Source organism: Lamprocystis purpurea DSM 4197, assembly GCF_000379525.1.
Classification (GTDB): domain Bacteria; phylum Pseudomonadota; class Gammaproteobacteria; order Chromatiales; family Chromatiaceae; genus Thiodictyon; species Thiodictyon purpureum.
Genome location: NZ_KB902364.1, coordinates 57,672 through 114,312, shown reverse-complemented (window position 1 = coordinate 114,312; position 56,641 = coordinate 57,672). Strand labels below are relative to the sequence as shown.

General features: G+C 64.0%; 53 protein-coding genes (2 of these 53 only partly in view). 29 read left to right on the top strand and 24 right to left on the bottom strand.

Features of this window, described 5'->3' with window-relative positions:
- The 5 genes from A39O_RS0102835 to trxA all read right to left on the bottom strand — a co-directional run.
- A protein-coding gene (locus A39O_RS0102835) for a DUF7680 family protein (RefSeq protein WP_020503209.1) crosses the window boundary here: on the bottom strand, window positions 1–39 show its 5' end (the start). It extends 585 nt beyond the left edge of the window; the window shows 39 of its 624 coding nt (coding positions 1–39); its start codon is at window positions 37–39; its stop codon lies beyond the left edge, outside the window.
- A 102-nt stretch (window positions 40–141) separates the two neighbouring features.
- Window positions 142–3,387: an ATP-binding protein gene (locus A39O_RS0102830; protein ID WP_020503208.1), complete on the bottom strand. Its 3,246-nt coding sequence runs from the start codon at window positions 3,385–3,387 to the stop codon at window positions 142–144.
- Between the two features lie 146 nt (window positions 3,388–3,533).
- Window positions 3,534–4,220, bottom strand: a complete 687-nt coding sequence (murU, locus tag A39O_RS0102825) for an N-acetylmuramate alpha-1-phosphate uridylyltransferase MurU (protein WP_020503207.1) — start codon at window positions 4,218–4,220, stop codon at window positions 3,534–3,536.
- Window positions 4,220–5,476: a transcription termination factor Rho gene (rho, locus tag A39O_RS0102820; RefSeq protein WP_020503206.1), complete on the bottom strand. Its 1,257-nt coding sequence runs from the start codon at window positions 5,474–5,476 to the stop codon at window positions 4,220–4,222. The genes murU and rho overlap by 1 nt, the downstream gene beginning before the upstream one ends.
- 235 nt (window positions 5,477–5,711) lie before the next feature.
- On the bottom strand, window positions 5,712–6,038 hold the full coding sequence (gene trxA / locus A39O_RS0102815; protein WP_020503205.1) for a thioredoxin TrxA: 327 nt from the start codon (window positions 6,036–6,038) through the stop codon (window positions 5,712–5,714).
- Between the two features lie 273 nt (window positions 6,039–6,311).
- Here trxA and A39O_RS31695 point away from each other — a divergent pair, with 273 nt between their 5' ends.
- Window positions 6,312–8,123: a DEAD/DEAH box helicase gene (locus A39O_RS31695; protein WP_020503203.1), complete on the top strand. Its 1,812-nt coding sequence runs from the start codon at window positions 6,312–6,314 to the stop codon at window positions 8,121–8,123.
- A gap of 143 nt (window positions 8,124–8,266) precedes the next feature.
- Here A39O_RS31695 and yrfG read toward each other — a convergent pair whose 3' ends face one another.
- Window positions 8,267–8,971 carry a GMP/IMP nucleotidase gene (yrfG, locus tag A39O_RS0102800; protein WP_020503202.1) on the bottom strand — a complete coding sequence of 235 codons (705 nt, stop codon included), beginning with the start codon at window positions 8,969–8,971 and terminating at the stop codon, window positions 8,267–8,269.
- 62 nt (window positions 8,972–9,033) lie between these two features.
- Between yrfG and nudE the strand changes: the two genes are divergently transcribed.
- The 7 genes from nudE to A39O_RS31690 all read left to right on the top strand — a co-directional run bounded on the left by nudE (window position 9,034) and on the right by A39O_RS31690 (window position 16,172).
- Entirely contained in the window at window positions 9,034–9,645 is a 612-nt protein-coding gene (nudE, locus tag A39O_RS0102795; RefSeq protein WP_040526952.1) for an ADP compounds hydrolase NudE, read from the top strand.
- 57 nt (window positions 9,646–9,702) lie between these two features.
- Complete coding sequence (locus A39O_RS0102790) at window positions 9,703–10,746, top strand: thioredoxin family protein (RefSeq protein WP_020503200.1); 1,044 nt, start codon at window positions 9,703–9,705, stop codon at window positions 10,744–10,746.
- A 79-nt stretch (window positions 10,747–10,825) separates the two neighbouring features.
- Window positions 10,826–12,634, top strand: coding sequence for an autotransporter assembly complex protein TamA (locus tag A39O_RS0102785; RefSeq protein ID WP_245561746.1), 1,809 nt, complete (start codon window positions 10,826–10,828; stop codon window positions 12,632–12,634).
- A 10-nt stretch (window positions 12,635–12,644) separates the two neighbouring features.
- Window positions 12,645–13,598, top strand: coding sequence for an NADPH-dependent FMN reductase family protein (locus tag A39O_RS0102780; RefSeq protein ID WP_040526920.1), 954 nt, complete (start codon window positions 12,645–12,647; stop codon window positions 13,596–13,598).
- A complete protein-coding gene (locus A39O_RS0102775) occupies window positions 13,595–14,737 on the top strand; it encodes a beta-ketoacyl-ACP synthase III (protein ID WP_020503197.1) in 1,143 nt (380 codons plus the stop codon). The genes A39O_RS0102780 and A39O_RS0102775 overlap by 4 nt, the downstream gene beginning before the upstream one ends.
- Before the next feature lie 9 nt (window positions 14,738–14,746).
- A complete protein-coding gene (locus A39O_RS0102770; protein ID WP_020503196.1) occupies window positions 14,747–15,142 on the top strand; it encodes a hypothetical protein in 396 nt (131 codons plus the stop codon).
- Complete coding sequence (locus A39O_RS31690) at window positions 15,135–16,172, top strand: BtrH N-terminal domain-containing protein (RefSeq protein ID WP_085954677.1); 1,038 nt, start codon at window positions 15,135–15,137, stop codon at window positions 16,170–16,172. The genes A39O_RS0102770 and A39O_RS31690 overlap by 8 nt, the downstream gene beginning before the upstream one ends.
- On the opposite strand, the gene A39O_RS0102760 is transcribed toward A39O_RS31690, so the two are convergent.
- Window positions 16,110–17,279, bottom strand: a complete 1,170-nt coding sequence (locus tag A39O_RS0102760; RefSeq protein WP_020503194.1) for an ABC transporter permease — start codon at window positions 17,277–17,279, stop codon at window positions 16,110–16,112. The genes A39O_RS31690 and A39O_RS0102760 overlap by 63 nt on opposite strands.
- 71 nt (window positions 17,280–17,350) lie before the next feature.
- On the bottom strand, window positions 17,351–18,076 hold the full coding sequence (locus A39O_RS31685) for an ABC transporter ATP-binding protein (RefSeq protein WP_020503193.1): 726 nt from the start codon (window positions 18,074–18,076) through the stop codon (window positions 17,351–17,353).
- Window positions 18,077–18,676: 600 nt separating this feature from the next.
- Between A39O_RS31685 and A39O_RS0102750 the strand changes: the two genes are divergently transcribed.
- The 5 genes from A39O_RS0102750 (at window position 18,677) to A39O_RS0102730 (ending at window position 23,526) form a co-directional block, all read left to right on the top strand.
- A complete protein-coding gene (locus tag A39O_RS0102750) occupies window positions 18,677–20,017 on the top strand; it encodes an NAD(P)/FAD-dependent oxidoreductase (protein ID WP_040526918.1) in 1,341 nt (446 codons plus the stop codon).
- The gene (locus A39O_RS0102745) at window positions 20,017–21,078 is read left to right on the top strand and encodes a chorismate transformation enzyme, FkbO/Hyg5 family (RefSeq protein ID WP_020503191.1); all 1,062 of its coding nucleotides are present in this window, start codon (window positions 20,017–20,019) and stop codon (window positions 21,076–21,078) included. The genes A39O_RS0102750 and A39O_RS0102745 overlap by 1 nt, the downstream gene beginning before the upstream one ends.
- Window positions 21,075–21,914 carry a MipA/OmpV family protein gene (locus A39O_RS0102740; protein WP_020503190.1) on the top strand — a complete coding sequence of 280 codons (840 nt, stop codon included), beginning with the start codon at window positions 21,075–21,077 and terminating at the stop codon, window positions 21,912–21,914. Before A39O_RS0102745 ends, A39O_RS0102740 begins: the two co-directional genes overlap by 4 nt.
- Window positions 21,915–22,012: 98 nt before the next feature.
- The gene (locus A39O_RS0102735) at window positions 22,013–22,741 is read left to right on the top strand and encodes a lysophospholipid acyltransferase family protein (RefSeq protein ID WP_083924470.1); all 729 of its coding nucleotides are present in this window, start codon (window positions 22,013–22,015) and stop codon (window positions 22,739–22,741) included.
- A complete protein-coding gene (locus tag A39O_RS0102730; protein WP_245561744.1) occupies window positions 22,741–23,526 on the top strand; it encodes a glycosyltransferase family 2 protein in 786 nt (261 codons plus the stop codon). The genes A39O_RS0102735 and A39O_RS0102730 overlap by 1 nt, the downstream gene beginning before the upstream one ends.
- A gap of 30 nt (window positions 23,527–23,556) precedes the next feature.
- Here A39O_RS0102730 and A39O_RS0102725 read toward each other — a convergent pair whose 3' ends face one another.
- The 14 genes from A39O_RS0102725 to A39O_RS0102660 all read right to left on the bottom strand — a co-directional run bounded on the left by A39O_RS0102725 (window position 23,557) and on the right by A39O_RS0102660 (window position 36,288).
- Window positions 23,557–24,873, bottom strand: a complete 1,317-nt coding sequence (locus tag A39O_RS0102725) for a cation:proton antiporter (protein WP_020503187.1) — start codon at window positions 24,871–24,873, stop codon at window positions 23,557–23,559.
- An 85-nt stretch (window positions 24,874–24,958) separates the two neighbouring features.
- Window positions 24,959–25,408 (bottom strand): hotdog family protein, encoded by a 450-nt coding sequence (locus tag A39O_RS0102720; RefSeq protein WP_020503186.1) that lies wholly within the window; start codon window positions 25,406–25,408, stop codon window positions 24,959–24,961.
- Window positions 25,399–26,214, bottom strand: coding sequence for a beta-ketoacyl synthase chain length factor (locus A39O_RS0102715; RefSeq protein WP_020503185.1), 816 nt, complete (start codon window positions 26,212–26,214; stop codon window positions 25,399–25,401). Before A39O_RS0102715 ends, A39O_RS0102720 begins: the two co-directional genes overlap by 10 nt.
- A 1-nt stretch (window position 26,215) precedes the next feature.
- Window positions 26,216–27,412 carry a beta-ketoacyl-[acyl-carrier-protein] synthase family protein gene (locus tag A39O_RS0102710; protein ID WP_020503184.1) on the bottom strand — a complete coding sequence of 399 codons (1,197 nt, stop codon included), beginning with the start codon at window positions 27,410–27,412 and terminating at the stop codon, window positions 26,216–26,218.
- 237 nt (window positions 27,413–27,649) lie between these two features.
- Window positions 27,650–28,390, bottom strand: a complete 741-nt coding sequence (locus tag A39O_RS0102705) for a class I SAM-dependent methyltransferase (protein WP_020503183.1) — start codon at window positions 28,388–28,390, stop codon at window positions 27,650–27,652.
- Window positions 28,387–29,220: a polysaccharide deacetylase family protein gene (locus A39O_RS0102700; protein ID WP_020503182.1), complete on the bottom strand. Its 834-nt coding sequence runs from the start codon at window positions 29,218–29,220 to the stop codon at window positions 28,387–28,389. The genes A39O_RS0102705 and A39O_RS0102700 overlap by 4 nt, the downstream gene beginning before the upstream one ends.
- Window positions 29,217–31,553, bottom strand: a complete 2,337-nt coding sequence (locus A39O_RS0102695) for an MMPL family transporter (RefSeq protein WP_020503181.1) — start codon at window positions 31,551–31,553, stop codon at window positions 29,217–29,219. The genes A39O_RS0102700 and A39O_RS0102695 overlap by 4 nt, the downstream gene beginning before the upstream one ends.
- Entirely contained in the window at window positions 31,550–32,143 is a 594-nt protein-coding gene (locus A39O_RS0102690) for a LolA-related protein (protein ID WP_026199111.1), read from the bottom strand. Before A39O_RS0102690 ends, A39O_RS0102695 begins: the two co-directional genes overlap by 4 nt.
- The gene (locus A39O_RS0102685) at window positions 32,140–33,078 is read right to left on the bottom strand and encodes an LpxL/LpxP family acyltransferase (protein ID WP_020503179.1); all 939 of its coding nucleotides are present in this window, start codon (window positions 33,076–33,078) and stop codon (window positions 32,140–32,142) included. The genes A39O_RS0102690 and A39O_RS0102685 overlap by 4 nt, the downstream gene beginning before the upstream one ends.
- A complete protein-coding gene (locus tag A39O_RS41540) occupies window positions 33,075–33,401 on the bottom strand; it encodes a hypothetical protein (protein WP_020503178.1) in 327 nt (108 codons plus the stop codon). The genes A39O_RS0102685 and A39O_RS41540 overlap by 4 nt, the downstream gene beginning before the upstream one ends.
- Window positions 33,398–34,762, bottom strand: a complete 1,365-nt coding sequence (locus A39O_RS0102675; RefSeq protein WP_020503177.1) for an AMP-binding protein — start codon at window positions 34,760–34,762, stop codon at window positions 33,398–33,400. Before A39O_RS0102675 ends, A39O_RS41540 begins: the two co-directional genes overlap by 4 nt.
- Window positions 34,763–34,781: 19 nt before the next feature.
- A complete protein-coding gene (locus tag A39O_RS0102670) occupies window positions 34,782–35,459 on the bottom strand; it encodes a COG4648 family protein (protein WP_020503176.1) in 678 nt (225 codons plus the stop codon).
- Window positions 35,456–35,725: a phosphopantetheine-binding protein gene (locus tag A39O_RS0102665; RefSeq protein ID WP_020503175.1), complete on the bottom strand. Its 270-nt coding sequence runs from the start codon at window positions 35,723–35,725 to the stop codon at window positions 35,456–35,458. Before A39O_RS0102665 ends, A39O_RS0102670 begins: the two co-directional genes overlap by 4 nt.
- 80 nt (window positions 35,726–35,805) lie before the next feature.
- Window positions 35,806–36,288: a hypothetical protein gene (locus tag A39O_RS0102660; protein WP_020503174.1), complete on the bottom strand. Its 483-nt coding sequence runs from the start codon at window positions 36,286–36,288 to the stop codon at window positions 35,806–35,808.
- Window positions 36,289–36,816: 528 nt separating this feature from the next.
- Between A39O_RS0102660 and A39O_RS31680 the strand changes: the two genes are divergently transcribed.
- From A39O_RS31680 to A39O_RS0102580, 16 genes are all read left to right on the top strand, one after another.
- Entirely contained in the window at window positions 36,817–38,496 is a 1,680-nt protein-coding gene (locus A39O_RS31680) for a B12-binding domain-containing radical SAM protein (RefSeq protein ID WP_211211528.1), read from the top strand.
- A complete protein-coding gene (locus A39O_RS0102650) occupies window positions 38,493–39,302 on the top strand; it encodes a Uma2 family endonuclease (RefSeq protein ID WP_020503172.1) in 810 nt (269 codons plus the stop codon). Before A39O_RS31680 ends, A39O_RS0102650 begins: the two co-directional genes overlap by 4 nt.
- A gap of 31 nt (window positions 39,303–39,333) precedes the next feature.
- Window positions 39,334–43,377 carry a translocation/assembly module TamB domain-containing protein gene (locus A39O_RS0102645; RefSeq protein WP_020503171.1) on the top strand — a complete coding sequence of 1,348 codons (4,044 nt, stop codon included), beginning with the start codon at window positions 39,334–39,336 and terminating at the stop codon, window positions 43,375–43,377.
- Window positions 43,378–43,889: 512 nt separating this feature from the next.
- Window positions 43,890–44,258, top strand: a complete 369-nt coding sequence (locus A39O_RS0102640) for a hypothetical protein (RefSeq protein WP_020503170.1) — start codon at window positions 43,890–43,892, stop codon at window positions 44,256–44,258.
- A gap of 39 nt (window positions 44,259–44,297) precedes the next feature.
- Window positions 44,298–45,227, top strand: coding sequence for a lysophospholipid acyltransferase family protein (locus A39O_RS0102635; RefSeq protein WP_020503169.1), 930 nt, complete (start codon window positions 44,298–44,300; stop codon window positions 45,225–45,227).
- Between the two features lie 11 nt (window positions 45,228–45,238).
- Entirely contained in the window at window positions 45,239–46,204 is a 966-nt protein-coding gene (locus A39O_RS0102630; RefSeq protein ID WP_020503168.1) for a lysylphosphatidylglycerol synthase transmembrane domain-containing protein, read from the top strand.
- A gap of 505 nt (window positions 46,205–46,709) precedes the next feature.
- Complete coding sequence (locus A39O_RS40215) at window positions 46,710–47,348, top strand: DUF1640 domain-containing protein (protein WP_020503166.1); 639 nt, start codon at window positions 46,710–46,712, stop codon at window positions 47,346–47,348.
- Between the two features lie 161 nt (window positions 47,349–47,509).
- Window positions 47,510–48,358: a Uma2 family endonuclease gene (locus A39O_RS0102620; RefSeq protein WP_020503165.1), complete on the top strand. Its 849-nt coding sequence runs from the start codon at window positions 47,510–47,512 to the stop codon at window positions 48,356–48,358.
- 647 nt (window positions 48,359–49,005) lie between these two features.
- Entirely contained in the window at window positions 49,006–49,386 is a 381-nt protein-coding gene (gene sdhC / locus A39O_RS0102615) for a succinate dehydrogenase, cytochrome b556 subunit (RefSeq protein WP_020503164.1), read from the top strand.
- Window positions 49,383–49,739: a succinate dehydrogenase, hydrophobic membrane anchor protein gene (gene sdhD, locus A39O_RS0102610; RefSeq protein ID WP_020503163.1), complete on the top strand. Its 357-nt coding sequence runs from the start codon at window positions 49,383–49,385 to the stop codon at window positions 49,737–49,739. Before sdhC ends, sdhD begins: the two co-directional genes overlap by 4 nt.
- Before the next feature lie 7 nt (window positions 49,740–49,746).
- Window positions 49,747–51,510 (top strand): succinate dehydrogenase flavoprotein subunit, encoded by a 1,764-nt coding sequence (gene sdhA, locus A39O_RS0102605; protein ID WP_020503162.1) that lies wholly within the window; start codon window positions 49,747–49,749, stop codon window positions 51,508–51,510.
- A 67-nt stretch (window positions 51,511–51,577) separates the two neighbouring features.
- A complete protein-coding gene (locus A39O_RS0102600; RefSeq protein ID WP_020503161.1) occupies window positions 51,578–52,270 on the top strand; it encodes a succinate dehydrogenase iron-sulfur subunit in 693 nt (230 codons plus the stop codon).
- Between the two features lie 16 nt (window positions 52,271–52,286).
- Window positions 52,287–52,562: an FAD assembly factor SdhE gene (locus tag A39O_RS0102595; protein ID WP_040526938.1), complete on the top strand. Its 276-nt coding sequence runs from the start codon at window positions 52,287–52,289 to the stop codon at window positions 52,560–52,562.
- A gap of 37 nt (window positions 52,563–52,599) precedes the next feature.
- On the top strand, window positions 52,600–53,061 hold the full coding sequence (locus tag A39O_RS0102590) for a protein YgfX (protein ID WP_040526916.1): 462 nt from the start codon (window positions 52,600–52,602) through the stop codon (window positions 53,059–53,061).
- Window positions 53,062–53,186: 125 nt separating this feature from the next.
- Window positions 53,187–54,197: a UDP-glucose 4-epimerase GalE gene (gene galE / locus A39O_RS0102585; RefSeq protein WP_020503158.1), complete on the top strand. Its 1,011-nt coding sequence runs from the start codon at window positions 53,187–53,189 to the stop codon at window positions 54,195–54,197.
- Window positions 54,197–55,048: a 23S rRNA (adenine(2030)-N(6))-methyltransferase RlmJ gene (locus A39O_RS0102580; RefSeq protein WP_020503157.1), complete on the top strand. Its 852-nt coding sequence runs from the start codon at window positions 54,197–54,199 to the stop codon at window positions 55,046–55,048. The genes galE and A39O_RS0102580 overlap by 1 nt, the downstream gene beginning before the upstream one ends.
- Window positions 55,049–55,054: 6 nt before the next feature.
- Here A39O_RS0102580 and A39O_RS0102575 read toward each other — a convergent pair whose 3' ends face one another.
- Complete coding sequence (locus A39O_RS0102575; protein ID WP_020503156.1) at window positions 55,055–55,537, bottom strand: hypothetical protein; 483 nt, start codon at window positions 55,535–55,537, stop codon at window positions 55,055–55,057.
- A gap of 350 nt (window positions 55,538–55,887) precedes the next feature.
- Window positions 55,888–56,641: the 3' portion of a flavin monoamine oxidase family protein gene (locus A39O_RS31675; RefSeq protein WP_020503155.1), read on the bottom strand. Its footprint extends 875 nt past the window's final position; only the last 754 of its 1,629 coding nucleotides appear in the window; the start codon falls outside the window, past its right edge — the gene reads right to left on this strand; its stop codon occupies window positions 55,888–55,890.

The following is a 56,641-nucleotide window of genomic DNA, read 5'->3' as shown; positions in this document are numbered from 1 at the left end:
GTGTTTGGCGAAATCGAAGGGTGGTTTTCTGGCGGCCATAGAGTGCGGTTTGGTCGAAGATGGGCTTCGCTCTCGCTCAGCCCATCCTACACGATTGCCACGGGTGCTTGGGTAGGATGGGCAGAGCGGGAGCGATGCCCATCAGGGGGCCATCAGTTCGGTGACGAGCTTGCAGCCTGGCCGCGGCTCTTCGATAACGATCTGGACCTCGGTCTCTGTGTCCTGGGTGGTCAGGGCCAACGCCGGGTCCAGCAGCTCCTCGAGGGCCTTCACATCTTCGGGCTTGAGTTGATGCAGTTGCAGGGCGATCCGCCCCCCGCCGGGAAGCTTGAGGCTGCTGATTTCCAGGTAATCGATGGTGGAGGTGCCGCCGGTCTTGTAGATCTCCGCGAGTCGTTTCAACAGCGGCAGGACCTTCTTGCGTGCCGGATCGCCGGAAAGCGATAGGGTCTCTACTTTCTTGGTGACCCAGCCCCGGGTGGCGGCCTCGGTCTTGGTGACGACCTTATAGTCCGGGCTGACGGTCTCCAGCACCCATTCGTTAGCCCCACGCAGGACGGTGGAGTCGAGGCTAGGATCCTTGTCCGGCGCATGGACATAGAGGTAGTTGGCCTTGACCAGCTCGTCAATGGCTTTGCCCGTGTCCTGGACTGAGATGTCGCCGTGGGTCTGCGCAACCGCGGCGGCCACGTCGGTGACCGAGCAATAGCGGGCCTGCTGGATGGCCTCCTGGACCCACTTGCGGACCTGGGCGGCGTCGGGTTTGTCCGCGGCAGTCCAGTTGCGCTGCTTGGCGCCCTGAGGGGTGACCAGGCACCAGCCCGGTTCGGCGAGGTCGATCGGGAGCGGGAGCTGGCCCGTCTCGCGGGCGTAGAAATCGGCCGGTTTCTCGGCCGACCCCATGCGGAAGAGGCACCAGGCGCCATGGCCGATGCCGGCACGGATGAGCGTCTCGAAGACACCCTTGTCCTCCAGGACGGGCCAGTCACGGCGGCAGGCAAAGGCACTGCGCAGATCCTCAAGTGTCTGGTAATCCTTGTTCGCGGCGAAGAACAGCTTGACGGCAGCGCCGGCGGTCGCGCTGGTGGCGGCCAGTTCGGCGGTGACAAGCTTACCCTCGCCCAGTAGAACCTCGCGGATACTCTCGATCACCGAGCGCCCACCTTCGCCGCCGGCCGTACTGATCTCGCGGCGCGTGACCGTGTCCCCCTGACCTGGATACCAGAGGTTACGGTACGCTTGGGTGACAACGGTCAGCAGGGCCTGCTCGCGCTCCTTGGTGTCGCGGTTGAAGGTCTCGTCGCTCAAGACCGCCTCCGACAGGCCGTAGCCGGCCGGGTTGCTCTTGAGCGTGCGTCGCGCCAGTACGTCGATGCCGATGCCGCTCAGGCGCTCGCGGAGGTCCAGGGCGCGGGTAGCTGCGTTGTCCAGCATGTCATCGCCGGGGCGGTACTCGCCGTCCACCTCGACCGTGTCCGGCACCAGAAGAAAGACCAGGTTCTGGTGCACGCGGGGCTTGTTGGCTCCCGCCTGGGTGATGAACTGCGCAGGATCCACCGGCGGGCTGTCCAGGGCAATCAAGGCCAGAGTGGGCTTGGTGCCCTTGTCCGGGATGCGCTCTGGAAGCTCCACCTCGGCGATGACATCGAAATTGAGGGTGCCGGGCTTCACCACCTTACGCGAGGTCTCGTGGATAAGCTGATCGACGCCCTTGGTGCCGCGCAGTGCCCGGCGGATCGCCGCCAGGACGATGTTGATGGAGACGCCGGTGCTCGCGTAATAACGGCCTTCGGTGTCCGAGTAATGCAGGTAGTACGCCTGGGAGCGCAGGGCATCCAGGGCCGTTTCCACTTGAGGTGGGGTCATGCCCGGAAAGGCGGTAGCAAACAGCGCGTCCTGCTTGGCGATGCCGAAGACGTTTGAATCAAGTCCGTCACCGAACCCTGCGAGACTGTGCAGGAAAACCGTCTTCCAGGCGTATTCGTGAAGCGGGAAGTCCTCCGGATGGGGGTTGGCGCGGTCGGCCAGCGCCGCGTTGCTGTGCTGCGCCTTGAGGTCGCCGCTGTCGGGGCCGCCGATGTCGGCGTTGATGATCGGCATCAGCTCCGCACTCTCGGTGCGGCTCACCAGCTCGTCGGAGAGGCGCGGGTCGCGTAGATCCAGGTGGCAGGTATGGATCATCGGTGCTGGGACTTGGCGGCGCCAAAGGTTGGCGACCGTCAGCGCCAGGACGCGCAGCACGCCGCGGGTTCCCTGGAAGCTCTCGACGGTGGCAAGTTTGTCGGTCAGGTAGTCGATCAGGGTTGGGTGAAAGGGATAGTGTGCGGTCAGGCGCTCCCGATAGGTCTCCTGCCGGGCCTGTTCGGGTAGCAGCAAGGCGGTGCGCCGGTACATGTCCATGTAGGCGTCGGCCGTGGTGGCGGCACCTTCCTGGTCGATGTGGACGAACAGGCGCCGTGCCAGCACGCGGGAGATTTCCTGGCCGCGGACCGGGACGACGGCGGTGGCGTCGCGCTGGACGACGCTGCGGACCTCACCGTCCGCCGCGCGGGCGATCCCGAGCGCTTCCTCCTTGGAGACATCCTGGCCGCGGGCCTTGGAGACGAGATCCAGGATCATCGCAGTCTGGCGGGCAAAGGCGTCACGCTGACTGGCCAGGGTCAGGATCACGGCGAGCCCGGTATGCGCCTTGGCGTACTGGAAGAGCGACATCAGGAAGGTCGCCACACTGGAGCGCCCGCCCGGCCTGGCGGCCTCGATGCGGGCGGCGTAGGCCGCCAGCTCGTCAAGCATGATCAGGACCTTGCGACCCTTGAAGACGCTGTCGAAATACGCGTCCCCAGGGGAACCGAACGAGCTGGCCGCGGGGCCGATGGACTGATAGAGGGCCTCGCCGCCGATCTGGAAGGCGATCTCGCCCCACAGGGTATAGGGGATCAGCCGTGGGCCGTGGGTCTCATGGATGGCCACCCGGTCGCCGGCGATGCCGACCACGGTGACCTCACCGGGGGCCGGCAGCAGGGCGGCGTCGATCGCTCCCTGGGCCGCGTCGGCAATCGCCGTACCCTGGAATGCCAGGTGGGTGGCGGCGATCAGGGTGTGTGTCTTGCCGCCCCCAAAGGCGCTCTCCATGCGTTGAATCGCCGGATAGGTCGCGTCTTTCCCGCCGAGCCGTCCGAAGCAGTTGCGTAGAACCTGGCGCATGCCTTCCGTGGGGTAGGTTCCCTCGCCGAAGAAAGCCAGCGGGTCCGTGTAGATGTTCTGCACCACATCGGGATCGCCACGGTAGTGGTCGATGACCTGCATCAGGTTGGCGGTGAAGATTTCCGGGTTGAGGGTGCCGGCGAGTAGATCCGCGCGGGGCTGGCAGAACTCCAGAATCGACATTGATGCGTTCCCTCTCCGGCGACGATGAGCGGGTGAGTTAAGGCTTTCCTGGGCATCAGTTCCTCATCTTCTATCGCCTTCGGACGTGATGACCGGACGTAGGGGCGGGTTTCAAACCCGCCCCTACACGAAAGTCTGTCTGGAGATCAGGTGCGAACGCTATACCGCCGACTCCCCAGCCACAGATCCAACTCCGCCAGACGCTCGGGGGTGCCGATATCGACCCAGTGTCCGCGGTGCTGGTGACCGCTCACCCGGTCCGCGGTCATGGCGTCGCGCAGCAATGGCGCCAGGGGAAAGGCGCCGGGCGTGCAGTCGGCGAACAGTGCCGGGTGATAGAGACCGATGCCGCTGAAGGTGAGGCGCGGCTCGCCCGTCGCGCGGACACGGCCGGCGGCGAGGTGGAAATCACCCTTGGTGTGATGGGCCGGATTCTCGACCAGGACCAGATGGGCCAGGTCCTGGGCCGCGAGTGTCAGGTCCGCGAAGGGACAATCGGTCCAGACATCGCCGTTGACGACCAGGAAGGGGTCGGGACCCAGCAGGGGCAGGGCTTTGAAGATGCCGCCGCCGGTCTCCAGCGCCTGACCTTCGCCCTCGGCCGAATAGCGGATCGCCACCTGGAAGCGTGCGCCGTCGCCCAGCGCCGCTTCAAGCTGGCTGCCCAGGTGCGCGTGGTTGATGACGAGGTCCCGGACCCCGGCCGCGGCCAGCCGCTCGATGTGATATTCAATCAGCGACTTGCCGCCGGCCTTCAGCAGCGGTTTGGGACAGTGGTCGGTCAGCGGGCGCATGCGGTTGCCGCGCCCGGCCGCCAGGATCATGGCCTTCATCAGCCCCGCATCGAGTCGAAAAACTCGCCGTTGGTCTTGGTGGCCTTGAGCTTGTCGTGCAGGAATTCCATGGCGGCCAACTCGTCCATCGGGTGCAGGATCTTGCGCAGGATCCACATTTTTTGCAGATCGGCCGGGCTCATCAGCAGTTCCTCGCGGCGGGTGCCGGAGCGGTTGATGTTGATCGACGGGAAGATGCGCCGCTCGGCGATGCGCCGGTCCATGTGGATTTCCATGTTGCCGGTGCCTTTGAACTCCTCGTAGATGACATCGTCCATGCGCGAGCCGGTGTCGACCAGGGCGGTGGCGAGGATGGTCAGGCTGCCGCCTTCCTCGACATTGCGCGCGGCGCCGAAGAAGCGCTTGGGGCGCTGGAGCGCGTTGGCGTCCACGCCGCCGGTCAGCACCTTGCCGGAGGAGGGCACCACGGTGTTGTAGGCGCGGGCGAGCCGGGTAATGGAGTCGAGCAGGATGACGACGTCGCGCTTGTGTTCCACCAGGCGCTTGGCTTTCTCGATCACCATTTCGGCGACCTGCACATGGCGGGTGGCGGGCTCGTCGAAGGTGGATGAGATGACCTCGCCGCGCACCGAGCGGGCCATCTCGGTGACCTCTTCCGGGCGTTCGTCGATCAGCAGCACGATCAGATAGCAGTCCGGGTGGTTGTGGCCGATGGACTGGGCGATGTTTTGCAGCATCATGGTCTTACCGGCCTTGGGCGGGGAGACGATGAGACCGCGCTGGCCCTTGCCGATGGGAGCCACCAGATCGATGGTGCGGGCGGTGATGTCCTCCGTGCTGCCGTTGCCGATCTCCAGCCCGAGCCGCTTCTGGGCGAACAGCGGGGTGAAGTTCTCGAACAGGATCTTCGATTTGGCGTTCTCGGGCCGGTCGAAGTTGATGTCGTTGACCTTGAGCAGCGCAAAATAGCGCTCGCCGTCCTTGGGTGGTCGAATCTTGCCGGAGATGGTGTCGCCGGTGCGCAGGGCAAAACGGCGAATCTGGCTGGGGGAGACATAGATGTCGTCCGGGCCGGCCAGGTAGGAGGCGTCCGCGGAGCGCAGAAAGCCGAAGCCGTCGGTCAGTATCTCCAGGACGCCGTCGCCGTAAATATCCTCGCCGCGTTTGGCCTGGGCCTTGAGGATGGCGAAAATCAGGTCCTGTTTGCGGGAGCGGCCGACGCCTTCGATCTCCATGGACTGCGCCAGCTCGACCAACTCGGGCACCGGCGACTTCTTCAATTCGGTTAAGTTCATGAACGCTCTTCGTCAGGCAGGGTCAGGAGGAGGTGCGCGGTGCCACGCGATGGGTCGGCGTCAAGGAAAGACGGCGTGAGGCAACCGCGTACCGGGGAGAGGGCGTCCGAACGAACGCCGCGTGGAATTTCTCGATGATCGGTCGCATCCGTACGCGCCGCGACGCGAACCTCAGGAACCGGCGACGACGGGGACCACGGCATGCATTTTGTGTTCCGTGGCCCCTGTCTGGTCTCTAGAGATTGCTATCGATAAAGGCTGTGAGTTGCGACTTGGAGACCGCGCCGATCTTGGTCGCCTCCACCTCGCCTTTGCGAAACAGCATCAAGGTCGGGATGCCGCGGATGCCGTAGCGGGGCGGAGTTGCCTGATTCTCATCGATATTGAGCTTGGCGACCTTGAGTCGGCCGGCGTAGTCCTTGGCAATCTCGTCGAGTACCGGGGCTATCATTTTACAGGGCCCACACCAGTCGGCCCAGTAATCCACCAGGACGGGTTGGGGAGATTTCAGTACCTCGTCCTCAAAAGAGTCATCGGTCACATGGACGATGCTGTCGCTCACTGAAGTTCGCTCCGGTTGGTTGTTCGCGTGGCTGCTGGGGGACCAAGCCGCGAGGTCCGCGGGCGGCGCATCGTGCGCGTCCGGTCGGATGGCTTGCTCGGCTGCTTTCGGTGGTTTACCGGGTCAGGTCGTGGTCGTGTCGGAGCAGGCCGAGGGCGGGTGAATTGGCGCAGGGATTGGCCCAAGGGTTAAGATGCTATTTGATCCAAAGCGAAAAGAATTTGCAAGCCTTGCCGCCGGTGAGGTCCGCACACCGAAGCCCTTAGGATTTCAATGACTGAGACACACCTGACGACGAAGCGCTTCGACAGCTTCGATCTTGACCTGAGCATTTTGCAGGGTCTCGCCGACGCCGGTTTCTCCTACTGTACGCCGATCCAGGCCGCGACGCTGCCGATTGCGTTGGCAGGTCAGGACGTTGCCGGCCAGGCGCAGACCGGTACCGGCAAGACCGCCGCCTTTCTGCTGGTGATTCTGGAGCGGCTCCTGGCCTCCCAGCCGACGCCGTCCGCGGAGCAATCCCAGCCGCGTGCGCTGATCGTGGCCCCGACCCGTGAGCTGGCGGTCCAGATCCACAATGACACCTTGCTGCTCGCCCGCCACACCGGTTTCCGCGTCGGTCTGGTGTTCGGCGGCACCGGTTACCAGCAGCAGCGCGACGATCTGGCCGCCGGCGTCGATATCCTGATCGGTACCCCCGGCCGCCTGATCGACTACTACAAGCAGCACGTTTACAGCCTCAACCGCGTCGAGGTCGTGGTGCTGGATGAAGCCGACCGCATGTTCGATCTTGGCTTCATCAAGGATATCCGCTTTCTTTTCAGGCATATGCCGCACCCGGAGGAGCGTTTGGGGATGCTTTTCTCCGCGACCCTGTCCTACCGGGTCCTGGAGCTGGCCTATGAGCACATGAACCAGCCGCAACTGGTCAAGATCGAGTCGGAGCACGTCACCGCCGACCGGGTGCGCCAAGTCTGCTATATGACGGCGAATTCCGAGAAGATTCCACTGCTGATCGGTTTGGTGCTGGGTTGGGAAGACCCGCGCGTCATGGTGTTCGTGAACACCAAGCGGGAAGCCGACCGGGTCTGGGGGTTTCTGCAGGGCAACGGCATCAATACCGCCGTGCTCTCGGGCGACGTGCCGCAGAAGAAGCGCCTGAAACTCCTGAAACAGTTCACCGACGGCGAGTTGCCGGTCCTGGTGGGGACTGACGTGGCGGCCCGTGGACTGCACATTCCGGATGTGACCCACGTGGTCAACTACGACCTGCCCGAGGACGCGGAGGACTATGTGCACCGTATCGGCCGCACCGCCCGGGCCGGCGCGGCCGGGGACGCGGTCAGCTTCGTGTGCGAGACCTACGCCTTCTGTCTGCCGGACATCGAGCGGTTCGTCAGCGCCAAGATCCCGGTGGCGCCGGTGGACGCGGCCCTGCTGCCGGAGATCGATCCCCGGAGCCGGTTGCGTCCGGAACGCGAGGATCGCGAGTATCGCAGCGACGGGCGCGACGGGCGCGGTCCCCGCGACGGCGGCCGGTCCGGGCCGCGCTCCGGTCCCCGCGACGGGCGCAGCGCCGGCGGCGACCGCCGTCGTGACGGACCGGGTGGCACCGAGCGCCCCCGGCGTCCGCCGCAAGCCGCTGAGTCGACGCCGGTTCAGGTTCAGACTCAGGCCCCAGCGGCGGAACAGCCGGTGGTCGGCCCGATCTTTATTGCTGATCAGGTGTTGGCTGCCATGCCGGATCTAAGCGCTGATCTGGGCCCGGATTCGGTTCCGGATCTGAATCCGGATCAGCTCCCGGTCCGCACCCAGCGCCGTCGGCGGCGGATGCCCGAGCAGGCCGCGCTGACCTCGCCCCCGCCGCCCGGAACCGCGGCGACAGCGATCCCGCTGATCCCGGCGGTGTCGGCCGAATCCATCCCCGTGCCGTCCGAGACACCCGCCGCGCCGGTCGAGGCGGGCGGCGAGCCGGTGAAAAAGCGGCGTCGCCGGCGTCGTCGCAAGCCTGCCGGGGCGCCGGGCGAGACCCAGCCGATCGATCAGGCGCTACGAGAATCGCTCAACGAGACCTCGGAGTCATGATGGTGGATGCGCTGCGCTTATCCACCCTACAAAACCGGCGCTGCTGTAGGGTGGATAAGGCGCGCCGCACAATGTTAGGGACTCGGCACGTCGGTCGTGCGCGCCGCATCCACCATGCGCCAATCATGAGTCGCACGAGGCCCTTACATTCGGCGTTGCTGGAGCCCCGGCAGCAGGTCCGCGAAGTTGCTGATCGCCGCGAACTCGTCGGTCGTGCGCCGCGACTCGTGTGAGTCCGGTTCCAGTACGGCGATGAGGTGGACCAGGCCATAGGACCGCGCGGCACGCAGGACGCTCAGGCTGTCATCGACGAACAGAGTGCGGGCCGGATCGAAGGGCAGGACCTGTTGTACCAGGGTCCAGAAAGCCGGATCCTCCTTGGGCAAACCCAGGTCATGGGCGCTGATGATCCGTTCGAAATGATGGGCCAGGCGCGTGCGGTCCATCTTGATAGCCAGTGATTTCTGGTGGGCATTGGTTACCAGGACACGGCGCTTGCCGCGGTCGGCCAGTGCCTCCAGGAAGTCCGCGACATGGGGGTGGACGGCGATCAGGTGGTCAACCTCCGTCTTGAGCAGCGCGATATCGAGTCCGAGTTCCTGGCTCCAGTGGTCGATACAGTACCAGTTGAGCGTCCCTTCGCGGTCGCGGTAGCGTCCGCGCAGTTCGGCCTTGGCCGCGTCCAGGGTCAGCCCGCGCGCCTCGGCGTAGCGCCGGGGGACATGTTCCCGCCAGAAGTGGTTATCGAAATGCAGGTCCAGCAAGGTGCCGTCCATGTCCAGAAAACAGTTGTCGATACAGTCCCAATCGATCATGGTGATGGCCTTGTCCCCGGTCGTCATGCGCATTGATGTTCAGGCCCGCGCGGCGCGCTGCCCCGCGGCCGGGCGAGCTTAACGGAGCCACCCGCGTGTCTGCAAAGCCTAAGATTCTGGCCCGGCGACTGGTCGCCGAGAGCCGCCTGTTCCGCGTCGAAGAAGTGGATCTGGAGTTCGCCAACGGCAGCCGGCGGACCTACGAGCGCATCCCCGGCGGGTCCGATTCGGTGCTGATCGTGCCGCTGTTGGATGCCCATACCCTGCTCTTGATCCGCGAGTATGGGGCCGGGAGTGACCGCTATGAACTGGGGCTGCCCAAAGGCATCGTCGAGCCCGGCGAGGACCCGCTGGCCGCTGCCAATCGCGAATGTCAGGAGGAGGCCGGCTATGCCGCGCGCGACTTGCAGGTGCTCGGCCGGGTCTCGCTGGTGCCGGGGTATATCGGGCACCGCAGCCTGATCGTGCTCGCCCGCGGTCTTTATCCGAGCCGTCTGCCGGGGGACGAGCCGGAGTTGATCGAGGTCATTCCCTGGCGTCTCGATCATCTCGATGCGCTGCTGGCCCGCGAGGATTTCGACGAGTCCCGCTCGATCGCCGCGCTCTATCTGACCGAGCGTTTCCTCGCCCGCGAGTCGGCCGGGGCCGGTGGGACACCGGGTCTGCCCCCGGATCGCCACCGCCCACTACTTCCCGCGTCGCCCTGACCGGGAACTCGCGCCATATCCCTTCAGCCCAAGTAGCGAATTGATCGGAGGTCCCGGATGCCATGTTCGCTCTCACCGGCCGCGGTTCTGGTCTGCGTGGCCCTGCTTGTGGGGGGCGTCGCGGCGGCAGGCGCTGCGTTGGACGCCGTGGACGTCGAGGATGTCTACGGTTTCGATGACACCCCGCGTGCCGAGCCGCTGGATCACCCGGCCTGGTTCAAGGCGAGCTTTCTCGACCTCGATGCGGACCTGAAGGAGGCCGTGGCGGCCGGTAAGCAGGGTCTCATGGTTTATTTCGGCCAGCCCCGCTGCGCCTATTGCCACAAGCTGATGACGGTGAATTTCGGGTCTCCGGATATCGTCGAGTACACCCGCAAGCACTTCGATGTGGTCGCCATCGATGTGTGGGGCATCGACGAGGTGACCGATATCGGCGGGGAGCGGCTGACTGAACGCGCCCTGGCCGAGCGCGAGCAGACCAACTTCACCCCTGCCATCCTTTTCTACGATGCCGCGGGTAAGGTGGCCCTGCGTCTGCGCGGCTATTACCCGCCCTACCAGTTTCGTGCCGCCCTGGAGTATGTGGCGGACGGCCATCATCAGCGCGAGTCCTTCCGCGACTATCTGGCCCGCGGTGATAATCGCATGGTGTTCGATGAGGGTGATCTCAATGACGAGTCGTTCTTCGCGCCGCCCCCCTACAACCTGGACCGCCGTTACCCGAGCGAGCGTCCGCTCGCGGTCTTTTTCGAGCAGGGCGATTGCCATGGCTGCGATGTCCTGCACGGCCAATCCATGCGGGAGGAGGCGATCAGGGGCCAGTTCGCCGATCTCGACAGCGTGCAGCTCGATCTGCGCTCGACGACTCCGGTGGTGACGCCCGCGGGCAAGCCGATGACGGCGCGGGACTGGGCGGCTGAACTCGGACTCTTCTACGCGCCGTCGATTCTGTTCTTCGACGAGCGCGGTCGGGAGGTCTTGCGGGTCGACTCGGTGGTGGGTTTCTACCGCCTGCGTCATCTCATGACTTACATCAACAGCAAGGCATATCGCACCGCGAGCTTTCAGCAGTGGCGGCAGGGCCGGGAGTTGTTACCATAGGGGGACTGTCTCATCCGGAGCGCAGTCCGTGGCGGATTTGAAACCGGCTCGCTGCCGATCCTTGAGTTGTCGGGATGTTTTGCCGTCTCCATTCGGCTCGACCGTCGTGCAGCCGGGCCGGTGTCGGCTGTTCTGCGCGCTGCTGTTGCTGTGCTCGCTGTTGGCGGTCGGCGAGGCCGCGGCACTCAAGCTGGACGTCCGGGTCCAGGGCTTGGCGGGGGAGCAGCAGTCCAATGTGCTCGCTCAACTCGCCATCTACCAGGAGCGCAAGGACGCGGCGCTGACCGAACCGCGAATGCAGGCCCTGCACCGCCTGGCCCCGGATCAGCTCCGTGCGGCCCTGACCCCCTTTGGACTTTATCGCGTCCAGATCCAGGACAGTCTGACGCCGCCGGCCGACCCCGCCGGCGCCTGGATCGCCGATTACCGGGTGGACCCCGGCGCCCCGGTGAAGATCACCACGGTGAATTACCAGGTGACCGGCCCCGGGGCGGACAATCCGGCTTTTCCCAAGACCTTCCCGATGAAGGTCGGCGACGTGCTGCTGCACAGTCAGTACGAGCAGGCGAAGGCTGACCTGCGTCAGGCCGCGTCCTCTCAGGGTTACCTTGACTACGCGTTGCTGCGCCATCAGGTCCTGGTCGATCCAGTCACCAACGGGGCCGTCGTCGATCTGGCGCTGGAGACCGGGCCGCGTTATGTCTTCGGTCCGGTGACCTTCACCCAGGATTTGCTGGCCGACGATCTGCTGCGCCGTTATGTGCGTTTCAAACCTGGGGATGTCTACAACCCCGACCGGTTGGTGAGCCTGCAATCGCGTCTGCTGGGGACTGAATATTTCGGCAAGGTGGAGATCGTGCCGCACAAGGACCCGACGGGAGAGAGTCTGGTGGTGCCGATCGAGGTGATCGCGGAGCGCAATCAGGCGAACAAGTTTCGAGTGGGCGCGGGTTTTGCCACCGATATCGGTCCGCGGATCAGCATGGACTGGCGCCGCCGTTATCTGAATCAGTGGGGGCACAATTTCCGTACCTTGCTGAGCCTGTCCCCGGCCCTGTCGCAGTTCAACTTCGACTACCGGATACCGATCGCCAACCCGCGGCGTGATTATCTGCGGATCAACCCGAATTTCACCTATTACGATACCACGACCCGCGCCGGCTGGATCGGCCTGGTCCATTTCGGTCAGTCGATCGTCACTCCGGGCGGCTGGCGGCGTGATCTTGGGATCGATTACCGCTACGAAGACTTCACGATCAACGACGTGGAGACGGACGAGGTCAATGAGCTGGTCCCCAATGTCTCCTGGGCCAAGACGGTCGCCGACGATCCGCTTTACACCAGCAAGGGTTACCGTCTCAAATACACCATTCTCGGTTCGGTCGGGGGACTCATTTCACCAACCTCCTACTTGAGCGGCGTGGTCGACTTCAAGGGGATCAGGCGCCTGTCGAGCAACTACCGTCTCATCGTGCGCGGTGATCTGGGCGCCACTTGGGCCGGCAGCCTGGATGACCTGCCGGCCAGTCGGCGCTTTTATGCCGGCGGCGATCAGTCGATCCGCGGCTGGGGCTACGACGCGCTGGGCCCGAACGATCCGATCACCGACGAGACGATCGGCGGCCGCTTCCTGGCCGTGGGCAGCCTGGAGTTGGAGCGGCAGATCAAGGGCAACTGGAGTGCCGCCGTGTTCACCGACTTCGGTAATGCCTTCGATCCGGACTATGCGCTGGAATACGAGCAGAGTGTCGGCCTGCAGGTCGCGTGGCGTTCGCCCATCGGTCAGGTGCGGCTGGCCGTGGCCTTTGCACTGACTAAAGATCAGGGGCCAAGCAACTGGGGTTTGCCGCCGGCGCGACTGCACTTCATCATCGGGCCGGATTTGTGAGGCTATTGGCATGGTTCAGAAACGCGTCTTGTTGTTGCGTTATTCGCAAACGGGTCAAACACGCGAAGTCTCTGATCGCATCATTGCGCCCCTGCGGCAAGCTGGAATACACGTGGATTGTGTTGAAATCCAGCCTCGGCAGACCTATCCTTTTCCATGGCCGTTTTTGCGGTTTCTGGAGATTTTTCCGGAAGCTATTCAAGGTATTGGGCCGACGCTTGATACAGTCGAACTGCCCGGCGCCGACGACTATGCCCTGGTGATTCTGGCTTATCCCGTGTGGTACCTCTCCCCGGCCCTCCCGATTGCGAGTTTCCTGAATAGCCCCCAAGCGCAAGCCTTGCTGATCGGCAAGCCGGTCATCACGGTCGTCACCGCACGCAACATGTGGGTCACGGCGCAACAATCAGTCGCACAAAAACTCAGCACCCTGGGCGCGCGTTTGCTGGACCATATTGCGTTGGTTGACCCCGCGCCCGCACTGATCACATTTATCACCACACTGCGCTGGATCGTATCGGGCAAACGGCAGCAGCAGCCGTTGGGTTTGCCCGATGCGGGCTTGGCCGCGGAGCAAATTGCCCAGTGTCGGCGCTTCGGTCTGGCCTTGGTGCAAGCATTGGCCATGGACCAGGAGCAGAAAGGCGCGGCCTTGCTGCGCGGCTTGGAAGCGTGCCGGGTTGATCCCGCCATGGCGGTGAGCGAGAAGATCGGTTTTCGAAGCTTTTACTTCTGGTCATTGCTGCTGTGTAGGATCGGACCTCAAGGTAGCGTCGCAAGGCGCCTGGGTGTATTGATGTATCTGTGTATTCTGATTACCCTGATCTGCACCGTGGTGCCCATCACCATGTTGTTGCGAAAACTGGTTTTTGCCTTGAGCCCCAAGCGCGCCAAGGCCATGCAGGCCGCTCTGGAGTTACCTTCAGGCAATGGTTCGGAGCGCATGACCGAGTTTGCACGATGAACCAGGTGTACATCACGGCCAGTTCCGCATTCCTACCCAATGCGCCGGTTGACAATAGTCACATCGAGTCGGTGTTGGGGCAAGTGGGCCCCCGCCCCTCGCGCGCCAAACGCATTGTTCTCAAGAGTAATGGCATTGAGTCGCGCCACTACGCGATCGACAGCATTGCCGGAGTTCCGACTCACAGCAATGCCAAGATGACCGCCGCGGCCGTCACGGCCCTGTTTGATCATGGTGCGGTGCAAACCGCGGCCTTGATCTGCGGCACTTCCACGCCCGACCAGACCATGCCCAACCATGCCGTGATGGTGCACGGCGAACTGGGCGTACCAATTCGCGAAGTGCTGGCGACCAGCGGGATTTGTCTGTCGGGGTTGACCGCCCTGAAATACGCCTATTTGGGAGTGAAGGCCGGTGAATATGCCACTGCGGTAGCCACGGGTTCCGACTTGCCGTCGCCGCTTTTGCGCGCCGAGTCTTTCGCATCCGAATCCGAGGTCCGGTTGCTGGAATTGGAGAAACATCGGGAGCTGGCTTTCGAGAAAGATTTCCTGCGCTGGATGCTCTCTGACGGCGCCGGGGCTTTACTATTAGAGCCGCGGCCGCGGCCACAGCGCCTGGCGCTGCGCATCGATTGGATCGATTTGTTCTCCGCCGCCGATGTGCTGCCGACCTGCATGTATGCGGGCGCGCAAGAACACCAAGGACAGATCGTGGGCTGGATGCAGCTCGACGCCAGGGCGCGCATGGCGAATTCTGTGATGGCGATCAAACAGAATGTGCGTCTGCTCAATGAAAATGTGGTTCGCGCCTGTTTTGAGAGCCCGTTGCGGGATCTGATCACACGCCGAAACTTGGTCCAAGGCCCGATCGATTGGTTCCTGCCGCACATGTCTTCCATGTATTTCGCGCCGGCATTGGCCGCGGTCGTCAAGGTATTGGCGCTGCCGATTGCCGAGGCGGCCTGGTTCACTAATTTGTGCCGCTACGGCAACACCGGCGCGGCGTCCATCTACATCATGCTCGACGAGTTGCTGCGCAGCGGACGCCTGAGACCGGAGCAAACCATCCTGTGCATGGTGCCCGAGAGTGGGCGGTTTAGCAGCGGCTTCATGCATTTGACGGTCCGCCAAGGCTAGGTAATCATCATGCGCACGACCGAATTGGAAACCCTCGACAGTACGCTGCTCTCCGGGCAGCGGCGGGTAGTGTATGCGCTCAACGAGGCCGGGCAGTACCAGGCGGTGCACTCCGCCGGGTGGGAGCCCGAAGAGCAAGCCGGTCTGGACGAGGTGGCCTGGTTCCATCACCTGCAAACCGAGTGCAAAGCCCGCATCCAGCAAGGCCTGGACTCGCCCTTGCGCTATCATATGTACCGGTTACGGCTCGATGAGTCCTTGTTGGCCGAGGCGGTGGGGCTCTGGTCCTGGCGTGTCAAGCGGCATTTGCAGCCCAAGGGATTCGCGAAATTGAGCCCTGCCTTGCGCGCCCGCTATGCCCAAGTGCTGGGCATGCAGGCGCAGGATCTGGATAGTTATGATTGATTTCAAGCATCGCCAAGGCTCGCACTGCGAAAGCTCAGCCGCCGCCAGCCTATTGGCTCATCATGGCTGGCCCTTGTCCGAGGCCATGTGCTTTGGCTTGGCCGCGGGCTTGAGCTTTTCTTACCTGCCGTTTGTAAAGATCTATGGCATGCCCCTAGTGGCTTACCGGGCTTTACCCGGGCGTATCATCGCGCGCTTGCAGCGGCGCTTGCGACTGCCTTTGCAGATGCAGCAATTCACCAGCAGTGTGGCCGGTCAAGTCAGGCTCGATGCGCTCCTGGCGCAAGGCCAGCCCGTCGGTTTGCAGGCTTGTATCTATTGGCTGCCCTATATTCCGGAGAATCTGCGCTTTCACTTTAATGCCCATAACCTGATCGTTTATGAGCAACACGGCGACAGTTATACCGTAAGTGATTCGGTATTCGAAGAGACGCACAGCATCGCGCGCGATGATTTACAGCGTGCTCGCTTTGTGCGCGGAAAATTGGCGCCGAAAGGGCGTTTGTTTTACCTCTCACGAGACGTGGCCGCCCAGGATGTATGCGATCAGATTGGCCCCGCGATCAAGCAAGTGGCCAAAGAGATGCTGCAGCCGGTCTTGCCTTGGATCGGTGTCAAAGGTATTCGTTTCTTGGGGAAAAAGCTCCGGGAACTTGATGAGAAGAACTCGCCGCGCGATACTGCCCGCTTGTTGCTGCACATTGTGCGCATGCAAGAAGTGATCGGAACCGGGGGGGCGGGATTTCGATTTTTGTACGCGGCGTTCTTGCAGGAATCGGCGCAGTGCCTGCAGAGTGAGCTACTGGCACAAAAAGCCATCGAGTTAACGGAGATCGGCGATGATTGGCGCCAGTTTGCCTCGGAGTTGGCGCGTATGGCCAAGGGTCGGGCGCCTTTGTCGCCGCGGACCCTGCAAGAGACAGCCAATCATTTGGCGGCCCAAGAGACGCGGTTTTTTCGGGCGCTGTTAGCGCTGACGGCGCAGTTGCCAGGCGGCCAACAACAACATGCCGATGCCAAAGACAGATAGTCGCGCGGCATCGCCCAGCCAATGCGACCATTCTTGTTCGCCCAAGAAAATGCGGGCCAATCCTTCATTGGCCCAGCCCAGCGGTGAGAGTGCCGTCATGGTTTGCAGCGACAACGGCATCACGGCCTTAGGGACCATGATGCCGCCGATGGCCGCCAGCATTACATTCAGCGCTCCGCCGATTAAACTGGCTTGCTCAACACTGTGGGCCCAGGCCGACAGGGCCAACGCCAAGCCCAAGGCAGCCAGGCTGGTGGCCGCCGTCATCAGCCCCAGTGCCGGCCAGTCAAAGTGCAACGACAAAGCCTGCATGCCCAACAGTGGCACCAAGAGCACACCAACCAGCAGCATGACCAGCACCTGCAAACCATTCACGCTGCCGAAACACAGCGCTTTGGCCAAGATCACCGAGCTATTGCCAACCCCCATGGTCTGCAAGCGGCTCAAGGTGCCAAGCTGGCGTTCTTGGACAAAGACTGCGGACAGCGGTAAAACGATGAAAAAGATTCCAAAGGCCAACCAGGCCGGCACGACCCGCTGTACCGCGCCAAAGTGCGTGTGGCCCTTGATCTCATAAAGGCTCTTGATCTGAATCTGGGCTTTGATCAGCGTCGGATCGAGCATGCTTGGTGGCAGTAGGGCGCGCGCCATAGGGTCAGCATTGGCGATCAGGAGCTTTGGCAACTGCTGTCCCCAACCTTGTTCGATCCGGCTGCGCAGGGCGTTCACTACGGGTACCGGCGTCATGTCGTCAACCAGGAGGTCGACGCGCAAGGGGGCGATTGCTTCCGCGTCAGTCGATCCGGGGCTGCTCAAGACAATCGCGATGCCGATCCGCTTGGCTTCCAGCGCGGCCAGCAAAGCAGCCTGATCCGTGAAAAGACCTGCGCTCAAGTCAGCCTGTAAGCGTTTGGTCATCTGACGATGACCGGATGCATCCGGCGTGCGGTTGATGATCCCGATGGCGGGCATTTGTGGCACCGCGTCGTAAGACATTGCCTCTTGCATGACCAAACTCATGATCAAGATAAAGAGGGCAGGCATGATGAACAGGGCGGCAAGGCCGTGCCGGTCGTGCAGCAGGCATCGCCAATCTTTGACCAGCAATGACCAAATCTGCCTGGGCCTGAGCCGAACACCCCATGGTGAAGGCGCCGGGCGGATTCCGGCTCCCCCATTCATGCAGGGATCTCATCGCGCCGGACCGCGTCAAGGTACAGTTTGGTTTTTCGGATGTAAAAATCCTCCAAACTCGCGTAATCACGCAAGACGGTGTGCATCGCCACATCCGCAAGCACCTGGCCGTTTTGCAATAGCACCACCTGAGTGCACAGTTGCGAGACTTCTTCCAATTGGTGTGAGGCGAAAACCACCGTCACGCCCTGTGCAGCGAGGGTACCGATTTGCTGCAAGATCGCCTGGCGGGACACCGGGTCGATGCCGACCGTGGGTTCATCGAAAAGCATCAGTTCAGGTTGGTTCAGCAAGCCGATCGCCAGGTTCAAGCGTCGTCGTATTCCGCCGGAACACGCTTGCGCCCGGCGCTTCAAGTGGGCTGGATCGAGATGACAGAAGGCAACCGCTTGCGCGATGCGGGCTTGGCATTCGTGCCGGGGAAGATCCAATATACCAGCAAAACAACTCAAGTTTTCGGCGCAAGTCAAACTCGGGTAAAAGGCATACTCTTGCGGGATCAAGCTCACCCGCATCGGCCGTTGCCGGACCAAGTGCCCCCGGGACGGCTGCAAGTGACCGCAAATCAAACCCATCAAGGTCGATTTCCCCGCCCCGTTCGGCCCCAGCAAACCCTGCACAGCGCCCTTGGGAATGGTGAAGCTCACCGCATCCAAGGCGCAGCCGGGCGCGCCTGGATACCGGTAACTGACGCCGTCAAAGATCAACATGGAATTCCCAGGTCAACGAGAAAAAGGATAAGCGCCTTGAGCACGAACAGCGCCGGCCTGACGGGGTCAACTTTGCACTGGCCGCAGGCGCGGCGGTGGGTCGCGTGGGATTCGGCACGCGGTTGACCTGATGTCGCATGCGCAAGTACGGGAGGATGGTACGCCAATATCGCTGGGCCCGACCAGGGTGCGCAACGAAATTTCGGCTATGATCACGCGTCTCGCCAAGTCCGGGTACGGCATTCGCTCATGGGCCTTGGTAGGTTGGCGGAGTCCTCTTGTTGTCAGACCTTACGATCGACGCTGAAGCCGCGGGAGACCTTGTGTTTGACCTTGGGCCTGAGCGCGCCTGCTCAGCCAACGAGGCGCCTGAGGTCCCCACGAGCATCGGTCCGGGCATGGCATCGGTCGGGTGGCTTTTCGGCCGCCCACGACGCGCAGGGGCTGGGCGACCGGGGTATCTGAGTAGTTACATTTATGGTTTAATTGCAAAAGCAGCAGGATTGCATGTGGTCCAGCAGAAATTGGTCTGATTTTTAGTTCATGCGGCGGGACCTCTGCCGGGGTTGCGCCGTCAGCCGGGATAAGTGGAGAAGTGTCATGCTGTCTGATCTCATGCAAACCAGTCACGCCGATCAATGCTGTGACGTGCTGGTGATCGGTGGTGGGCCGGCCGGTGCCACTGCGGCCACATTACTGGCTGAAAAAGGCCACCAGGTTACCCTGCTGGAAAAAGCCCGCCACCCTCGCTTCCACATCGGCGAATCGCTGCTGCCGGCCAACCTGCCGCTCTTCGACAAACTGGGCGTGCGAGCGGAGGTTGCGGGTATCGGCTTAGAGAAATGGGGAGCGGAATTCGTGTCCCCCTGGCACGAACATAGCCAGTCCTTTGAATTCGCCGATGCCTGGGACAAGTCGATGCCGCACGCTTACCAGGTGCGCCGTGCGGAGTTTGACGAGATCCTGATCCGCAATGCCGGGCGTAAAGGCGCCAACGTCATCGAAGGTTGTCGCGTCCGCGACCTGGAGTTCCTGCCGCAGGATGCGGGTGCCATTGTCCGGGCGGAACACGACGACGGCCGGACCGAGACTTGGCAATGCCGCTTTCTCATCGATGCCTCGGGTCGCGACACCTTCCTCGGTAACCGATTCAAGGCCAAGCACCGCAATCCCAAGCACAACAGCTCAGCGCTCTATGCGCACTTCAAGGGTGCGTTGCGACACGCGGGCCGGAAGGAGGGCCATATCACCATCTTCTGGTTCGCGCATGGGTGGTTCTGGTTCATTCCGCTCGCGGACGGGATCACCAGCGTCGGTGTGGTCACCTGGCCCTATTACATGAAGACCCGCACCAAGCCGGTGAAAGATTTCTTCCTGGATTTCATCCCAATGTGCCCTGCCCTTGCGCAACGGCTTCAGGGCGCAGAATTGGTGTCGCGGGTCGAAGCCACGGGCAACTTTTCCTATACCTGCGATCGTACGCACGGCGTTAACTGGTTATTGCTTGGTGATGCTTACGCCTTCATCGATCCGGTGTTCTCATCCGGCGTCATGCTGGCCATGCAGAGCGCCTTTGCCGGCGCTGAAGCGGCGGATACCTGTCTCCGTCAGCCGGACCAGGCGACTGACGCCTTGCGGGCGTTTGATCGCGCCATCAAGCACGGACCGCAAGAGTTCTCCTGGTTTATCTACCGCGTCACCAGTCCCACCATGCGCGATATGTTCATGTATCCACGTAATGTTTTCCGGGTGAAGGAGGCGCTGCTGTCGGTATTGGCCGGTGATATTTTCGGCAAGACGCCGATCTGGCGTTCGGTCCTTGCATTCAAGGTCATCTATTACCTGGCGGCCGTGGCCAACCTGAAGCATACGATCGTGGCCTGGCGGCAGCGAAAGCGCAATATCCGTTACGTTGAAGAGACGGAAGAGATCGGCTGCTGATGAAACCGACGGGAGATCTTCTGCGACTGGATTACCTACCCGTTTCCCGGCTTTTGCGGCAGGCTCGAGACGGCGCGCCCGGTGCGCTCGGCGGCGTCTGCTTTTTCCACCCGGTCATTCCTGTTGAGGTCGCGGGGTTGCCGCTCCTGTCGGTGGACATGGCCTTGCTGGAGGGGGAGGAAGCACTCTGCGAGGTCTGGTACAGCGAGGAAGTACTCGCGTCCGGCTGCCATCACGGCATCCATTACCGCGAGGGTGAAACCTTGCTGTTTGGCTGTCTGACGCGCAATGAAACTGCTGAGAGTACGGCGCTGGGTGCCTGCACTCCCCTGCAGGCCGCGACGCAAACCGCTTACGAATCCGTTTTTGAACTGCTGGAATCTCGCGGTTACAAGGCAATCCTGCGCTTTTGGAACTATTTCCCCGGGGTTAATTGCGTCAGTCACAACCTGGAGCGTTACCTCCAGTTCAATATTGGCCGTCAAAATGCTTTTCTTTCACATGGTCGTTCAGTCATCGGCAACGTACCGGCCGCCTGCGCCCTTGGCTCCGCGGACGGGGGGCTCCAGATCGCCTTCCTGGCTGCCCGGGCGGAACCTGTCGGCATCGAAAACCCACGTCAGATCAGTGCCTATCATTACCCCGAGCAGTACGGTCCCCGGAGCCCGACCTTTTCCCGTGCGTCACTGGTCAGCCTGCGCGGGCGCGCATTGCTGTTCATCTCCGGTACTGCCAGCATCGTTGGTCATCAGACCTTACACGCGGGCGATGTGGGTGCGCAAACGCGGGAATGTCTCCACAACATCGCCGCCGTCGTCGCGGAGGCGAACCGTCGAACACCGGGCGCCGGATTCCAACTCGGCGACCTCGCCTATAAGGTGTATATCCGACACCGGGAAGACTTGGTGAGCGTACGCCATGAATTGCTGCGGTTCATTGGCGCCCCCGTGTCCGTCGTGTTCCTGCAGGCCGATGTCTGCCGAGTGGACCTGCTGGTCGAGATCGAGGCTTCCGGCGGTCATGCGCTTCCCTCCCTGCTAGGGTCCGGAGTTGGGCCATGACTCAGGTCCGCCGACAGTCAGCTCCGGCCGCCCTGCTGTTTATCTGTTTTACCGGCCTTGCCGGTGCCGGCGAAAAGCCCCTATGGGAGCTCGGCGCCGGCGTAACCGCCCTGTATTTCCCGGACTATCCCGGTTCCGACCAATCCGGTGCTTACGTCCTGCCCTTTCCCTATTTCGTCTATCGCGGAGATTTCTTTAAGGCCGACCGCGACGGCATTCGCGGAGTCTTTGTCGACAGTCACCGCATTGAGCTCAACCTCAGCGTTGGCGCGTCGCTGCCGGTGAACAGCGACCAGAACCGAGCTCGGCAGGGTATGCCGGACCTGCAACCGACGGTAGAGATCGGCCCGGCCCTTGACATCCACCTGTGGCGTACCGACGACCGGCGCTACAAGCTCGATTTGCGCCTGCCGGTGCGGATCGCCGTGACCGTGAGCGGTGGGATGGAGGATATCGGTTGGGTGTTCTCACCCCGCATCAACCTGGATATCGTCGATGTTGCGGGGCTTCCCGGATGGAATATGGGGTTGCTCGCAGGACCCATGTTCGGCTCCGAACGCAGCCATGAGCACTTCTATTCGGTGGCTCCGCAGTATGCCACCGCTGATCGCCCGGCCTTCGATGCCGAGGGCGGCTACTCCGGTAGTCAGTTTTTGATCGCGGTGTCCAAGCGCTATCCGAACTATTGGATTGGCGCCTTCGCACGCTGGGACAGCCTCAGCGGCGCTGCCTTCGCCGCCAGCCCGCTCGTTCGGCAAGACTATTCCTTTTCCGCCGGTATTGGCATCGGCTGGATTCTGGGGGAATCATCCACGCGGGTCGAGGCGTTCGAGTGAGCCTGGGCGTCACTTCATCGCCTGGATTGCTGAGGCGCTGGAGACATCGCGCGTACGAATACGGTGCGCTGTGGTTCGGTCTGGGACTGCTCGGTATCATGACCCTGACGTGCTCGTTATTGGCGATGCCGCTGTTGTATGTCTTGCCGAAGCGTCGGGCCGCCCCGCTTGGCCGTTGGACGATCACTCACACGTCCCGCATCTACCTTGGTACGCTGGAGTTGATTGGTGCTTGCCGTTTCGATATCGAGGCCCTCGATGCCTTGCGAGGCGAACAGCCGCTGGTGATCGCGCCCAACCACCCCGGCCTGCTCGACGCCCTGCTGGTCACGTCGCGGCTTACCAACATCGCTTGCGTCATGAAGGCCGACATCGTCGATAATGTCTTCTTGGGCGCCAGCGCCCGTTTGGCCGGTTACATCCGCAACGACGCTCAACTGAGCATGATCAAGCAGGCAGTCGCCGAACTGACGAGCGGCAGTCACCTGTTGCTGTTTCCTGAAGGCACCCGCACCACCCGCTGGCCCATCAACGCCTGCACGCCGGCGGCCGCGCTCATCGCCAGTCGGGCAAAGGTGCCGATTCAGACCGTTTTCATTGAAACTGACTCGCCCTACCTCGGTAAGGGCTGGTCACTGTTGCGCCGACCCACGATGCCGATCACCTATCGTATCCGCCTTGGTCATCGTTTCGCGCCGGTAGAACAGGCCAGGGTATTGACCGTGGAGCTGGAGCGTTATTTCACCGATGAGTTGCGCCGGACTTCCCGGCTTCCTGCCGCCGGGTGCATCGTGGAAGCACCATCCGGTGGACCCCGGTGCCAATGATGCCCCCCAGCTTGAACAGCAGCGAAACCCATCTGGTGTTGATTCCCAGCTACGACTCCGGTGCGCTGGTCTATGACGTGGTGCGCGCCGCCTGTCGGCAATGGACGCCGGTCTGGGTGGTCGTGGACGGCAGTACTGACGGGACGACCGCGGTACTTCAGGAAATGGCGGCAACAGACCCCGGGCTCAGGGTGTTCGCGTTACCGAAAAACAGCGGCAAGGGCGCGGCGATTCTGCATGGCCTCGATCTCGCCGCGCGTGAGGGTTTCACCCATGCCCTTACCATGGACGCGGACGGCCAGCATCCGGTCGAGCGTATCCCGGACTTCATGGCCGCTTCCATCGGGGCTCCGGACGCGATGGTTCTGGGTGTGCCGGCGTTCGACGTCAGCGCACCCAGACTGCGGGTTCAGGGTCGCAAAGTATCCAATGGGTTTGCGAACCTGGAAACCCTGTGGATGGGCATTGATGACTCGCTCTGCGGCTTCCGCGTCTATCCCATCGAACCCTTGCGTCAAGTGATGCATGGCCAGCGTTGGATGCGCCGCTTCGATTTTGATCCCGAGGCGGTGGTTCGCCTGTGCTGGCGCGGCGTCCGCCCCATCAACCTGTCCGCTCCGGTGAAGTATCTTTCCGCCGACCAAGGCGGTGTTTCTCACTTCCGCTATCTGCGCGACAATGCCCAGTTGACGTGGATGCACGCGCGGTTGATGCTGGGTTTCCTGCTGCGATTTCCGGCGCTCCTGCGGCGACGGTTGCGCGCCGGATGGGGGCCTGGCGTCTGAGGGACAGTTCACTAATAAGAGAAATAAGTCTCAGTGCCGGGAATAAATCCCGATCCGCAATCCCGGTAACCAGCGGCGCAGGCCAGGAGTGGTGATGACGGTACTGAAGATGGCCATCAGCACCAGCATCGTGAAGACCTGTTGGGAAATGACACCCAGATCATAGCCGACGTTGAGGACGATGAGTTCCATCAGGGCGCGGGTGTTCATCATGATGCCAAGCACTTTGCCCTCCTGATGCGATAGCCCGGCCCAGCGCGCCGCGACATAGCTGCCCCCGAACTTTCCAAGGGTCGCCAAGGCGATCAGCAGGAGGCACCAACCCCAGGCGGAAGCGGAGTCCAGGCTTCCAATGTTGGTGCGCAGGCCGGTATAGGTAAAGAAGATGGGCAGGAAGAAGATCATGACGAAATGGCCGACACGTTCCTTCCATGCCGCGATCAGTTCGTGCTCGTCATACAGGATCACGCCCATCATGAAGCCGCCGAAGATAGCGAAGATGCCGATCTGATAGGTGGTGATCGCCGAGATGAAGATGCCGGCGAGCAGGATGCCAAGGAGATTGTGGGTGAGTTTGCCGCGCCCGGCCTTCTCGCCCATCGGCGCCGGGCTGGTCTGACTGATGCGGATAAGGCGTTTCATCAGGGGTCGCATGACGAACCACCAGGTCAGATAGTACCCTGCGACCAGCAAGACCTTGAGGCCGAAGTCCGAGGCGTTGAATTGGGCCAAGGCGAGCGCGGTGACCAGAGCGAGCAGCAGCCAGCCGACCACGTCGTTGATCGCGGCGGCGCTGATGGCGATGACGCCAATGGGCTGATGGGTGATCTTGAACTCGATCATCATGCGCCCGAGGATGGGCAGTGCGGTGATCGAGAAGGCGGTGGCAATGAACAGCGCCGAAGTGATCGGATCGATACCGGGTGACAGCACCGGGGCCGTGGCGTAGCCGAAACCGAAGCCGAGGACAAATGGTGCCACCATGCTGGCCGTGGCAATATAGGTCACGGCGCGGCGGTGCTGCCGATCCAGCAGATGAGCGAAGTCAAACTCCAGGCCAATCTGAAACATCAGCAGGATCAGGCCGATCTGCGACAGCATCTGCATCGGTGCGGGCGGCACCGAACGAAAGACATAGGCGAAGACCGCCGGGGCCAGCAGGCCAAACAGGGAAGGTCCGAGCAGGATGCCGACGATGATCTCCCCGACCGCGGGTGACTGCCCGAGCCGCTGCGCAATCCCCCCTCCCAGGCGGGCGGCCAGAATGATCACCGTCAGTTGCAGCAGGGTGAAAAACAGCAATATCTCAGTCTGATGGACGGCGACAGCCGCCGCGGACGCCGTCATATCATGTCTCCGTTCACCGCGATGACCTGGCCAGCGATCGGTCTGCTCGGAGGCGGGAAACCCCAGGAGCTGACGACGGCGCGCGTCACGGCCGTGTCCCCGATTTCGCCGCGTCCAGCACCACGGTGACGCGACCGCTCAGCAGCAGATCTCCCATGGCGGAAACGGTGAAATCGTAAAGGACGGTGTTGGCATCGCCATAGCGAAGTGCCGCCATGACGCTCAGTTCGGCATCGATCGTATCCAGTCGCGCAACATGCAGTGTCAGCTCGCGCGCGCTGGTGAGATAACCGGTGCGGGGCGGCGTATCGGGAGCGGCCAGCAGGGCACCGTGGGCAGCCATGGCCTGGACGGCATATTCGATGCCGCAGACGGCCCCCAGCCGGCCGTGCGCGCGCAAGGGATTCTGCAGGGCGCGATGGCTCACGGCCGTGCAGCGGATTCCCTGGGCGTTCCAGTCATCGATACGATCCAACAGGCACATGGTGCCCTGGTGGGGGAGATGGGCACGCAGCCACGCGAGATCTAGCGGCATGGCAGGATAGTCACGGCCAGGTTGAGTGGGTCCAGGTACTCCAGGATCACCCGGCCGCGACGGCCTTGTGCCAGGAGCTGCAGCAGGGGTAGGCCGCGCGCCGAGGGGATCCGGCTGCGCAGGGCTTCGACCTCTGCTATCGCCACCTGGTCCGGGGGGGCCTCTACCAAGTCGACCTGCAATTGCGCCAGGGAGTGGGGGCCTGGTTGCGGCATCAACACCAAGGCCAGACCGAAAGTCGCGGGAAAGGGCCGTTTGGCGTGCAGCGGCTCTGGATAAGGCACCTCGTAAGTCACCAGCAGTGTGCCAACGCCATCCACGACCACCTGGGTGAGCGCCTCCAGCAAACCGGCCCCAAAGCTGCCGTCATAGGCACACAGCGCCGTGGCTTGCGTCATGGCTCCGGAGGCGATGCTCCAGTAGCCGGCCGCGACGTTATGCACTGAGTTGTGGAAGCGGGTTGGTGAAAGGTGGCGGTCTTCGGACGCCAGCACCTGACAGATGGCATCGCAGTTGTCGCAATCCGCTCCGGACGATGAGAACACGGCGGCGAGCGCTCTCGCATCCGACCGGGCATTGGTGATCGCCTCTTGCGCTACGGCGAGCGCGACCTTCGCGGCGAGACCGACACGCCGACGTTCCGGTGGGGGAAGCGCCGCCGCGGTCGGTATGAGCACTGGCTGCGGCTGATAGACGACTGTGCCGGCCAGGATCGGTTGTGCCTGCGCCCAAGTGCTCAGGCCGGGACCCAACACGCCGATACCATCGATCCAACCCCGGAGCACGGCTGTGGTGGTGGATGTCATGTCAGCCTGAACGTCCGAACACCAGGCTGCAATTGGTGCCGCCGAATCCGAAGGAATTGCTCAACACCCTGGACGGCGCAAGCGTGCTGTTGGCGGTCAGGTACTGGATGGGAATGGCGGGGTCGAGGTGCCTGGTATTGATCCCTCCCGGCAGAAAAGCGTGTTGCAACGCCAAGGCGCTGATGACCGCCTCCAAGCCGCCGGCTGCGCCCAACGTATGCCCGGTCGCGCCCTTGATTGAACTGCATGGCGTCCGGTCGCCGAACAGCGCTGCCACGGCCTTACCCTCAGCGGCATCGTTGCTCGGCGTCGCGGTACCGTGCAGGTTGATGTAGTCAATGTCGCTCGCCTGCAAACCCGCCGAGCGGAGCGCCGCGGCCATGGCGATTTGAGCGCCAAGACCGTCGGGATGGGGCGCAGACATGTGATAGGCGTCACTGGACTCACCGGCGCCCAGCAGCAGCACTGTATCGGCGTCGCGGTTGGAGCCCGGCCGCTCCAGCAGGACAAAGGCCGCGGCCTCGCCGATACAGAGCCCCTTGCGATCGACATCAAACGGTCGGCAGGGTTCGGCGGAAAGCAACTCCAGCGAGTTGAAGCCGTACAACGTCGTCAGGCACAGCGAGTCAACACCACCGACGATGGCTGCATCGATGACGCCGGCAGCCAGCATGCGGGCGGCTGACGCGAAGACTTTGGCGCTCGACGAGCAGGCGGTGGAAACGACCAGCGCCGGTCCGGCGAGGCGGAAGTAACGGCGAATGAAAGCGGCGACCGAATACGTATTGTGAGTGGTTCGATAGAGAAGGTCTTCCGGCAAAGCGCCGGTGTTCGGGTCCCGGCGACGGTAAGCCTGTTCGGTCTGCAGAATGCCCGCGGTGCTGGTGCCGATCAGGATACCCACCCGCCGCGGGCCATACCGGGCAATGGCGTCCTCAACGGCGGCGCTGAAGTCGTCCTGTTGCAGGCCCAGCCAGGCCAGGCGGTTGTTGCGGCATTCGTACTCGGCCAAGGGGGCGGGCAAAGCGACATCGTCCACCTGAGGCACCTCGCCGACCGGTGTTTCGAGATCGTCTATGGTCTCGAAACGACACGGAGCAAGGCCGCCGCGGTGCTGCAGCAATGCCGTCAGCGTCGCTGCGCGGCCGCAGCCGAGGCAACTGCTGGCAGTAAAATGGGAAAGGCGCACAGGCGTCATGAGGAATCCATTGGCCGTCTGAGAGTAATGAGTCAGAAATAAGTTAAACAACGAATACAATCGTTGTCGTAATCGTAATCGTAATCGTAATCGGATAAGTGCATCCTCGCGGGGATCATCAGTTCGATTACGACAACGACAACGATAACGACCGAGGCGGCAACGGCGTTCCTTAATAGACTTGTTTGACTTATTAGTGAACCCTTCCTTACCGGAACATCTTTGACGGAAATCGCCCTATCTCCCTACCCTGGCGCTGTCGCCCAGCCGGGCAATCAGCATCACGTTGGCGAACGGCAGAAGACCATTCATGGGGGCGGTCTCGACACGAAAATCCAGCGCTTCCAGCGTTTGAATCCAATCCTGCAAGCGGCGCGAATGCAAGCGCAGTTGGCCCATGCCGCGGAACAACGCCACCGTGCGGTCGATCCAGTGGCTGAGTTGGAACTTCAGGCCGCCGCCGGCGTCTCCGACGCGCGTCAGAAACAGGCCATTGGGCGGCAGTGCGGCACGCACCCGTCGCAGGATGTCGTCCTGCGACGGCACATCAACATAATGCACAGCGTCCATGATGACCACGACGTCAGCCTGGCCAAAATCCATATGCCGCATGTCACCCTCTTCGAAGCGGGCCCACCAGCCGAAGGCAAGATGGGCGCGTTGTACATCAATCTTCAAGAGATCGATGCCGCGGAGACTGGCGACCCGTGGGGGGGCGGGCCAGTCCGCTGACCAATCACCCGCATCATACAGTTGTCGGGCGGCAAGCAGCCAGGCCGCCAGCAGGCCCTGGCCGCAGCCCAGATCAAGGATGCGGGCGTCGTCGGGGAAGAGTCCGCGCTTCAACATACCAACGAACACCGGATCACGGCGGAGCTTGCCGCGCGCGAAATAGTAGGGAAAGCGTCCGACGGCCCGGTAAGGGCCGCTGGCCTGGTCGATGAGGCGTTTGCGCAGGGTCTCGGGGCTGAGCGTCATAGCGGGGGTCTGTCCAGAGTGGAACGCAGGGTGATCGTGTTGAGGCCTTTGGCCGCCGCCCTGTCCAGTACGCGGGGCAGCGCGGCAAGGATCACCGGCTGACCGGCCGCGGTGCGGGCCGCGTTGCCGTCATGCAGCAGCAGGATGTCGCCGGCGGCGAGATCAGTGGTCAAGCGACGGACCACGTCATCCGCATCCCGGTTGCGGGTGTCATAGCCGCGTCGGGTCCAACTGGCCAGATAGAGGCCCTGCCGGGCCAGGATGGGTTCCAGAAAGGGACTGCGCAGGCCTGCCGTGGGCCGAAAGAAACAGGGCCGCTGGCCCGTGACGGCGACCAGACTGTCCTGGCCGGTGGCGATCTCGCGCGCCATCCGGCGCGGTCCGAGGATGGCGAAGTGATGATAATGATGCTGGCTGTGGTTCTCCACGGCGTGACCCCGGCGAACGATGTCCCGGCACAGTTCGGGATAGCGTTGAGCCATCGCACCGATGCAAAAAAAGTTGGCGCGGGCGTCGCAGTGGTCGAGCAGGTCGAGCACCGCCGGTGTGACCTCCGGGTCGGGGCCGTCATCGATGGTGATCGCGATCTGCCCGGCGGCCGCTGTCGGCGGCAGTCGCACCCAGTTGGGGCCAAGGCCGCGGCTGCGCGGCCAGAGACCGACCGCGGTCAGGGACAGGTGGTTGGCGGCTAAGGCACCCAAACTCCAGGGCCACAACCCCGGTTGCAGCGCGAGCAACCCCAAGGCCCCGACGTGCAGAGCGAAGGTCGCCTGCAAGAGCGGCGTGGGGCGCCATTGACGCGGCGCATGGACAGGCGGCAGCACCGTCATGTGCGTCGCGTCAGGATGGCGGAAAAAGCCAGGGCGAGCATCGCGCCCGGACCGACCGTGCAGCCGACCGCGCTGAGCACCGGTACAGTGGAAAAGGCCAGAATGCCGAAGCCGGCCACCGTCGTGCCGACGGCAACCAGGATGGATGCCAGGACGCGCGGCGACAGGCTCCCTTCAACAGCCCCCTGGTCGAAGAACAGGGCGTAGTTGGAGCCGATTGCCACCACCAGCAGCATGCCTACCAAGTGCAGGATGGTGAGTTGCTGACCGGCCAGGACCAGGCCGGCGATGGTGACGGCCACGGCGACCACCAGCGGTGCGGCGATGCGGAACACGCGGCCGAGCGATCGGGTGGCAACGAAGAGCAGGCCGACGATCGCGGCCAGACCCGCCAGTGACAGCAGGATGGCCTCGCGCAGATAGCCCGCGTAAAGCTGGTCGGCCGCGCCTTTGAGATCAATGAAATAGACACCTGCTAGACCAGTTTGCGCAAGGATCTGTCGCATCTCCTGCGCGTCGAGGCTGTCGGTAGCCGCGATGCGCAGCGGCAGCAAGGCGGTCCAGCGCCCCCCCGACTGCATCAGCAGGGCATCCACTCCCTCTGCCAGGGCTGTTCCCTGGATATCGTCCGGAGTCAAAGGCGCCTGGCCGCGCGCCTTCGCCACATCCGCAAAAAACGGAGCGAAGCGATCCGGCTGCAGCGGCAGTTCGGCAATGGCCGCCTTGAACCGCCGACGCAGTTCGGCGTCGGGCGGCAGGCTGGCCTGGCGCTGTCGCTGGAGCGCCTGGCTGGGCAGATAGGCGGCGGGATTTTCGAAGCCGGTGATCAGGCCAGACCCTTCCAGCCGCTGCAGCGCGCTCGCCACACGTTCACTGGTGGCGAGCGCCGTCTCGCGATCGGTTGCGGTCACGATCACCAGATAGCGCACGTCCGGGGCGCCCAGGTCGGCGCGCATCGTAATGTCGAGCGCCTGGTCGGCACCAGACACCGGGTTCAAGGCTGCCAGCTCCCGGTTCCACAGGTCGTCATGCTTTGCCAGCAGCACGCTACAGGCGGCGATGAACAGGACCAGGACAGGTCCGCGCAACCGGCCAGCCCACGCAACCCAGACCTGAAGTCGGCAGCCGAAGGGAGCGAGATCGCGCACATGCAGGTCACGAGGCAGGAGGGTCGGCAGGACGAAGCGGGTCACCAGGGCGGCGGTGACCAGGCCGGTGATCGAAAAAAGGCCCAGTTGGGAAAGTCCGGGGAAGCTGGAAGCGAGCAGTGAGGCAAAGCCGATGACGGAGGTCAGCACGCCGATGCGTATCGTCGGCCAGAAGGCCGCGTTCCAGTGGCTTTGGGTCTGACTGGTTGCGCCGTTCGTCCGTTCCGACTGAATGAGCAGGTAGGTGGAATAGTCCACCGCCTCTCCGATGAGCGCGATGCCAAAACCGAGCGTGATCCCATGTACCATGCCGAACGCGAGACTGACCGCCGCGATGCCGGCCACCGCGCCTGACAGCACCGGCAACACGCCCAGCAGCAACGCGATGGGCGAACGGTAGACCAGGAGCAGCAGGCTGACGATGATCAGGCTGCCGAGACCGGAGAGCGCCAGCACGTCACGTTTGATGGTGGCGCGTGCCGTCACCGAGAAGGGGCCGGGGCCGGTTAGCGCCAGCGCCATTCCCGGCTGTGACACCACCGCAAAGGCGCTCCGGATGGCCTCGACCGCCATGGATTGCCCGTTCGTGTCCGCCCCTTCGGCACGGGTGCGGGCCAGGAGCAGGGCGCGCTGACCGTCGCGGGAACACCAGACGCCGTCGACCGTTTGCGGCCGCTGACCGCTGGCCATGGCATCCAGCAATTGCATGAACTCACCGGTGGGGTCGCGCGGCAGCAATCCCTTGCCGAGCAGCCCGCCCGATGAGGCAAGCAGGTCGATGTGATCCGCGACGCCCTGGCGCAGGCCGGCCACCGTGAACCGATCGGCATGCATGGCCGGGCTCAGCAGATAGCGATTCTCCAGCAAGACCTGGGTATCACGCTCGAGGCCCAGCATCTCACCGTTGGCAATGTGCAGAAATTGGGGATCGGTGCGCAGCCGAGCGGCCAGATCGCGCGAGGCGCGCGCCCGACCGGCTTGGTCGCCCCCCTCGATGCCGATCAACATCAGACGGGACGCGATGCCGGATTTCAGTTGATCGATGAGAAGTTGCTGTTCCTGGGTCGGGGTTCGCGGCAAAAAGGCAGACAAGTCGGCCGTGTAGTGCGTTCGCATCACCACCCACAGACTGGCCGACAGCAACACCAGCCAGAGGATGAACGCGACACTGCCACCTCGCCTCATGGCGCAGCGCTCTTGCTGACGCTCATGACCGAACGATCGCCGTCGGCCAGTACGATCTCGACCGTGCGTACCTCAGTGCGCGTCCCGTCGATGCGGATGCGGGCAAGCACAAAGGCCACGCGGGTGTCCAGCGGCGTCAGCATCAGCGTCCAGCCGTCACGGCTGCCTTCGAGGTCGAGGTGATAGACTTGCTCCAGTGCCTCGCGGTCGCCGGCCAGCGTGGCGCGTATGCCCACGATCATGGCTGCCATTTCCGGATAATCCTTGAGTTGCAGCGTATGCTTTTTGGCCTGTCGCTCGATGGTGAGGGCATCGCCATCCAGTACCAGGGTTTCCGACTTCGGCTTGAGTGTGCGTTTCTCCAGGCGGGCGGGGGGGACGAACAGCAGTTCGCCGGACGACTCCACCGGTATGTCCAGCATGGAAATGTACTTCTTCTCGCTGAAGGAGACTGTCCCATACGTATGGTCGGCGAATGCGCTCATGAGTTCGGCGACAGTGAACTGGGCGGCCGGCGCCGACAGATGCAATCCGAGCAAGAACATGCTGAGGATCACCTTCCCGCCCAAGCGCTGCCTATTGCGAATCATGCGACAGCGCGCCCGCCACCCGCGGGTGAGCGCCAGAAATCGAAGAAATTAAACCAGTTGAACGGCGCGCCATGACAATGCCGCTCCAGCTTGGCAGCATAGGCGGCGAGCGCCTCACGGATGGCCGTATCGCGCCCTTTGCGCTCGATACCCGTGAAATCCGCCAGCGGCTCGAAATGGATGGCGTAGCGGTTGCCGCCCAGATGCAGGCCCGTCATGAAGAGCACCGGGCATTCGAGCGTGGCGGCCAGGCGCATGGGGCCGAGAGGAAAGCCGGCTGTTTCACCGAGAAATTTTACCGGCAGGGCGGGGCCATCGTCCAAGGTACGATCACCCAGAACACCCAGCACCATGCCCTCGTCCAGCCGGGCACGCACCCGGAGCATGGAATCGAGTTGACCAAGGGGGATGATTTCCTGCACCGCGGCAGGGTTGATGGCCGCCAAGGCGGCGTTGATCTTGATGGCATTGTTCTCGTACATGACCATGGCAATCCGACGCCCCAGCCGCTGTCGACCGACCGCACGCACCACCTCGAAGCTGCCCAGGTGGGCGCCGATCAGGAAAGCGCCACGACCGGCCGCCAGCACCGCGTCGAGCGCCGCCGCGCCGTGCACTTGGATATCGAAGAGATCCAAGCGGTCGTTGAGCAGGTAAACGCGGTCATGGGTGCAGGTGGCGAAGGTGTGAAAGTGCCGAAACAAGTCGCGCAGCCGTGGCGCCCGCCCCAGGGCACGCCGCAGATAAGCGCGGGAGGCATGCCGGGCGGCCGAGGCAAATAACAGAAAATAGAGACTGATGCCGAACAGCAGGCCGCGCGCGATGCGCCGCCCCAAGCGCAGCGAGATCCAGGTCATCACCCGCAGCATGGCCGTGTTGCTGCGTTCCTGGCGTCGCGCCCATTCGGCTTGGCGCGCGAGATCCGGAGGGGTCACGCGCTATCAGCTCCCAGGCCGGTCGTTGCGAAGGTCATGACGCCGCTGGCTGCCAGCCGCTCGTCAGCCATGACCGCGAAGCGAAACACGCCTGGTGCCGTCGCGGCATAAGTGAGGCATAGCGCCTGCCCCGGTTGAACCGGGCTCGGAAACTTCGCCGATTTGATTTGGCCGACGGCAGGCTCCAGTCCCTGCTGGGCGGCCAGGGCATGGAGGGCCTCGTCCAGCAGCACCACGCCCGGCAGAATCGGCTGGCCGGGGAAGTGACCGGCATAGGCCGGATGATCGGCAGCGACCGAAAGCGGCAGGCGCACATCCGTCATGTCGGGAGGCCGGTTGTCGTTGACGACTGCAAGCGCGCCAGAAACGCCCGCGTCGCTTGGTTTGGCAGTTTCCCGGCGGCGTTGCGCGGCAGCGCATCAACGAACAGCAGCGGTCGAGGGAGAAAGACCGGATCGATGCGTTCGCGCAGCGCCTGCATGAGGGCTGCCGGCGTCAACTCCGGTGCCACCACCAGGGCAATCAGGCGGCGGATGCCTCCCGACGCGCGATCATCGCCATCAAGCGGCTGAAGAAAAACGCCGTCCAACACCCCCGTGATGGCGTTGAGATGGTAATTGAGATAACCGAGCGAGGTCCGTTTGCCGGCGATGTTGACGAGCTCGGCATGGCGGCCGTGGAGCAGGAAATGGGTCGGGTCCGCATCCACCAACTCAATAACGTCGCTCAGCGGTGTCGGCCTGGGGACAGGCCCGCCCTCGGCCCAGACGCGCTCCCCTTCGCAACGCAGGCGGACGTCCGGGAAGGTCTGCCAGGCGGCACCACGGGTGGGGCGTCGGGCGGCAATCTGGCCGGTCTCGGTGCAGCCGTAAATCTCGAACAAGGGGGCCGCAAACCGGATCTCGGCCTCGACTGCCAAGTCGCGCCCGAGAGGGGCGGTGGCGGACAGCAGCAGGTCTGCGGTCGGCACGGTGCCCGACTCCGCCAGTAGTGTCCGCAGGTGGTAGGGTGTTGTGACCAGCAACCGGGGCCGGGGCAGGGCCGCCAGCGCCGCGCAGATGTCGGCCGGATAAAAGGGGCGTGTGGCATGCAGTGATCCACCGCTCTGCAGGGGCATCAATAAGGTGGATTCCAGACCATACATATGTTGGGCCGGCACGGTTCCGAGCGTGGCGTAGCCGGCGGTGACACCTAGCCGTTGCGCCTCCGCACGCACGCTGCGCACCAGGCTGCCCCAGCGTTTAGGATGGGGCTCCGGTACGCCCGTGGATCCAGACGTAAACACCTGCGCGATGACCTGTTCGCAGTCGATGTTGGGGATCGCCCGGTCGGCTGCGGACGTCGGCGTCCGGTCGGGATAGTGGAAGACGGGCAAGTCGACACCGCGGGCAGCCTGGTCGGCAATGCAAAAGACATCCGGGGCGATGTGCCGCATCTGCCGGACCATTTCCGGGGTGTGTGTGGACGGCAACAGGCTGGTGCGGGCGCTGACGATGCAAGCCGCCAGGGTCACGGCAAAACGGTAATGGTCGCGGCACAGGTTAAGCACATTCCGCCCCGCGGGCAGCAATCCGGCCACCTGCTCAACATCGCTTAGAAATTGCCGGGCACTGACCGGCAGGCTGTCGCGCCAGGCCACGATGGCATCAGGGCTGCGATGGGCAATCAGCGGCAGTGTCGACATGGTCGGACGCAATGGCAACTCAGCGGGTATGAAGGGAGATGCCGGGGGCTGCCTCGGGGATATTGCGGAAGGCGAGGATGCTATCCATGATGCTGTGTTGCTCCAGGTATGGCAGCTTGCGCAGGCGCACCAGATGTTCAACGACGAACATGAGTGCGATCAGCGGCAGTGTCAGAAAATTCGCGAAAACCGACCAGACATCGATGTTGCAGAATACGAACAGAAGCGTGGAAATCAGGCTGATGCCCAGAAAAAACAGCGTCCAGGCCAGCGTGACGGAGCGCGTGTAGCGGGCCACCTCCGGGCTGAGGCTGCCGCGCAACGCTTGCGCACAGCGCGTGCACAGGGGGTGCCGCCCGCGTCTCAGGGTCATGCCGAATACAGCGCCCAGCAGCACGTAGGTGCCGGCGTGCTGGATGAAGTAGACCCAGCCGACATTGCGTTCCAGCGTGTCCCGGTACTGCCATAGCAGGAACCCTACCGCGACGCAAAGCGCAAGCATGACGAGCCGCCGGGGGGAATGCCAGGCCAGCCACGCCAGTATCGCCAGCACTGGCGCCAGCGAGACGGTGAGGCCAAGCGTCGGAACAGTATCGACCGCCTCCGGGGTGGTGCTGTAATACGCCAATATCGGGTAGGCAATGACCCCGGCAGCGATGGCGGTCCGACGAACCGTGTAAATTTGTGTAAGGCTCATTTTGTCCGGGCCGCCGCGATGTGCTCCGTGAGACTGCGCAGAGAATTGAAGATTCGGACATTGTCCGCGTTATCCGTACGCAATTGAAAGCCGAAGCGCTTGGAGACGGCGAGGGCCACTTCCAGGATATCGATGGAATCAAGCCCCATTCCCTCGCCATAAAGGCGGGCCTCGGGTTGAATCGCTTCCGGCTTGATGTCGAGATTGAGGGCATCGACGATGAGTCGGGCGACCTCGCTTTGCAGTTCAGGATTGGCTTCAGACATGGTGATTTCGCAACTACGTGGGATCAAGCCAAGCGCTCCCGGCGCAGGCCCAACAGTCCGAGGCCGCGCCGTGCTCTGGATTAGCGATAGCCCGATTCGTTCGCATTGTGGATAATCCAGATCAAATGTCCGCCGGAAAAATCGCCGATCGATCCGCCGGCGAAGATCAGTCGTCCCTGGCCTTTGTAGACCATTTCATAGCGATGTTTGTCGCTTCCGAAATAAAAGGGAATGAATGCCTTGCCCGTAATGTAAGCGCCTTGGTCCGTCGGTTGTCCAATCAGGTCGGTCACCTGTTTCATCGGCATCCCGATCTGCAGCTTGGTGAACTTGCTGTTCGCCGCAGGTGTGCCCGTGATCTCTCCTTCCCAGTCATTAATGCCTTTGACCGCCCGGCCGGTACCGGCCTCGATCCTGCTGGAATCGACAACCTGGCCGCTGCTGTTCATGCCCGCGCTTGGCGTTGCCGCGGCCTGCTCGGCGGAATTGGAGGCGCAACCGCTCAGGTTGGCGGCGAGTACCAAGGCAAGCGAGATGCCGACGACATTGATTTCTTGTGACATTTCCGCACCGAATTGATGGATTTATAGTAACCGACACTCCGGAGCGAGAGAAGCCCGCCGTTCCGTGCCCAAGGCCACCACTTGCAGTTTACTCGATAATTTGCGCGGGCTAAACTCCCTCGTGCGCCCCGCGGCAGTTTTTGTGCAGGCAGTTACACCTTCATGCAGTGTGTCTTCCGGAGTTTCAGGTTGACGCTAACTTATTGTAAAAAAATACAATGTGTCCTATCATCAAGAGTTGGCACGCAACTTTGCAGGTCTCGGGGCATAGCGGACGATCGCTCTTGCGATGCCGTTGGATGACGCTAAGCGTCACCAGGGGGTACCTCGCTTGCGCTGCCCCGCGGGTGTGCTGTGTCCACGTTTCGAGTTGTGGGCGGTCGCCGCAAGGGCGGAATTGAACGCGGCCGGCGCGGCGGTACCAATGTTTTCGGGGCTATGGATGGCACTCCGACAACCTGACGGGCGTAAACTTCGCCGCTCTCCCGAGAAGCCGGCTGGTTTCGTGCAGACGGAATGCGGCCGCATTTGCAGCAGGCAACTTTATCCTCTGGTGCTGACATGAGAATCACGCTTGTTCACCCGGCCGGATTCAATTTCGTGCCCGGTCAGCCGGATTTCTCGCTGCTGGCGAATCGCATGGCGCCGCTGGGCATCCTGCAACTGGCGGCCTGGCTGGAGCAGCATGGGCATCCGTGTGCCGTACACGATTGTCTAGGCCCCGGTGCGCCCGCTTCGATCGACGCCAATGCCGCGATCGTGTTGGCGACGAACCCCGAACTGGTCGGCTTTTCGGTCACGACTTCGGGCTTCATGGATGCGTTTGAGATCGCGGCGCGCGTCAAGGCGCAACGTCCGCATGTTCGAATCGTGTTCGGTAATGTGCACGTTTCCGCTATTGGTGCAGCGCTGCTGCGACACTTTCCGGAAATCGATTACCTGTGCATCGGCGAAGGCGAGGGGACGATGCTGGACCTGGCCGAGCACCGGGACCCGCGCGAGATCGCCAATCTCTGCTATCGCAGTGGCGAGGATATCGTTTCCAACCCACGGCGCCGGCGTATCCTCGATCTCGACGATTTGCCTTTTCCCGCCTACGAAAAACTCGTCGGTTTCCCCCGCGGTTATCATCTGCCGCTGTTTTCCTATGTCAAGCGGTATGGCGCGACCATGGTCACCTCCCGCGGCTGCCCTTACACCTGCTCGTTCTGCGACCGCACGGTATTCGAGCGCTTGTACAAGACGAACTCCGCGGATTATGTCTATGAGCACATGAAGTACCTGCGTGACCGTTTTGGCATCCGTCATATCAATTTCTACGACGACCTGTTCACCGCACAACGCAAGCGGGTGACGGATTTGTGTGAACGACTGATCGCGAAACCCCTGGGCATGGATTTCAACTGCGCGGTGCGCACCGGCCACACGTCGGATGAACTGTTGCGTCTGCTCAAGCGGGCCGGCGCATTGATGGTGTCCATGGGTATCGAGTCGGCCGATCCGGGCATGATGGAACGGCACAAGGCCGGCGTCAGCCTGGACAGCGTTCGCCGGACTGTCGAGCAGATTCACGCCGCGGGGCTGCGGGCGAAGGGGCTATTCATCTTTGGGCTGCCCGGCGAGACACCGGAAACGATCGCCGCGACCAGTGATTTCATGCTGTCGCTCGATCTCGACGAAATGAATATGAGCAAGTTTAGTCCCCTGTACGGGGCGCCGATCTGGGATGAATGTGTCGGAGGCGAACCGGGCGAATTCAACGAAGACTGGCGGCTGATGAACTGTCTCAATTTTGTCTACCTGCCGAAGGGCTTTGCGTCGCGGGTGGAGATGGACGCGCTATATAACACGCAGGTCCGTCGTTTCTATGACAGCGAGGGCTATCGACGGCGCTTCTCGCGACGCCTGTGGCAACATCGCTGGAGTCTGTGGCATGTGCTGAAGAATCTGCCCAAGACGATGCAGGCGGCACGCTATTACAGCAGCAGCAAGGCCGACTTGGAGCGGGTCGGCGAGGCGTTTTCGCCCCATCCGCGCCAGCCGCGTGGGCTGAGGCCTCATTTGAGTCCAGAGCTCGAAGTGGATGGGATCGCCGCACTTGCGAATATCAAGGTGTCGCGCCGGGTGAGATCCGAGAAACGAAAAACCAACAACGACGGGTATCCACTTCCGCTTGATGCCCACCCCAGTGGAGGACCGCGGCGATGAATCCGCTCGCACATTTCGACCCCGACGACCCCTATCCGGAGAGCGACGGCGAGCCCATGGCGGAGAATACCGAGCAGTATGAATGGCTGGTCAAGATCAAGGAGAACCTCGAGATCCTCTTCGCGCGGGACCCGCAGGTCTTCGTCGCCGGGGATCTCTTCTGGTATCCGGTTCCCGACCGTCGGATCACGGGGCCGGTGGCCCCGGACGTGATGGTCGCCATCGGGCGGCCCAAGGGTCGCCGCGGCTCTTACAAACAGTGGGAAGAGGGCGGTATTGCGCCGCAGGTGGTCTTCGAGGTCCTCTCTCCGGCCAACAGCGTCAAGGAGATGGCCGACAAACTGGCCTTCTACGATGCCTATGGGGTTGAGGAGTACTACGTCTATGATCCCTCGCCCAACACGCTGGAGGTTTGGCTGCGCCAGGAGGGGCGGTTGCGGCGGATGTCCCACTTGAAGGGCTGGGTCAGCCCGCGGCTGGGTATCCGCTTTGCGTTGAGCGGCGAGACGCTGGAGATCTTCGATCCCCAAGGGCAGCCGTTCTTGACCTCGGTCGAGTTGGCCGCGCGGCTGCGTGATGAGGCGGCGCGTGCCGCGCGGGCGACCGCCAAGGCTGAGCACGAGGCCGCGCAAGCGCGGTCGGCGCGTGACAGTGTCGAGCAGGAGCGTGCCCGTGCCGAGCAGGAGTGTGCCCGTGCCGAGCAGGAGCGTACCCGCGCGGAGCAGGAGCGTGCCCGTGCCGAGCAGGAGCACGCACGTGCCGAGCAGTTGGCCGCGCGATTGCGTGCCCTGGGGTTGGAGCCTTGAGCCTTGGACACCGATCACCGGGTCAGCGCCCATGACTGACGGGGTCCAGATCGCCGCGGCCGCAACTGACCCGTCCCCACCGACCGCGACGCCGGCGCGCCGGCGGCGCCGTCCGCTGATCCGCTCGCTGCGCCTGTTCGGCGGCTTGTTCGTCCAGATTGTCCTGGTTGTTCTCGTGGTGCTGCTGCTGGTGCTCGGCACCCAGCCGGGGCTGCGTGCCGCGCTCGGGCTCGCCCAGGATCTGGCCACCGGCGTGATCAGTGTCGGTACGGTGGAGGGTCGGGTCCTGGGGCGGCTGCATCTGGAGGATCTGGAGGTGCATCTCACCGACCTGGACCTGCGGTTGGGAAGTCTCGATCTGGACTGGTCGCCGCTGAGCGTTTTTGGCGGCACCTTGCGGGTCGCCCGGCTGGTTGCGCGCGACCTGGATATCGTCACTGTCCCCGGCCAGGAGCGGGAGCCACAACCGATTGCGTTGCCGCAGATTGGCCTGCCGATGCGGATCGCGATCGACGAGGTCCTGGTGGAGCGGCTGCGGGTGCTGCAGCGGGGGAGCGCGGTGCCCGTCTTTGTCCTGGACCGCGCCCTGCTGGCGGGGGGGCTCGCGGGCAGTGACCTGGACCTCCTGCGGTTGGAACTCGACCTGTCGGAACCCCGGCTCGCGGCGCGTGTCGAGGGCCGAATGGAACTGCGGGACGCGTATCCACTGGACTTGCGCCTGGACTGGGACCTGGGTCTGGGGTTGGCGGCGCAGATCAAAGGCCGGGGTCAGCTCAGCGGCGACTTCAAGCGGCTGGTCATGCAGGTCGACCTGAACGGCTCGGCGCAGGTCGAACTGGATGCCCAGGTCCAGGATTTGCTCGGGCGGCCGAACTGGGAGGGTCTGCTCCAGATCAAGGACGTGCGGGTGCCGGATTTTCAGGCGGGTGCCCCGGAGGTGGTGGTGCGCGGGCGCCTGGAAACCCGCGGTGACCTGGATGCGGCGACCCTGACCGGCACGCTGGAGGCCCAGGCGCCGAACCTGCCTGACTTCGGCCGGCTCGAGGCTGAGCTGGACGCGGCCTGGAAAAACCGGGCGCTGGCGTTGCGCACGCTGCAACTGCATGAGTCGGTTTCCGGGGCGGTGTTCAAGGCCGAGGGCGGCCTGGACCTCAAACCCAACCCCGGCACCTTCCAGCTCAAGGGCGCCTGGGAGCGGCTGCGCTGGCCGCTCTCCGGCGCTCTCGTGGCCACGGCCCCGCGCGGCCGGCTGGACGCCTCCGGCACCTTCGATGCCTATGACTATGCCGTCGCGGCCGCGGCCGAAGGCCCCGGGTTCCCGGCGATCGACCTGGATCTCAAGGGCAGCGGGACCGCCACCGGCACCCGCATCGCCGCACTGGTGCTGAAGACGTTGGGCGGCACCCTGGACGTTGGCGGCGACCTCGCCTGGGCGCCCGCGCTCACCTGGGACCTGAAGTTGCGTGGCCAGGACCTGAACCCGGCCGGCCTGGCTCCGGGCCTGGATGACCGGATCAGCCTTGCGCTGGAGAGCAAGGGCGGGCTCGACGGTTTCAGATATGACCTGCTGGCCAGTTCCCAGGGGCCCGGGCTGCCGCCCGCGCGGCTGTCCGTCGGCGGCACGGGCGATGGTCAGGGCACCGTGATCGAGACCCTGCGGCTGGATGCCTTGAACGGCCGCATCGAGGGCCGCGCCCGCGCCGGCTGGGACCCCCAGGTCACCTGGGAGGCGGATCTGACGGCCGGCGGGATCGATCCCGGCGCCTATGCGCCCGCGTGGCCGGGCCGCATCGACGGTCGGATCAGGACGCAGGGCGCGCTGGAGGCCAAGGGGCCAAACCTCACGGCGGCGCTGGAGGGCGTGCAGGGCACCCTGCGGGGTTATCCCATCGCCGCGACCGGCCAGGTCGGTATGGCGGCGGGGACGCTGCGCGTGGAGGGCTTCACCGCGGCCTCGGGTCCCAGCATGGCGCGGGTGGACGGCACCTTGGCGGGCGAGACACTCGACCTGCGTTTCGAACTCGCCTCGCCCGATCTGGCCAGTCTGCTGCCGCAGGCCAAGGGCAGCGTCCAAGCCAAGGGCCAGGTCGCGGGGACGCTGCAGGCGCCGCGGGTACGGATGGACCTGAGCGCCAAGGGCGTCGAAGCGGCCGGCCAGCGCATGGCCGGTCTGACCGGAAACCTGGATCTGGCATTGACCCCCACGGGGCCGCTCAAGCTCGAACTCGATGGAACCGGCCTCGCGGTCGGGGCCTTGCGTTGGGACAGTCTCAAGGTGCGCGGCGACGGCAGTATGCCGAACCATCGTCTGAGCGTCGCCTTGACGGGCGAACCGCTGGCGGTTCGGCTGGAGGCCAACGGCGGGCTCAAAGACCAGGGTGCCTACCAGGGCGCAGTGACCCGGTTCGATCTGGACAGTCAACCCTATGGCAATTGGCGTTTACAGAAGACCATGCCGGTTGTGCTCGCCGGTCCCAGGATTGCCGCCGGGCCCCTGTGTCTGCGCAACGGCAAGGGCTCGGGGGGCTGTGTCGGCTTCAACCAAACCGCGGCGGGTCAGTGGACTGCGGATATCGACCTGGACAAGCTCGGGTTCGAGTTGCTCCAGGGCCTGTTGTCGGAGAATCAGAGTGCCGAGGGTGCGGCCCAGATCAAGGGCCGTTTCCAAGCCTCGGGTCCGTTACTGACCGGCAATCTGGTCGCTGCGGTTCCCGATGGGCGTATCCGCCTGATCATGGGCGGAGGCCGATCGGAGGTGCTGGATTTCTCCAGGACCCGCCTGACACTGGACGCGGGAACCAAGGGCCTGGGGGGGCGTCTCGCTCTTCCGCTCAAGGGGTTGGGTGAGGTCAGCGCATCGGCGGAATTACCGGGCTGGCGGCTGGACAATCCGGCGCGTCCGGATCAGCCCCTGCGCGGCGGCCTCAAGGCGAAAATCGACGGGTTGGCGCGTCTGGCCCAGTTGGTGCCGGACCTGACCGGGGTGACCGGGAGCATCGCCGCCGATCTGTCGTTGAGCGGGACCCTCGGCAAACCCGGGGTCAAAGGGAATGCGGCGCTGCGCAAGTTCGGCGCCGAGGTGCCGCTGATCGGGCTCAAGATCGCCGATCTCAACATCAATCTGCTGGCTTCGGCCATGGATCGCATCGATCTCCAGGGTCAGGGGCAGATCGGCGGTGGACGGCTGGAACTGAGCGGTGATGCGCGGCTGGGTCCCACGGGTCTGGTCGGCCGCTTCCTGATCGCGGGTGAGCGACTCAAGGTGGCCAACACCAAAGAGTATTTCGCCCTGATCGCGCCGCGTATCCAGGTCGATCTGACACCGCCGGGCGCCCGCGTCTCGGGCGAGATCAGTGTCCCGGAGGCGCGTATCCGGCCGCGCGCCATCCCGGCGGGCACGCTCTCGGCGTCACCGGATGTGGTGTTGATCGATCAGGCCGGATCGGAAAAGCCACCGTTTCCGATCGACATCGATCTGCGTCTGAAGCTCGGCGACAACGTGACGCTCGACGCCTTCGGGGTGCGTGGTCGACTGACCGGCGATTTGCGGGTGGTGCAGGCCCCGGGCAAGGAGATGCTGGGGGATGGTCAACTGGCCATCGTCGATGGGATCTACCGTTTCTCCGCCGGTTTCGGTCTGGGCGCCGAGATCGGCGCCCCTTTGACCATCGAGCAAGGGCGGTTGGTCTATGCGATGACGCCCATCGGCAATCCCGGTCTCTTGCTCCAGGCCCAGCGTGAGACTGCAAGTGCCAGTGCCGGCGTGCGGGTCCTCGGGAACATCCGCAAGCCGAAACTCGCCTTCTTCTCGGATAGTGATCCGAACCTGAGCCAGGCGGAGATCACCAAGTACCTCCTGACCGGGATCGCGCCCCGCAGTGATTCGGGTCTGGAGGACCAGTCGATCTCGGTCGGAACCTATGTGGCGCCCAAGCTGTTCGTGGAATACGAGAGCGGCATCGGTGACCGCAAGGACGCGGTGAAGCTGCGGTATGACTGGAGCCGCAACATCGAACTTCAGACCGAGACCGGAGAGAATCCGGGCGGGGATATTTTCTACAAGTTCGAGCGATAGCCGTTGTCGTTGTCGTAATCGTAGTCGGAGAAGCCGATTCAATTTGGGCATGAGCCAGCCCGCTGTCGATCGGCGTTTCGCACTGGCGGTCGCGAGGCTTACCGTGAAAATCGCGCAGCGACCCCGTGGGAGCGGCGTCCCGCCGCGATGGGGCCGGGCGCGCAACCGCAGTGTTCGAGGCCACCGCGGCACCGCATCGCGGCGGGACGCCGCTCCCATGGGGGACTTTCATCTTCCGGGGTGGCTTGATGTTCCTTCCATGGCCGTTAGCCGGACGAGTGCCGCCCAGACGCGAGGTCGACCGGTTAAAGCCTCGCCCTCCGGTTTTCTTGCGGCTGGAGCGACGATCAAGGTCCTCGTGGGTATCATCGTTTCGACAACGACAACGACAACGACAACGGCAACGACAACGGCAACGACCGAGATACCAAAGGTGCTTCCTGATGGACGTGTATCGCTTATTCCTGAACCGCTCCCAAGCCCGACAGGATGGCTTGTCACGTCGACGTGGAATGTGTGTTGGCTTGGTGCTGAGCGCGCTGCTCGGTGGCCCGGTCGGCGCGACGGCGGGGGACGGCGCCGCGGCGCCGATCGGCTTCGACCTGAACCGGCTGAACGCATCCGGGCTCCAGGGTCCGCCCGACGGCCTGCGCGCCCTGGACTATGAATTCTGCATCCCGGATGGCCCCGCGTTCCGTGCCCAGGTGGCGGCCATCGACCCCAGCGCCCGCTTCCATCCGGGCAGCCGCGGGCGCATCGGCTGCACGCCCGATCAGGTTCTGGTCCTCGGCAATACCCATCAGGACGGATTTCGGGCGATACTCCACGCCCTTGCCGGCCTGCCCTATGTGGCGCGGATCGCCGAGGCCGTGTTCGAGTAACAAAGCAACCACGTTGTTCAGATGTCAGGTACGCACGCGATGGGTGATGGCAACGGACTCCGGCACCCCCGCCACTGGCCGAGCTGGCTGGTGGTCGGTCTCGTCTATGCACTGGGGCGGCTGCCGTTCCCGCTTCTTTGGGCCTTGGGTCAGGGGTTTGGACGGGTCGCTTATCTGCTGGCGCGGGAACGGCGCGCCGTGGCGCGGCGCAATCTGGCGATCTGCCTTGCCGCTGCCGCGCCCGAGGAGCGCGAGCGCGTGCTGCGCGCCCATTTCGGCTGGCTCGGGGTCGCGGCCCTGAGTCAGGGGGTCGGGTGGGGCATCTCGCGGGCGCGCCTGGGGCGACTGGTGCGCGTGCGCAACCGCGCGTGCATCGACGGCTGCATCGCCGCCGGGCGACCGGTGATCGTGCTGGTCCCGCACTTCGTGGGCCTGGAACTGGGCGGGGCGGCCTTTACCGGCCTGGTCCATTCCGGGGTCTACATGTATCAGAAGATCCGCGATCCGGTGGTGGATTGGCAGGTGAAACGGGCGCGGCGCCAGTACGGCAGTGTCTCGATCGAGCGCAGTGACGACCTGCGCGGCCTGCTGCGCGTCATCAAACAGGGAATCCCTTTCTTTTACCTGCCGGATCAGGATGCCGGGCGTCGTGGTCTGTTCGTGCCCTTCTGTGGGGTGGCCGCTTCGACGATCCCGATGCTCGGACGCTTTGCCGCCATGAGCGGCGCCTTGGTGATCCCGACCTTCGCGCGCTATCTGCCCTGGGGGCAGGGTCTGGAACTGATCTTCGATCCGCCCCTCGCGCCCTTTCCGAGCGGTGACCCGCAGGCCGATGCCGCCCGGATGAACCAGGTGATCGAGGCGCGGCTTCACACCATGCCGGAGCAATATTTTTGGGTGCACCGCCGCTTCAAGACCCGCCCGCCGGGCGAGCCGCCGATTTATCCGCCGAAACAACGGCGCCGCTGAGCCTGGACGCCATGCCGCCGCCAGGCGAGTCGCGGCAGCCTCCTGACCGCGATGCGGCGACCCTGCGGCTCGGCCGGCCGCGCGATTGGGCCATCGGTGCCGGACTGCTCGTCGTCCTGATCGCCGCGGTGCACTTCACCGTCGGCTGGGGCCCGCTGCTCGCCCCTTGGCGCGCCTTCTCCCCGACGCTGATTGCCTGGCTCGTCCTGCTCGCGGCACTGAGCTATGGCGTGCGGGCGGTGCGCGTCTCCGCCTGGTTCAGTCCGCGGTTCAGCGGCCGGTTCATGCCGCTGCTGCGTCTCACCATCCTGCACAATGCGGCCAACAATCTGCTGCCGATGCGCACCGGGGAATTGGTCTTCCCCTGGCTGATGCGCCGCTATTTCGGCTTCGGCGTACTCGACGCGGGTGCCGCGCTCCTGTGGATCCGCATCCTGGACATGCACTTCCTGGGTCTGATCGGCATCCTGATCCTGTATCTGCGCGATCCCGGCTGGCTGTGGTGGGCGGCCGGTCTGGTCTGGATCGGTGCACTGTCGCTGCTCGCCCTGATCAGCCGTGCGGGGACCTCGCCCCGGCTCGCCGGGGGCGGGCGCGCGCGGCGTTTGGTGCGCACGGTCGCCGCCGCCGCCCCGCGCGACCCCTGGCGGATCGTCCGGGTCTACTTGTGGACAGCGGTCACCTGGACGCTGAAGCTCATCGCCTTCGCCAGCGTGCTGGCGCATTTCGTTCCGGTCGATTTCTGGCGGGTGATGGCCGGAGTCATGGGGGCTGAACTGTCGAGCGTCCTGCCCTTCCACGGCATCGCCGGCAGCGGCAGCTATGAACTGGCCGCGGTCGCGGCCCTGATCCCCTTGGGGGTGGACCCCCGGGTCGCGCTTGCCGGAGCGGTCAACCTGCACCTGTTCGTGCTCGGTACGACCTTGCTGTTGGGCGGGTTGGCTTTTCTGCTGCCGCGGCCGGCGGGTGTGCGGTAAGGTCATTTCCGGGAAAGGATCTATTTGGTGCAGGCTGCGCCGATCGTAGCGAAACGCGGCATCCTGGACCTGATGATGTCGTCCGCTCGCGCGCGGCGCCTCTGGCTGCTCGGCGGCCGCGCCAGGATTTTTGCCTCAAATCTGCCCACACTCTGATATCTTGAGTGGAGGGAAAGTGGGCGGCGGACTTGATCGTTGCTCCGACCATCAGACCGGCGGTCGCGGCTTCAGCCGGTCGACCTCGCGTCCGGGCGGCCCTCGTCCGGCTAACGGCCATGGCAAGGATTAGCCACCCCGGAAGATGAATGTCCCCCGTGGGAGCGGCGTCCCGCCGCGATGGGTGCCGCGGTGACCGCGAACGGTAGGGCTACGCGCCTGGCCCCATCGCGGCGGGACGCCGCTCCCACAGGGTCGCTGCGCGACTTTCACGGTGCGGCTGGGACGCCGCACGGAACCAGGATCAAGGCCGCTCAACCAATGCGGGCAAGACATAGGAGCATTGCGCATGGCCACTTCGGTGGTACAACTGTACGAAGCCCTGGCCAGTGCGCCGGACGACCGGGCGCGGGCGCGCGTGATCGCGGAGGCCTTCGAGCGGCTGGAGGAGCGTTATCCGCATTTGCCGGACCTGGTCACCCAGGGGCATCTGCGCGAGAGCGAGTTGCGGCTGCAGAAGGAAATCGTCCAGGTGCGCGCCGACTTGAGCGAAACCGAACTGCGGTTGCAGAAAGAAATCGCCCAGGTGCGCGCCGACTTGAGCGAAACCGAACTGCGGTTGCAGAAAGAAATCGTCCAGGTGCGCGCTGACCTGTCGGTCCAGATCGAGCAATTGCGCGGCGAGGTCAAGACCGACATCGAGCAATTGCGCGGCGAGGTCAAGACCGCGATCGAACAACTGCGCGGCGAGGTCAAGACCGACATCGAGCAACTGCGCGGCGAGGTCAAGACCGACATCGAGCAACTGCGCGGCGAGGTCAAGACCGACATCGAGCAACTACGCGGCGAGGTCAAAACGGACATCGAGCAACTACGCGGCGAGATCAAGACCGCGATCGAACGGAGCCGCAACAGCCTGTTGCTCTGGTTGATCCCGCTGATGTTTGCGCAGGTGGGAGCCATCGCGGCGCTGGTGAAACTCCTGTAGTTGGCGCGATGCGGGGCGTTGGCGCAACGCCGGTCCGAGCGGTCATGGATCCTTCTTTCCCGCAAAGCGCCGCAACCGTGCCGATGACGCGGTCCAAGTGGGAGCGGGCCGTCTCCCCATGACGCCTGACACCAGGCTATCATCACCACCGAGCCGCCCTGATGACAACGGAGCCCAGCGCCATGTCCAAGATCCGCCGCGAGCCCGCCGTTGGCCCCTTTCGCGTCGACCAGTTGCGCGAGGGTGACCGCTATGAGCTGTCCAACGGCCATCCACTCTACTGTGCGCCGGCGCGGCGCGAGCATGCCGCGCCCAATCTGATCGGGGCCGCCGTCATCGACAGCGATCCGGCGGTCGAATGGGCCGGTGTGGATGCCGGCTTCACGCCCGCGCCGGGCACCTTGCGCGCCCCCGATGTGGCGGTGGCCGCTCGCGCCGGGGCGGACGCGGACGGTTGGATTCCCGGGGCGCCGCCGCTGGCCATCGAGTATGCCGGCCGCGGTCAGGATCAGGCGGATCTCAAGGTCAAGATTGCCGAGTTGCTGGCGGCCGGAACCCGTTACGTGTGGGTGGTGCGGGTGCATGGGCCACGGCGGGTGGAGGTCCACGAGGCCGGTCAGCCGCCGCGCCTGGTCGGGGCGGGCGAAGTGTTGGCGGCGCCGGGCATTCTGCGCAATCCGATCCCGGTGGAGGCCCTGTACGACCGCGCCGCGGGACATCGGGCGACGCTGCGCAATTTGCTGCAGCGGGAGGGCTATGACAGCCTGGAGGCGGTGCGCACGGAAGGTCATAAGGAAGGGCGCAAGGAAGGCCACAAGGAAGGGCGCCAAGAGGGACGCGAGGAAGGCATGGCCGAGGCCATTCTCGCCTTGTTACAGGGTCGGGGCATCCCGGTTGACGCGCCGCTCGAGACCCGCGTCCGTGCGTGTCGCGATCGAGACACCTTGCACCGCTGGCTGCTGCGGGCGGCCCGGATCGAGCGGGGCGAGCAGTTGTTAGACGCGCCGTGATCGGAGCGTCCGCGCAACTGCGTCCTGCGCGAAATGCGTGATTTTCATGGTGTGTTCGGCCTTGGGGAGTTAACCAGCCTCGGTAGAGACGCGGTTTAGATCAGAACAGGGTGCGGAGATCGAGTACGACCCCGGGCAATGCACCGATCCCGATGCGCGACAGGTCATGTACCCGGAACTGCAATGAGGATAGACGACGACCGCGCCGTGCGGAAGCATCGCGGTCGGCGGCGCAAACATGTCGGAGAACCGATCGACCACGATGAGTTTACCTTTTTGCAATGGTGAACATTGAGTGTCTTGGCTGTAACAAATCCAATTGCTAAGGTCTGTGCCAGGTCGATACAATGCTGCGTCGCACAACAGCCGTCATCCCCGGACGGCTCCGGGTGCCCTGGTCAGGTGTTCCCCAGGGTTCTTGCGCGTCCCCGACAGCACGCGGGTCATCCCGTTCGAGGCAGGCGGCATGCCGGGTGACCGGTTTCCGGCGCAATGAGCGTGCCGGAACTCGACCGTCTCCCCGGCCGTTCGTGGATGTGCCGCGCCCGTCGGTCAGGGCGGATGGATCAGGATCGGATGCCTTGAGACGCGGACCACCGGCCGTCGCGGGCCGGCACTCGACAGCCTCACACCACACAGGGCCAAGCATGCAATCGACCAGACCCGTTTTCCTGGAACTATGGCGGATCAAACTCCCCGCCACCGGCTATGTCTCCATTCTCCACCGCATCAGCGGAGTGCTGATGGTCCTGTCCATCCCGATCTGCGCCTATCTGTTCGACAAGGCGGTATCGGGGCCGGAAGGCTTCGCCGCCACCGCGGCCTTTTTCGATCACTGGTTCGTGCGGCTGGGCCTGATCGTAATGGCCTGGAGCCTGCTCCATCACCTGTTTGCCGGTGTCCGCTATTTGTTGCTGGACTTGCATATCGGGCTTGACCGGGCCGATTCGCGCCGCTCCGCGCTGATCGTCATTGCCGCCGCCCTGGCGGCGCTGGTCCTCGTTCTGATTTGGTGGGTGGCACGATGAGCCGTCAAGCATCCGGTATCATGGCGTGGGCGGTACAGCGGGTGACCGCGGTCTATCTCGCGCTCCTCATGACCTATTTCATGGTCCACTTCCTGTTCAATCCTCCGGCGGATTATCTGGAATTGCGCGCCTGGGTGGCGCTCCCGCTGGTGAGTGTCGCGCTGGTGCTTTTTGTGCCGTTGCTGCTGGCCCACGCCTGGGTCGGCTTCCGCGACGTGCTGCTCGACTATGTGAAGTTGGTGGGAGTGCGGGTCGTCCTGCTCGCGCTCGTCGCATTCATGTTCCTCGGCTCCGGACTCTGGGCCTTCAAGGCGATTGTCATTGCCGACGTCACTGCCGGAATTTCAGGGTAATCAGACCATGTCCATCCCAAGCAGACACTTCGATGCCCTGATCATCGGCGCCGGCGGGGCCGGCCTCAACGCGGCGCTGCAACTCGCAAGCGCCGACGTGCGGGTGGCCGTGGTCTCCAAGGTGTTTCCCACCCGCTCGCACACCGTGGCGGCTCAGGGCGGCGTCAACGCGGCCCTGGCCAATGTCCTGCCGGATAACTGGCACTGGCATATGTTCGATACGGTCAAGGGGTCCGATTACCTCGGGGACCAGGACGCCATCGAGTTCATGTGCCGGGAAGCGATCCCGACCGTCTATGAGCTGGAACATGCGGGCGTCCCCTTCTCGCGGCTCGACAACGGCAAGATCTACCAGCGGGCCTTCGGCGGCCAGAGTCAGGACTTCGGCGGCGACCAGGCGGCGCGCACCTGCGCCGCGGCGGACCGCACCGGCCATGCCATTCTGCATACGCTTTACCAGCAGAACATCCGCGCCCGCACCCATTTCTTCGACGAGTTCTTCGCCCTGGATCTGGTGCGCGACAAGGACGGGGTGATTTCCGGTGCGCTGGTGCTGGAGATCGAGACCGGCGAGCCCCTGCTGATCGAGGCCAAGGCGACCCTGCTCGCCACCGGCGGCTGCGGCCAGGTGTTCCGCACCACGTCCAACGCCCATATCAACACCGGCGACGGCTGCGCCATGGCCTTGCGCGCCGGCATCCCGCTGATGGACATGGAGTTCTACCAGTTTCATCCGACCGGCATCGCCGGTAAGGGGATGCTGATCACCGAAGGGGTGCGCGGCGAGGGCGGTTTCCTGGTCAACAAAGACGGCGAGCGCTTCATGGAGCGCTATGCCCCGCGCGCCAAGGACCTGGCGAGCCGCGATGTGGTGTCGCGCTCCATCGTCACCGAGGTCAAGGAAGGGCGCGGCGCGGGTGAGAACGGCGATTACATCCTGCTCAAGCTCGACCATCTGGGAGCGGAGGTCATCGACAAGCGCCTGCCCGGTATCCGCGAGTCGAGCCGCATCTTCGCCGGGGCCGATCCGATCCGTGAGCCGATACCGGTCTTCCCGACCGCCCACTATGCCATGGGTGGTATCCCCACCGACCGCTTCGGACGGGTGGTGGTGCCGGTGGGCTCCGGTTCGGAGCAGGTGGTGGCGGGGCTCTACGCGGCCGGCGAGTGCGCTTGCGCCTCGGTCCACGGTGCCAATCGCCTGGGCGGCAACTCGCTGCTCGATATCCTGGTGTTCGGCCGGCTGGCCGGCAAGGACATCATCGACTTCGTGCGTGAGAACCCCTATCAGCGCAGCGTCGACCCGGCGAGCCTGGACGAGGCCATGTCGCGGCTCACCCGCTGGGATCAGAAGGGCGGCGGTGTGCCCGCGCACCAGTTGCGGGCCGACTTCCGCAAGTGCATGGAAGACCATGCCGGCGTGTTCCGCACCGAGGAAGTCATGGCGGAAGGCTACCAGCGGCTGTGCGAACTGCGGGATCAGTTCAAGGACGCGCGGCTCACCGACCACTCCAAGGTCTTCAACACGGCCCGCATCGAGGCGCTGGAGTTGCAGAATCTGATCGACGTGGGCCTCTCCATCGCGGTCTCCGCCCTGCATCGCAAGGAGAGCCGCGGTGCGCACTCCCGGCCGGATTACCCCAACCGTGATGATGTGCATTGGATGAAGCACAGTCTGTACTATCGGGAGGCCGATCGGATGGACTACAAGCCAGTGCGCACCAAGCCGCTCACGGTCGAGTCCTTCCCGCCGAAGGAACGGGTCTATTAGGTGGTCCGCGCCGCGGACCAAGCCCCGCGGGAAGCCTCGGGCGGCCGAACTCAATCAGGTATCGAGCATGAAGATCAGCGTCTACCGCTACAACCCGGACACCGACCAGAAGCCGCGCATGCAGGATTACGAGGTGCGTCCATTTCAGGGCATGATGCTGCGCGACGCCCTGTTGGAGATCAAGAAGCAGGATGAGAGCTTCGCCTTCCGCCATTCCTGCGGCGAAGGTGTCTGCGGCTCGGATGGGGTCAACGCGAACGGCAAGAACTGCCTGGCCTGCGTCACCCCCATCACCGAACTCAGTCAGCCCATTGTGGTCCGCCCCTTCCCGGGCCGCCCGGTGATCCGCGACCTGGTCGTGGATATGACGCAGTTCTACGAGCACTATCGGGCGGTCAAGCCCTATCTGGTCCGGACCGATCCCCTGCCCGAGCAGGAGATTCTGCAATCCCCGGAGGATCGGGACAAACTCGACGGACTCTACGAGTGCATCCTGTGCGGCTGCTGCTCGACCGCCTGCCCGTCATTCTGGTGGAACCCGGAGAAGTTCCACGGTCCGGCAGCATTGCTCCAGGCCTGGCGCTTCCTGGCGGACACCAGAGACCAGGCGACTGAAGAGCGGCTTGATGCCTTGGAGGGACCTTATAAGCTCTTCCGCTGCCATACGATCATGAACTGTGTGGAGGTCTGCCCCAAGGGCCTGAACCCCACCCGGGCGATCGGGCTCATCAAAGATCTGATGTTGGAGAAGGGGTTCTGACCGCATGAGCGGCCCCATGCGCCAACCAGACCCGGTCACGGACGAGGAACTGCGCCGCCTGCGTTGGCAGTGTCGGCGCGGGATGTTGGAACTGGATCATTTGCTGTCGGGGTTTCTGGACCGCGGTTACCGTGATCTGGACGCCTCGGGTCGCACCGAGTTCCTGGCTCTGCTCGACAACCAGGACCAGGAACTGAGCGACTGGTTCATGTCCCGGAGTATCCCGGACGATCCGGTCGTTCGGGATCTGGTGCGGCACATCGTCGCGGTGGTCACCCCGCGGCGGACCTGACCCAAGTCCGGTCGGCCGCTGCTTGCCCGTCCGCCGCATGGGCTCCCACCGTGAACGTCCGCCGCTGCTGATTGAGCCGCGCTTCTCGCGTCGGCTGGTGACGTTCGTGGCGCTCACGCACACCGCCGCCCTGGCCGCGGTGCTGAGCCTCCCCCTGTGGCGCTACCGCCTGCTTGCCCTGGTGGTCATCGGCAGCCTCGTTTATCACCTCTATGTCCATGGTCTGCGCCGGGCGCCCTGGTCGATCCGCTCGGCCGTCTGGCTGGCGGACGGGTCCTGGCAGATCGATGTGGTCTCCGGGGCGCGGATCGACGCCCGTCTGGCCGCGGCGACCTATGTCAGCGTCCCCTTGGTCGTGCTGAATCTGCGCAGCGGCCGCCGGCGCCGCTGGGCGCTGCCGCTGTTCGCCGATGCCCTGGACCCCGAACAACTGCGGCGGCTGCGTCAGCGGTTGCGCATCGAGGGCGTCGGGCGCGAGGCGGCCAGTCCGGCCGCGTGATTGGGCGCACAGCACGATGACATGCGTTTCACGTTACACTTTCGGGGGGCTTAGCCAACGCGGAGTCTATGTCCGCAAATGAACCGAGATGAGCGCAACTAAACGCGAACGACAGGAGAGCGGCGATGCGTGTTCTGGTGACTGGTGGTGCGGGTTATATTGGCAGCCACACCTGTGTGGAGATGCTCGGCAGCGGTCATGAGCTGGTCGTGGTCGACAACCTCTGCAACAGTAAGGAGGAGTCGCTGCGCCGGGTGCGTGCGCTCGCCGGACGGGATTTCGGTTTCGTTCAGGCGGATTTGCGTGACCGGGCCGCTCTGGACGGTATCTTTGCCGCGCAATCCATCGATGCCGTGATTCACTTCGCCGGGCTCAAGGCCGTGGGTGAGTCGGTTCAGCTCCCCTTGGAGTATTATGACAACAACGTCTCCGGAACTGTCACCCTGTGCCGGGCGATGGCGGCGGCGGGGGTCAAGAATATCGTCTTCAGTTCATCGGCCACGGTGTACGGCGACCCGGCATCGGTGCCGATTCGCGAGCCCTTCCCGTTGTCCGCGACCAATCCCTACGGCCGTTCCAAGCTCTTCATCGAAGAGATCCTGCGCGACCTGCATGTTGCGGACCCGGCCTGGAATGTCGTGCTGCTGCGCTACTTCAACCCGGTGGGCGCCCACCCCAGCGGGCGCATCGGTGAGGACCCCAACGGCATTCCCAACAATTTGATGCCCTTCGTCGCTCAGGTGGCGGTGGGGAAGCTCCCCAAACTGCGGGTTTTTGGCGACGATTATCCCACGCCGGACGGCACCGGCGTGCGCGATTACATTCATGTGGTGGACTTGGCCCGTGGCCATCTGGCCGCCCTGAACAAGCTCCGGGACCAGCCCGGTGCCGTCGTCTACAATCTGGGAACGGGCCGCGGCTACAGTGTGCTGGAAATGGTCGCGGCCTTTGCCGAGGCGAGCGGCCGGCCCATCCCCTACGAGATCGCTCCGCGCCGCGCGGGCGACATCGCCACCTGTTACGCTGACCCGGCCAAGGCGCGGGATGAACTCGGCTGGCAGGCACAGTACGGCATCGCCGAGATGGTGCGTGACGCCTGGCGTTGGCAGTCGGAGAATCCCCGCGGATTCGAGTGATGCTTGGCTACCGTCACGCCTTCCATGCCGGAAACTTTGCGGATGTGTTCAAGCACGCCTTGCTGGTTCAGCTCGTGCTCGCCCTGCGCACCAAGGACAAGCCGTTCTGTGTGATCGACACCCACGCCGGGGCGGGCGCTTATGACCTGGCAGCGGACAGCGCACTCAAGAATGGGGAGTTCGATGGCGGGATCGGCCGGCTGTGGGGGGATGGGGGCGCCGCGTCATCACCCGACCTGGCGGCCTATCTGGATCTGGTCCGGGCGCTGAATCCGGACGGGGCATTGCGCTGGTATCCGGGCTCACCGCGGCTGGCGCACGCCTTGCTGCGGTCCGCCGACCGGCTGATCCTCTGCGAGCGCCACCCGTCCGATCATCAGATCCTGCACGCGGAGTTCGCCGGTGACCCCCAAGTCGCGGTGCATTTGCGCGATGGCTATGAGGCGCCGCGGGCGCTAATGCCCCCGCCGCAGCGCCGCGGGCTGGTGCTGATGGATCCGTCGTTCGAGCTGGCGGGCGAGTTCGCGCGTTTGACCGCGGCCGTGACGACCATCCGGCGCCGCTGGGCGGGTGCCGTGGTCGCCATCTGGTATCCAATCATCGAACGCGAGCCCAGTCTGGAATTTCTGCGTCAACTGAAGGGTCTGGGTATCCCCGGCATCTTGGTTGCCGAACTGGGTTTGCTGCCGTACCGGGGGACGCGCGGGTTGCATGGTTCGGGGATGGTGATCGTCAACCCGCCGTGGGGGATTGACCTCATCCTGCGGCGCCTCGTGCCCGCGCTGCGCGACCGGCTGCGGGTCGAGGGGCCGGGCGAGACCCGGGTCGAGTGGCTGGTGCCGATGCCTTAGGAACCGTCAAGGCCAGAGTTTGACGGCCGCGATGATGAGCGCGCCGACGCTCACGGTCAGTCCGAAGGACCAGAACATGAAGCGGTCGATACGGCGGGTTAGCTCTTCAAAACGTTTGTCGAACGCTTCAAAGCGTTTTTCCATGGCTTCGAAGCGCTTGTCCACGCTATCCAGGCGTTTATCCGCGAGATCCAAGCGCTTATCCAGGCTATCCAGGCGCTTATCCACGCTGTCGAAGCGCTTATCGATGGCTTCAAAGCGTTTTTCCACGCTATCGAAGCGTTTGTCCATGGCCTCGAAGCGTTTGTCCATCTCGACCAGGATGGTCTTGATCAACTCACGCTGGTGTTTCAGCTCCTCCTCGACCCGCACCATCCGCTCGCGCAGCTCGATCTCATAGACCGCGGGCGGTTTGCCCAGGGACTGCTGGGCAAGCCATTCGCCCAGATGTTCTTTGATAAATTCGATATCTTCCGCGGCCAAGGCCATGGCGGGTCTCCGTCTGCTTGATTGGATACGAGTATAACCCTTAGCAACCCCTGGAGCCGGTCCCGGCGGCGGATCTCAGCAATTCCAAATTTGGGCGGCATCGCGCGATCCCTGGTGGATGCGGCGCGCGCGACCGCTGTGCCGGGCCCCTGACACCGAGCNGNGCGCCTTATCCACCCTACAGCGGAGCCGGTTTTGTAGGGTGGATAAGCGCAGCGCATCCACCATCAGCCTCGCGGCCGGCACGCTGTTGGCGGCGGCCACCCAAATTTGGAACTGCTGGGCGGATCTGCTGGAGCGGGTACGCGACGGATTGGCGACTGGGGTCCTGGAGGGGAACGTCCTGCGGATTAAGGGTCGTAGGTACCATCCGCCACCGCGGCATAACGCAGCACCGATTGCGCCGCCAGTCGTCCGGTCTGGGCGGCGCCGTTCATGTAGCCAAAATACGCCTCGCTCAGGTGCTCCCCGGCAAACACCAGGTTGTCGAAGCGCACTTCCCGACCGGTGGACAGGTTTTCGGGTTCGCTCCAGCGCAGGTCCCCGAAGGTGGTGATCTGGCCCGGCCGGTAATTGGTGTAGGCACCCAAGGCCAGGGGGTTCTTGGTCCAGGCGGTACAGGCATACCGATCGGTGGCGGTCGACCGCAGGCCCGGCAGGCGGGTTTCCAGTCGCTCCACAAAGGCGCGTCCTTGGGTGGTGCCCCCGTCTGACGAGACGGGCACGGTGACCTCACGGGCGCCCAGAAAGAAGGTCAGTGCGCCGTCCTGTCGCTCCGGCTGATGCTGGCTCGCATCCCAGACTTCCGAGAAGCCCAGGTCGGTCCAGGCCTCGCCGACGAAACCCTCGGGTCCCTGCCAGACGCGGCGGGAAAAGCCGGCGAGGATCTTTTCATTGCGGCCCAGATCCAGTTCGGCCATCGCGCGCCGGAATCGTTCGGGGAGCGCCGCATCGATCTTGATCGAGCGCAGGATGGTGAAGGGGATGGTGATGATGGCCTGGTCGGCGCTGACCGAGCGGCCATTGCTGAAACCCAGACGGACCGGTTCGCCGGGAACCGAGCGCACCGAGACCAACTGCTGACCCGTATGGACGCGTGAGCCC

Bases quoted from the DNA above. Each gene is read 5' to 3' on its own strand.
- A39O_RS0102830 (WP_020503208.1), bottom strand. From the start codon at position 3,387: ATGTCGATTCTGGAGTTCTGCCAGCCCCGCGCGGATCTACTCGCCGGC.
- murU (WP_020503207.1), bottom strand. From the start codon at position 4,220: ATGAAGGCCATGATCCTGGCGGCCGGGCGCGGCAACCGCATGCGCCCG.
- rho (WP_020503206.1), bottom strand. From the start codon at position 5,476: ATGAACTTAACCGAATTGAAGAAGTCGCCGGTGCCCGAGTTGGTCGAG.
- A39O_RS31695 (WP_020503203.1), top strand. From the start codon at position 6,312: ATGACTGAGACACACCTGACGACGAAGCGCTTCGACAGCTTCGATCTT.
- yrfG (WP_020503202.1), bottom strand. From the start codon at position 8,971: ATGCGCATGACGACCGGGGACAAGGCCATCACCATGATCGATTGGGAC.
- A39O_RS0102790 (WP_020503200.1), top strand. From the start codon at position 9,703: ATGCCATGTTCGCTCTCACCGGCCGCGGTTCTGGTCTGCGTGGCCCTG.
- A39O_RS0102780 (WP_040526920.1), top strand. From the start codon at position 12,645: ATGGTTCAGAAACGCGTCTTGTTGTTGCGTTATTCGCAAACGGGTCAA.
- A39O_RS0102775 (WP_020503197.1), top strand. From the start codon at position 13,595: ATGAACCAGGTGTACATCACGGCCAGTTCCGCATTCCTACCCAATGCG.
- A39O_RS0102770 (WP_020503196.1), top strand. From the start codon at position 14,747: ATGCGCACGACCGAATTGGAAACCCTCGACAGTACGCTGCTCTCCGGG.
- A39O_RS31690 (WP_085954677.1), top strand. From the start codon at position 15,135: ATGATTGATTTCAAGCATCGCCAAGGCTCGCACTGCGAAAGCTCAGCC.
- A39O_RS31685 (WP_020503193.1), bottom strand. From the start codon at position 18,076: ATGTTGATCTTTGACGGCGTCAGTTACCGGTATCCAGGCGCGCCCGGC.
- A39O_RS0102750 (WP_040526918.1), top strand. From the start codon at position 18,677: ATGCTGTCTGATCTCATGCAAACCAGTCACGCCGATCAATGCTGTGAC.
- A39O_RS0102745 (WP_020503191.1), top strand. From the start codon at position 20,017: ATGAAACCGACGGGAGATCTTCTGCGACTGGATTACCTACCCGTTTCC.
- A39O_RS0102740 (WP_020503190.1), top strand. From the start codon at position 21,075: ATGACTCAGGTCCGCCGACAGTCAGCTCCGGCCGCCCTGCTGTTTATC.
- A39O_RS0102735 (WP_083924470.1), top strand. From the start codon at position 22,013: ATGACCCTGACGTGCTCGTTATTGGCGATGCCGCTGTTGTATGTCTTG.
- A39O_RS0102730 (WP_245561744.1), top strand. From the start codon at position 22,741: ATGCCCCCCAGCTTGAACAGCAGCGAAACCCATCTGGTGTTGATTCCC.
- A39O_RS0102725 (WP_020503187.1), bottom strand. From the start codon at position 24,873: ATGACGGCGTCCGCGGCGGCTGTCGCCGTCCATCAGACTGAGATATTG.
- A39O_RS0102720 (WP_020503186.1), bottom strand. From the start codon at position 25,408: ATGCCGCTAGATCTCGCGTGGCTGCGTGCCCATCTCCCCCACCAGGGC.
- A39O_RS0102715 (WP_020503185.1), bottom strand. From the start codon at position 26,214: ATGACATCCACCACCACAGCCGTGCTCCGGGGTTGGATCGATGGTATC.
- A39O_RS0102710 (WP_020503184.1), bottom strand. From the start codon at position 27,412: ATGACGCCTGTGCGCCTTTCCCATTTTACTGCCAGCAGTTGCCTCGGC.
- A39O_RS0102705 (WP_020503183.1), bottom strand. From the start codon at position 28,390: ATGACGCTCAGCCCCGAGACCCTGCGCAAACGCCTCATCGACCAGGCC.
- A39O_RS0102700 (WP_020503182.1), bottom strand. From the start codon at position 29,220: ATGACGGTGCTGCCGCCTGTCCATGCGCCGCGTCAATGGCGCCCCACG.
- A39O_RS0102695 (WP_020503181.1), bottom strand. From the start codon at position 31,553: ATGAGGCGAGGTGGCAGTGTCGCGTTCATCCTCTGGCTGGTGTTGCTG.
- A39O_RS0102690 (WP_026199111.1), bottom strand. From the start codon at position 32,143: ATGATTCGCAATAGGCAGCGCTTGGGCGGGAAGGTGATCCTCAGCATG.
- A39O_RS41540 (WP_020503178.1), bottom strand. From the start codon at position 33,401: ATGACGGATGTGCGCCTGCCGCTTTCGGTCGCTGCCGATCATCCGGCC.
- A39O_RS0102675 (WP_020503177.1), bottom strand. From the start codon at position 34,762: ATGTCGACACTGCCGCTGATTGCCCATCGCAGCCCTGATGCCATCGTG.
- A39O_RS0102670 (WP_020503176.1), bottom strand. From the start codon at position 35,459: ATGAGCCTTACACAAATTTACACGGTTCGTCGGACCGCCATCGCTGCC.
- A39O_RS0102665 (WP_020503175.1), bottom strand. From the start codon at position 35,725: ATGTCTGAAGCCAATCCTGAACTGCAAAGCGAGGTCGCCCGACTCATC.
- A39O_RS0102660 (WP_020503174.1), bottom strand. From the start codon at position 36,288: ATGTCACAAGAAATCAATGTCGTCGGCATCTCGCTTGCCTTGGTACTC.
- A39O_RS0102650 (WP_020503172.1), top strand. From the start codon at position 38,493: ATGAATCCGCTCGCACATTTCGACCCCGACGACCCCTATCCGGAGAGC.
- A39O_RS0102645 (WP_020503171.1), top strand. From the start codon at position 39,334: ATGACTGACGGGGTCCAGATCGCCGCGGCCGCAACTGACCCGTCCCCA.
- A39O_RS0102640 (WP_020503170.1), top strand. From the start codon at position 43,890: ATGTGTGTTGGCTTGGTGCTGAGCGCGCTGCTCGGTGGCCCGGTCGGC.
- A39O_RS0102635 (WP_020503169.1), top strand. From the start codon at position 44,298: ATGGGTGATGGCAACGGACTCCGGCACCCCCGCCACTGGCCGAGCTGG.
- A39O_RS0102630 (WP_020503168.1), top strand. From the start codon at position 45,239: ATGCCGCCGCCAGGCGAGTCGCGGCAGCCTCCTGACCGCGATGCGGCG.
- A39O_RS40215 (WP_020503166.1), top strand. From the start codon at position 46,710: ATGGCCACTTCGGTGGTACAACTGTACGAAGCCCTGGCCAGTGCGCCG.
- A39O_RS0102620 (WP_020503165.1), top strand. From the start codon at position 47,510: ATGACAACGGAGCCCAGCGCCATGTCCAAGATCCGCCGCGAGCCCGCC.
- sdhC (WP_020503164.1), top strand. From the start codon at position 49,006: ATGCAATCGACCAGACCCGTTTTCCTGGAACTATGGCGGATCAAACTC.
- sdhD (WP_020503163.1), top strand. From the start codon at position 49,383: ATGAGCCGTCAAGCATCCGGTATCATGGCGTGGGCGGTACAGCGGGTG.
- sdhA (WP_020503162.1), top strand. From the start codon at position 49,747: ATGTCCATCCCAAGCAGACACTTCGATGCCCTGATCATCGGCGCCGGC.
- A39O_RS0102600 (WP_020503161.1), top strand. From the start codon at position 51,578: ATGAAGATCAGCGTCTACCGCTACAACCCGGACACCGACCAGAAGCCG.
- A39O_RS0102595 (WP_040526938.1), top strand. From the start codon at position 52,287: ATGCGCCAACCAGACCCGGTCACGGACGAGGAACTGCGCCGCCTGCGT.
- A39O_RS0102590 (WP_040526916.1), top strand. From the start codon at position 52,600: ATGGGCTCCCACCGTGAACGTCCGCCGCTGCTGATTGAGCCGCGCTTC.
- galE (WP_020503158.1), top strand. From the start codon at position 53,187: ATGCGTGTTCTGGTGACTGGTGGTGCGGGTTATATTGGCAGCCACACC.
- A39O_RS0102580 (WP_020503157.1), top strand. From the start codon at position 54,197: ATGCTTGGCTACCGTCACGCCTTCCATGCCGGAAACTTTGCGGATGTG.
- A39O_RS0102575 (WP_020503156.1), bottom strand. From the start codon at position 55,537: ATGGCCTTGGCCGCGGAAGATATCGAATTTATCAAAGAACATCTGGGC.